Annotated in this window: 55 protein-coding genes and 1 pseudogene (2 of these 56 cut by a window edge); 23 read left to right on the top strand and 33 right to left on the bottom strand. The window is 63.9% G+C overall.

Translation table 11 applies throughout. The annotated features are described in order from the left end of the window. Together ACEN9O_RS18130 and ACEN9O_RS18125 are read left to right on the top strand one after the other, a co-directional pair. Nucleotides 1-998, top strand: the 3' portion of a protein-coding gene (locus tag ACEN9O_RS18130) for a methyl-accepting chemotaxis protein (protein WP_495613237.1). 664 nt of this gene lie to the left of the window's left edge; only the last 998 of its 1,662 coding nucleotides appear in the window; its start codon lies beyond the left edge, outside the window; the stop codon is at nt 996-998. A gap of 86 nt (nt 999-1,084) precedes the next feature. Then, nucleotides 1,085-2,491, top strand: coding sequence for a PQQ-dependent sugar dehydrogenase (locus tag ACEN9O_RS18125; RefSeq protein ID WP_495613236.1), 1,407 nt, complete (start codon nt 1,085-1,087; stop codon nt 2,489-2,491). A 140-nt stretch (nt 2,492-2,631) separates the two neighbouring features. On the opposite strand, the gene pnp is transcribed toward ACEN9O_RS18125, so the two are convergent. After that, nucleotides 2,632-4,755, bottom strand: coding sequence for a polyribonucleotide nucleotidyltransferase (pnp, locus tag ACEN9O_RS18120; RefSeq protein ID WP_495613235.1), 2,124 nt, complete (start codon nt 4,753-4,755; stop codon nt 2,632-2,634). Nucleotides 4,756-4,974: 219 nt separating this feature from the next. Further along, entirely contained in the window at nt 4,975-5,244 is a 270-nt protein-coding gene (gene rpsO / locus ACEN9O_RS18115; protein ID WP_008450438.1) for a 30S ribosomal protein S15, read from the bottom strand. A gap of 168 nt (nt 5,245-5,412) precedes the next feature. Between rpsO and ACEN9O_RS18110 the strand changes: the two genes are divergently transcribed. From ACEN9O_RS18110 to ACEN9O_RS18100, 3 genes are all read left to right on the top strand, one after another. Further along, nucleotides 5,413-5,898 (top strand): putative periplasmic lipoprotein, encoded by a 486-nt coding sequence (locus ACEN9O_RS18110; RefSeq protein WP_495613234.1) that lies wholly within the window; start codon nt 5,413-5,415, stop codon nt 5,896-5,898. A 113-nt stretch (nt 5,899-6,011) separates the two neighbouring features. Next, nucleotides 6,012-7,358: an MFS transporter gene (locus ACEN9O_RS18105; RefSeq protein ID WP_495613233.1), complete on the top strand. Its 1,347-nt coding sequence runs from the start codon at nt 6,012-6,014 to the stop codon at nt 7,356-7,358. A 98-nt stretch (nt 7,359-7,456) separates the two neighbouring features. Further along, nucleotides 7,457-8,269 (top strand): porin family protein, encoded by an 813-nt coding sequence (locus ACEN9O_RS18100; protein WP_495613232.1) that lies wholly within the window; start codon nt 7,457-7,459, stop codon nt 8,267-8,269. Here the strand turns inward: ACEN9O_RS18100 and ACEN9O_RS18095 are convergent. The 10 genes and pseudogenes from ACEN9O_RS18095 to ACEN9O_RS18050 all read right to left on the bottom strand — a co-directional run bounded on the left by ACEN9O_RS18095 (nt 8,253) and on the right by ACEN9O_RS18050 (nt 15,663). After that, nucleotides 8,253-8,951, bottom strand: coding sequence for an ArsR/SmtB family transcription factor (locus ACEN9O_RS18095; RefSeq protein WP_495613231.1), 699 nt, complete (start codon nt 8,949-8,951; stop codon nt 8,253-8,255). The genes ACEN9O_RS18100 and ACEN9O_RS18095 overlap by 17 nt on opposite strands. Then, nucleotides 8,948-9,082: pseudogene (locus ACEN9O_RS18090) on the bottom strand (antibiotic biosynthesis monooxygenase); the annotation flags it as partial. The pseudogene ACEN9O_RS18090 and the gene ACEN9O_RS18095, both read right to left, overlap by 4 nt. Before the next feature lie 197 nt (nt 9,083-9,279). Then, on the bottom strand, nt 9,280-9,822 hold the full coding sequence (locus tag ACEN9O_RS18085; RefSeq protein ID WP_495613230.1) for a DUF488 domain-containing protein: 543 nt from the start codon (nt 9,820-9,822) through the stop codon (nt 9,280-9,282). Nucleotides 9,823-9,907: 85 nt separating this feature from the next. Beyond that, nucleotides 9,908-10,174, bottom strand: coding sequence for a hypothetical protein (locus ACEN9O_RS18080; protein WP_495613229.1), 267 nt, complete (start codon nt 10,172-10,174; stop codon nt 9,908-9,910). After that, a complete protein-coding gene (locus ACEN9O_RS18075) occupies nt 10,174-10,677 on the bottom strand; it encodes a hypothetical protein (protein WP_495613228.1) in 504 nt (167 codons plus the stop codon). The genes ACEN9O_RS18080 and ACEN9O_RS18075 overlap by 1 nt, the downstream gene beginning before the upstream one ends. A 7-nt stretch (nt 10,678-10,684) precedes the next feature. Further along, nucleotides 10,685-12,232 (bottom strand): 2-isopropylmalate synthase, encoded by a 1,548-nt coding sequence (locus tag ACEN9O_RS18070; RefSeq protein WP_495613227.1) that lies wholly within the window; start codon nt 12,230-12,232, stop codon nt 10,685-10,687. Between the two features lie 118 nt (nt 12,233-12,350). Further along, entirely contained in the window at nt 12,351-13,223 is an 873-nt protein-coding gene (gene pssA / locus ACEN9O_RS18065) for a CDP-diacylglycerol--serine O-phosphatidyltransferase (RefSeq protein WP_495613226.1), read from the bottom strand. 104 nt (nt 13,224-13,327) lie between these two features. Then, a complete protein-coding gene (locus ACEN9O_RS18060; protein WP_495613225.1) occupies nt 13,328-14,095 on the bottom strand; it encodes an SIMPL domain-containing protein in 768 nt (255 codons plus the stop codon). Between the two features lie 69 nt (nt 14,096-14,164). Beyond that, nucleotides 14,165-14,932, bottom strand: coding sequence for an SIMPL domain-containing protein (locus ACEN9O_RS18055; RefSeq protein ID WP_495613224.1), 768 nt, complete (start codon nt 14,930-14,932; stop codon nt 14,165-14,167). A 92-nt stretch (nt 14,933-15,024) separates the two neighbouring features. Further along, nucleotides 15,025-15,663 (bottom strand): SGNH/GDSL hydrolase family protein, encoded by a 639-nt coding sequence (locus ACEN9O_RS18050; RefSeq protein WP_495613223.1) that lies wholly within the window; start codon nt 15,661-15,663, stop codon nt 15,025-15,027. Between the two features lie 113 nt (nt 15,664-15,776). Here ACEN9O_RS18050 and ACEN9O_RS18045 point away from each other — a divergent pair, with 113 nt between their 5' ends. Next, nucleotides 15,777-16,664: a prolipoprotein diacylglyceryl transferase gene (locus ACEN9O_RS18045; RefSeq protein WP_495613222.1), complete on the top strand. Its 888-nt coding sequence runs from the start codon at nt 15,777-15,779 to the stop codon at nt 16,662-16,664. A 71-nt stretch (nt 16,665-16,735) separates the two neighbouring features. Here the strand turns inward: ACEN9O_RS18045 and ilvC are convergent, their stop codons facing one another. The 3 genes from ilvC to ACEN9O_RS18030 form a co-directional block, all read right to left on the bottom strand. Further along, nucleotides 16,736-17,752 carry a ketol-acid reductoisomerase gene (gene ilvC / locus ACEN9O_RS18040; protein ID WP_495613221.1) on the bottom strand — a complete coding sequence of 339 codons (1,017 nt, stop codon included), beginning with the start codon at nt 17,750-17,752 and terminating at the stop codon, nt 16,736-16,738. A 127-nt stretch (nt 17,753-17,879) separates the two neighbouring features. Then, the gene (ilvN, locus tag ACEN9O_RS18035) at nt 17,880-18,371 is read right to left on the bottom strand and encodes an acetolactate synthase small subunit (protein ID WP_008450481.1); all 492 of its coding nucleotides are present in this window, start codon (nt 18,369-18,371) and stop codon (nt 17,880-17,882) included. Nucleotide 18,372: 1 nt separating this feature from the next. Next, nucleotides 18,373-20,115, bottom strand: coding sequence for an acetolactate synthase 3 catalytic subunit (locus ACEN9O_RS18030; RefSeq protein ID WP_495613220.1), 1,743 nt, complete (start codon nt 20,113-20,115; stop codon nt 18,373-18,375). Between the two features lie 510 nt (nt 20,116-20,625). On the opposite strand from ACEN9O_RS18030, the gene ACEN9O_RS18025 reads away from it, so the two are divergent. Genes ACEN9O_RS18025 through ACEN9O_RS18005 form a run of 5 tightly spaced genes read left to right on the top strand, consistent with a single transcriptional unit; the run spans nt 20,626 to nt 25,084 of the window. Continuing rightward, entirely contained in the window at nt 20,626-21,195 is a 570-nt protein-coding gene (locus ACEN9O_RS18025; protein WP_495613219.1) for an RNA polymerase sigma factor, read from the top strand. Then, complete coding sequence (locus tag ACEN9O_RS18020; RefSeq protein WP_495613218.1) at nt 21,192-21,593, top strand: DUF3619 family protein; 402 nt, start codon at nt 21,192-21,194, stop codon at nt 21,591-21,593. Before ACEN9O_RS18025 ends, ACEN9O_RS18020 begins: the two co-directional genes overlap by 4 nt. 50 nt (nt 21,594-21,643) lie before the next feature. Further along, nucleotides 21,644-22,384: a DUF3106 domain-containing protein gene (locus ACEN9O_RS18015; protein ID WP_495613217.1), complete on the top strand. Its 741-nt coding sequence runs from the start codon at nt 21,644-21,646 to the stop codon at nt 22,382-22,384. Further along, nucleotides 22,374-22,901 (top strand): RDD family protein, encoded by a 528-nt coding sequence (locus ACEN9O_RS18010; RefSeq protein WP_495613216.1) that lies wholly within the window; start codon nt 22,374-22,376, stop codon nt 22,899-22,901. Before ACEN9O_RS18015 ends, ACEN9O_RS18010 begins: the two co-directional genes overlap by 11 nt. Before the next feature lie 50 nt (nt 22,902-22,951). Continuing rightward, nucleotides 22,952-25,084, top strand: a complete 2,133-nt coding sequence (locus ACEN9O_RS18005) for a prolyl oligopeptidase family serine peptidase (protein WP_495613215.1) — start codon at nt 22,952-22,954, stop codon at nt 25,082-25,084. Here the strand turns inward: ACEN9O_RS18005 and ACEN9O_RS18000 are convergent, their stop codons facing one another. The 13 genes from ACEN9O_RS18000 to ACEN9O_RS17940 form a co-directional block, all read right to left on the bottom strand. Further along, a complete protein-coding gene (locus ACEN9O_RS18000) occupies nt 25,085-25,840 on the bottom strand; it encodes an rRNA pseudouridine synthase (protein ID WP_495613214.1) in 756 nt (251 codons plus the stop codon). Next, complete coding sequence (gene ltaE / locus ACEN9O_RS17995; protein WP_495613213.1) at nt 25,837-26,859, bottom strand: low-specificity L-threonine aldolase; 1,023 nt, start codon at nt 26,857-26,859, stop codon at nt 25,837-25,839. Before ltaE ends, ACEN9O_RS18000 begins: the two co-directional genes overlap by 4 nt. Before the next feature lie 21 nt (nt 26,860-26,880). Next, on the bottom strand, nt 26,881-27,771 hold the full coding sequence (locus ACEN9O_RS17990) for a class I SAM-dependent methyltransferase (protein ID WP_495613212.1): 891 nt from the start codon (nt 27,769-27,771) through the stop codon (nt 26,881-26,883). Continuing rightward, nucleotides 27,758-27,952 carry a Fe-S cluster assembly protein IscX gene (gene iscX / locus ACEN9O_RS17985; RefSeq protein WP_495613211.1) on the bottom strand — a complete coding sequence of 65 codons (195 nt, stop codon included), beginning with the start codon at nt 27,950-27,952 and terminating at the stop codon, nt 27,758-27,760. Before iscX ends, ACEN9O_RS17990 begins: the two co-directional genes overlap by 14 nt. Before the next feature lies 1 nt (nt 27,953). Next, nucleotides 27,954-28,295, bottom strand: coding sequence for an ISC system 2Fe-2S type ferredoxin (gene fdx / locus ACEN9O_RS17980; RefSeq protein WP_117013424.1), 342 nt, complete (start codon nt 28,293-28,295; stop codon nt 27,954-27,956). Nucleotides 28,296-28,415: 120 nt separating this feature from the next. Continuing rightward, nucleotides 28,416-30,296, bottom strand: coding sequence for a Fe-S protein assembly chaperone HscA (gene hscA / locus ACEN9O_RS17975; RefSeq protein ID WP_495613210.1), 1,881 nt, complete (start codon nt 30,294-30,296; stop codon nt 28,416-28,418). Between the two features lie 53 nt (nt 30,297-30,349). Then, the gene (gene hscB / locus ACEN9O_RS17970) at nt 30,350-30,865 is read right to left on the bottom strand and encodes a Fe-S protein assembly co-chaperone HscB (RefSeq protein WP_495613209.1); all 516 of its coding nucleotides are present in this window, start codon (nt 30,863-30,865) and stop codon (nt 30,350-30,352) included. A 6-nt stretch (nt 30,866-30,871) separates the two neighbouring features. Next, the gene (gene iscA / locus ACEN9O_RS17965) at nt 30,872-31,195 is read right to left on the bottom strand and encodes an iron-sulfur cluster assembly protein IscA (RefSeq protein ID WP_117013419.1); all 324 of its coding nucleotides are present in this window, start codon (nt 31,193-31,195) and stop codon (nt 30,872-30,874) included. Between the two features lie 111 nt (nt 31,196-31,306). Beyond that, nucleotides 31,307-31,696, bottom strand: coding sequence for a Fe-S cluster assembly scaffold IscU (gene iscU / locus ACEN9O_RS17960; RefSeq protein ID WP_008450509.1), 390 nt, complete (start codon nt 31,694-31,696; stop codon nt 31,307-31,309). Nucleotides 31,697-31,720: 24 nt separating this feature from the next. After that, a complete protein-coding gene (locus ACEN9O_RS17955; RefSeq protein ID WP_495613208.1) occupies nt 31,721-32,977 on the bottom strand; it encodes an IscS subfamily cysteine desulfurase in 1,257 nt (418 codons plus the stop codon). Nucleotides 32,978-33,003: 26 nt separating this feature from the next. Further along, nucleotides 33,004-33,480 carry a Fe-S cluster assembly transcriptional regulator IscR gene (gene iscR, locus ACEN9O_RS17950; RefSeq protein ID WP_008450513.1) on the bottom strand — a complete coding sequence of 159 codons (477 nt, stop codon included), beginning with the start codon at nt 33,478-33,480 and terminating at the stop codon, nt 33,004-33,006. Nucleotides 33,481-33,623: 143 nt separating this feature from the next. Beyond that, nucleotides 33,624-34,400 (bottom strand): uracil-DNA glycosylase family protein, encoded by a 777-nt coding sequence (locus ACEN9O_RS17945; protein ID WP_495613207.1) that lies wholly within the window; start codon nt 34,398-34,400, stop codon nt 33,624-33,626. Nucleotides 34,401-34,461: 61 nt separating this feature from the next. Next, a complete protein-coding gene (locus tag ACEN9O_RS17940; protein WP_495613206.1) occupies nt 34,462-35,070 on the bottom strand; it encodes a DUF2306 domain-containing protein in 609 nt (202 codons plus the stop codon). 297 nt (nt 35,071-35,367) lie between these two features. Between ACEN9O_RS17940 and ACEN9O_RS17935 the strand changes: the two genes are divergently transcribed. The 9 genes from ACEN9O_RS17935 (at nt 35,368) to ACEN9O_RS17895 (ending at nt 48,457) form a co-directional block, all read left to right on the top strand. Beyond that, nucleotides 35,368-36,588 (top strand): efflux RND transporter periplasmic adaptor subunit, encoded by a 1,221-nt coding sequence (locus ACEN9O_RS17935; RefSeq protein ID WP_495613205.1) that lies wholly within the window; start codon nt 35,368-35,370, stop codon nt 36,586-36,588. Then, nucleotides 36,588-37,286, top strand: a complete 699-nt coding sequence (locus tag ACEN9O_RS17930; RefSeq protein WP_495613204.1) for an ABC transporter ATP-binding protein — start codon at nt 36,588-36,590, stop codon at nt 37,284-37,286. Before ACEN9O_RS17935 ends, ACEN9O_RS17930 begins: the two co-directional genes overlap by 1 nt. A 4-nt stretch (nt 37,287-37,290) precedes the next feature. Continuing rightward, entirely contained in the window at nt 37,291-38,448 is a 1,158-nt protein-coding gene (locus ACEN9O_RS17925) for an ABC transporter permease (protein ID WP_495613203.1), read from the top strand. Between the two features lie 10 nt (nt 38,449-38,458). Then, complete coding sequence (locus ACEN9O_RS17920; protein WP_495613202.1) at nt 38,459-39,625, top strand: ABC transporter permease; 1,167 nt, start codon at nt 38,459-38,461, stop codon at nt 39,623-39,625. 98 nt (nt 39,626-39,723) lie between these two features. Further along, nucleotides 39,724-41,436, top strand: coding sequence for a diguanylate cyclase (locus ACEN9O_RS17915; RefSeq protein WP_495613201.1), 1,713 nt, complete (start codon nt 39,724-39,726; stop codon nt 41,434-41,436). 136 nt (nt 41,437-41,572) lie between these two features. Further along, complete coding sequence (locus tag ACEN9O_RS17910; protein ID WP_495613200.1) at nt 41,573-43,360, top strand: IucA/IucC family protein; 1,788 nt, start codon at nt 41,573-41,575, stop codon at nt 43,358-43,360. Further along, nucleotides 43,357-44,574, top strand: a complete 1,218-nt coding sequence (locus tag ACEN9O_RS17905; protein WP_495613199.1) for an MFS transporter — start codon at nt 43,357-43,359, stop codon at nt 44,572-44,574. The genes ACEN9O_RS17910 and ACEN9O_RS17905 overlap by 4 nt, the downstream gene beginning before the upstream one ends. Beyond that, nucleotides 44,571-46,394 carry an IucA/IucC family protein gene (locus tag ACEN9O_RS17900; RefSeq protein WP_495613198.1) on the top strand — a complete coding sequence of 608 codons (1,824 nt, stop codon included), beginning with the start codon at nt 44,571-44,573 and terminating at the stop codon, nt 46,392-46,394. Before ACEN9O_RS17905 ends, ACEN9O_RS17900 begins: the two co-directional genes overlap by 4 nt. A gap of 95 nt (nt 46,395-46,489) precedes the next feature. Beyond that, on the top strand, nt 46,490-48,457 hold the full coding sequence (locus ACEN9O_RS17895; RefSeq protein ID WP_495613197.1) for a TonB-dependent receptor: 1,968 nt from the start codon (nt 46,490-46,492) through the stop codon (nt 48,455-48,457). Between the two features lie 12 nt (nt 48,458-48,469). On the opposite strand, the gene maiA is transcribed toward ACEN9O_RS17895, so the two are convergent. Genes maiA through ACEN9O_RS17875 form a run of 4 tightly spaced genes read right to left on the bottom strand, consistent with a single transcriptional unit; the run spans nt 48,470 to nt 52,032 of the window. Next, nucleotides 48,470-49,114 carry a maleylacetoacetate isomerase gene (maiA, locus tag ACEN9O_RS17890; protein WP_495613196.1) on the bottom strand — a complete coding sequence of 215 codons (645 nt, stop codon included), beginning with the start codon at nt 49,112-49,114 and terminating at the stop codon, nt 48,470-48,472. Beyond that, complete coding sequence (locus ACEN9O_RS17885) at nt 49,111-50,448, bottom strand: MFS transporter (RefSeq protein WP_495613195.1); 1,338 nt, start codon at nt 50,446-50,448, stop codon at nt 49,111-49,113. The genes maiA and ACEN9O_RS17885 overlap by 4 nt, the downstream gene beginning before the upstream one ends. A 28-nt stretch (nt 50,449-50,476) precedes the next feature. After that, nucleotides 50,477-51,499, bottom strand: a complete 1,023-nt coding sequence (locus ACEN9O_RS17880) for a fumarylacetoacetate hydrolase family protein (protein WP_495613194.1) — start codon at nt 51,497-51,499, stop codon at nt 50,477-50,479. Then, nucleotides 51,496-52,032, bottom strand: coding sequence for a VOC family protein (locus ACEN9O_RS17875; protein WP_492924217.1), 537 nt, complete (start codon nt 52,030-52,032; stop codon nt 51,496-51,498). Before ACEN9O_RS17875 ends, ACEN9O_RS17880 begins: the two co-directional genes overlap by 4 nt. An 89-nt stretch (nt 52,033-52,121) precedes the next feature. On the opposite strand from ACEN9O_RS17875, the gene ACEN9O_RS17870 reads away from it, so the two are divergent. The 3 genes from ACEN9O_RS17870 to ACEN9O_RS17860 are packed head-to-tail and all read left to right on the top strand — an operon-like array spanning nt 52,122 to nt 55,879. Then, nucleotides 52,122-53,036: a LysR family transcriptional regulator gene (locus ACEN9O_RS17870; RefSeq protein ID WP_495613193.1), complete on the top strand. Its 915-nt coding sequence runs from the start codon at nt 52,122-52,124 to the stop codon at nt 53,034-53,036. 18 nt (nt 53,037-53,054) lie between these two features. Beyond that, nucleotides 53,055-53,630: a gamma-glutamylcyclotransferase gene (locus tag ACEN9O_RS17865; RefSeq protein WP_495613192.1), complete on the top strand. Its 576-nt coding sequence runs from the start codon at nt 53,055-53,057 to the stop codon at nt 53,628-53,630. A gap of 26 nt (nt 53,631-53,656) precedes the next feature. Continuing rightward, entirely contained in the window at nt 53,657-55,879 is a 2,223-nt protein-coding gene (locus ACEN9O_RS17860; RefSeq protein WP_495613191.1) for an alpha-galactosidase, read from the top strand. A gap of 5 nt (nt 55,880-55,884) precedes the next feature. Here ACEN9O_RS17860 and ACEN9O_RS17855 read toward each other — a convergent pair whose 3' ends face one another. Continuing rightward, nucleotides 55,885-56,130, bottom strand: the 3' portion of a protein-coding gene (locus ACEN9O_RS17855; RefSeq protein WP_495613190.1) for a TetR/AcrR family transcriptional regulator. The gene runs 426 nt beyond the window's last position; 246 of the gene's 672 nt are visible here — the last part of the coding sequence; the start codon falls outside the window, past its right edge; its stop codon occupies nt 55,885-55,887.

Here is a 56,130-nt window from a genome sequence, read left to right as displayed (position 1 = left end):
CGGCCTATGCCGCCGGCATCACCGACCGCATCGCCGCCGGCGATTTGACGGTGCAGGTCGCACTGCAGCCGGACGACCGTTCCAGCCTGCTGTACAGCATCGCCGCGATGCGCACGCGGCTGGCTGCCATCGTCAGCGAGGTGCGCGCCGGCACCGACGCGGTCGCCACCGCGTCGAACCAGATCGCCAGCGGCAATATGGACCTGTCCGCCCGCACCGAGCAGCAGGCCGGTTCGCTGGAGGAGACAGCGTCGTCGATGGAGCAGCTGACCGCCACCGTCAAGCAGAACGCCGAGTTCGCGCGCCAGGCCAACCAGCTGGCGTCGGCCGCGTCCGGCGTGGCCGCGCGCGGCGGCGAGGTGGTGGCCGAAGTGGTGACGACGATGGAATCGATCACCGCCTCGTCCCGCAAGATCGTCGACATCATCGGCGTGATCGACGGCATCGCTTTCCAGACCAATCTGCTGGCCTTGAACGCGGCGGTGGAGGCGGCCCGCGCCGGCGAGCAGGGACGCGGCTTCGCGGTGGTCGCCAGCGAGGTGCGCAACCTGGCGCAGCGTTCGGCCAGCGCCGCCCAGGATATCAAGCAACTGATCGGCAAGTCGGTCGAGACCATCGCCAACGGCGCCACGCTGGTCGACGAGGCCGGGCTGACGATGAGCGACATGGTCGCCAGCGTCAAGCGCGTGAGCGACATCATGCAGCAGATCATGCACGCGGGCGCCGAGCAGCAAGCCGGCATCGAGCAGATCAACCAGGCCATCATCGAAATGGACGGTGTGACGCAGCAGAACACCGCGCTGGTGGAACAGGCCGCCGCGGCGGCGGAGGCGTTGCAGGGGCTGTCCGGCCACCTGGCCGGGCTGGTGAGCGTGTTCCAGGTGGAGGACGCGGCGGCGGCCGACGGGCTTGCCATCCCTGCTGCCCGGCCCGGCTCCGCTGCGGCGTCGCGTGCCGCGCCGACGGCGGAACCGCGCCTGGTACTGACCGCTGGCTGAGCTTTTTTGGACGGCCGTGCCGGGCACCATGGTCATACACGGCAGAGACTGGCACAATGTCGGTTCGCCACCGACCGGAGCCGTCCATGCAACCATCCACCCTGCGCGCCGCCATCGCGGCAACCGCCGCGACCATCGCCTCCCTGGCCGTCCAGGCGGCCGAGCCGAAACTTGGCGCCGCCGAAAAACTCTACCAGGCCAATTGCTCCGCCTGCCATGGCGTCAAGATGGAGGGCGCCGTCGGCCCGTCGCTGGGCGATCACACCTGGCTGCATGGCGCGCCGACCAAGGCCAACCTCATCAAGATCATCAGCAAGGGCGTGCCGGAGAAGGACATGCCGGCCTGGTCCCCTGCCCTGAACGCCACGCAGATCGCGCTGCTGGCCGACCTGATTGCCGCCAACGCCGCCAAGCCAGCCGTGGCGCTGACGCCTGAGGCCAAGGCACAGCAGACTGTGCCTGACCTGGCCGGCTTCAAGCTGCCCAAGGGCTTCCATATCAGCGTCTACGCCAACCAGGTCAGCGCCGCGCGCAGCATGGTGGTGTCGGACAGCGGCATCGTCTATGTCGGCTCGCGCAATGCCGGCAAGGTGTACGCGCTGGTGCCGCGCGCCGACAAGCAGACGGCCGACGTGGTCACCATTGCCGAAGGCCTGGCACACCCGATCGGTGTGACGCTACTCAACGGTGCGCTGTATGTGGGCGAGATCGGCCGCGTGATCCGCTTCGACAATATCGACAAGCGCTATGCGCAGAAACCGTCGTACGAGGTGGTCAAGGTCAGCCTGCCGAACGACAAGTGGCACGGCGAGAAGGTGATCAAGGCCGGGCCGGACGGCAAGCTGTACATCCCGGTCGGCGCGCCGTGCAATGTGTGCGATGTCGAGGATACCAAGAGCGCCAAGATCTACCGCATGAACGCGGACGGCAGCCAGCTGGAGGAATACGCGCGCGGCGTGCGCAACACGGTGGGCTTCGCCTTCCATCCGGCCACCAAGGTGCTGTGGTTCACCGATAACGGCCGCGACGAGATGGGCGACAACACGCCGTCGTGCGAGTTGAACGTGGCGCCCAAGGCCGGCCTGCATTTCGGCTTCCCGTATTGCCACGGCGGCGTGGTGCCGGATCCCGACTTTGCCAAGGGCCGCAGCTGCGAGGAGTTCGAGCCGCCGGTCGCCAAGCTGGGGCCGCACGTGGCGCCGCTGGGTTTGAGCTTCTACACCGGCAAGCAGTTCCCCGAGGCGTATCGCAACCAGGTCTATATCGCCGAGCATGGCTCATGGAACCGCTCAACCAAGAGCGGCTACAGCGTGCGCCTGATTACGCTGTACAACAGCAAGGTCGTCACCGACACCGCCTTCATCGACGGCTTCCTGCGCGGCGAGGACGTGGTGGGCCGGCCGGTGGACGTGGCCACGCTGCCGGACGGTTCGATGATCGTGTCGGACGACTATGGTGGCCGCGTGTACCGCGTCACTTACGACGGAAAATAATCCGGCGCTAATCTCTGTCCAAAGTCCCACTCCCGGACTTTGGGCAGGCCGGTCAAACTGGTTTCGCGGACGCAGCTCGAAAAGTCCGGGACGAAAAAAAACCGCCCCGAAGGGCGGCTTTCGATCGGACTAGTCGGGGATTACTGTGCGGCTGCAGCAGCGGCTTCTTCAGCAGCGGCTTTCATCGACAGCTTCAGGCGGCCGCGGTCGTCGGTTTCCAGAACCTTGACGCGCACTGCCTGGCCTTCTTTCAGGTAGTCGGCAACGGCGTTGACGCGCTCGTTGGCGATTTGCGAAATGTGCAGCAGACCATCTTTACCTGGCATGACCTGAACGATCGCGCCGAAGTCCAGCAGCTTCAACACCACGCCGTCGTAGGTCTTGCCCACTTCGACCGATGCGGTCAGCTCTTCGATGCGGCGCTTGGCTTCCTGGCCGGCGGCAGCGTCGACGGAAGCGATGGTGACCACGCCTTCGTCGCTGATGTCGATCTGGGTGCCGGTCTCTTCGGTCAGCGCGCGGATGACTGCGCCGCCCTTGCCGATGACGTCACGGATCTTCTCCGGGTTGATCTTGATGGTGATCAGGCGCGGTGCGAAGTCCGACAGTTCGGTCTTCACGTGCGGCATGGCTTTTTGCATTTCGCCCAGGATGTGCTCGCGGCCTTCCTTGGCTTGCGCCAGTGCCACTTGCATGATTTCCTTGGTGATGCCCATGATCTTGATGTCCATCTGCAGCGCGGTGATACCGTTGCGGGTACCGGCTACCTTGAAGTCCATGTCGCCCAGGTGATCTTCATCGCCCAGGATGTCCGACAGCACGGCGAACTTGCCGCCTTCCTTGATCAGGCCCATCGCGATACCGGCGACGTGCTCTTTCATCGGAACGCCAGCGTCCATCAGCGCCAGGCAGCCGCCGCAGACCGAAGCCATCGACGACGAACCGTTCGACTCGGTGATTTCCGACACCAGGCGCACGGAGTAGCTGAACTCTTCCGGTGCTGGCAGCGCGGCGATCAGCGCGCGCTTGGCCAGGCGGCCGTGGCCGATTTCGCGGCGCTTAGGCGTGCCGACGCGGCCGGTTTCGCCGGTGGCGAACGGTGGCATGTTGTAGTGCAGCATGAAGGAGTCGGTGAACTCGCCCATCAGCGCGTCGATCTTCTGGCTGTCGCGTGCGGTGCCCAGGGTGGCAACCACCAGCGCCTGCGTTTCGCCGCGGGTGAACAGCGCCGAACCGTGGGTACGTGGCAGCACCGAGGTGCGGATCGAGATCGGACGCACGGTGCGGGTGTCGCGGCCGTCGATGCGTGGCTCGCCGTCCAGGATCTGGGTACGGACGATCTTGGCTTCGATGTCGAACAGGATGTTGTTCACTTCGGCTGCGTCGACTGGCGCGGCGCCAGCGGCGGCGGCTTCAGCGGACAGGTCAGCCAGCACTTCGCTGGTGGCGGCCTTCAGCTTGGCGGTGCGCTCCTGCTTGTCTTTGGTCTGGTAGGCTTCGTTGATTTTGCCTGCTGCGAAATGCGTCACGCGGCCGATCAGCGCTTCGTTCTTCGCAGGTGGGACCCATTCAACTTCCGGCTTGCCGCCGTCGCGCACCAGGTCGTGGATCGCGTCGATGACTGCTTTCATTTCGGTGTGGCCGAACACCACGGCGCCCAGCATGATCTCTTCAGACAGCTGCTGCGCTTCCGATTCCACCATCAGCACGGCGGTTTCGGTACCGGCGACCACCAGATCCATCTGCGAGGTCTTCAGTTGTTCAACGGTAGGGTTCAGGATGTACTGGCCGTTGGCGTAGCCGACGCGCGCTGCGCCGACCGGGCCGTTGAACGGTACGCCCGACACGCACAGGGCGGCCGATGCGCCGATCATGGCGGCGATGTCTGGATCGATTTCAGGGTTGACCGACAGCACGTGAATGATCACTTGTACTTCGTTCAGGTAGCCTTCCGGGAACAGCGGACGGATAGGACGGTCGATCAGGCGGGACGTCAGTGTTTCTTTTTCCGAAGGACGACCTTCACGCTTGAAGAAACCGCCCGGGATCTTACCGGCAGCATAGGTTTTTTCAACGTAGTCGACGGTCAACGGGAAGAAGTCCTGGCCTGGCTTGGCGTCTTTGCGCGCCACGACAGTTGCCAGTACCACGGTATCTTCAATCGATACCATGACTGCGCCGGAGGCCTGGCGAGCGATCTCGCCGGTTTCCAGCGTCACGGTGTGTTGACCGTACTGGAAGGTTTTCGTAACTTTATTAAACATGGGTAATCCCTTTCTATTTGCCGACAGATTTTCAGGGGCTGTCGTTCACCTCACCACAGACGGCATGTGCCGTCTTTACTGCAACTGCTAAAACCCAGGAATTCCATGTCGCACTGCCAAGACGCTATTCTGCTTGGCAATTTTCCCGGCGAAAATGACAAAATGCCCGCGTCAGCAAACTGGCGCAGGCATTTCGATTAAGCCGGATGACGCAAAAAATTACTTACGCAGACCCAGTTTAGCGATCAGATCGCGATAACGGGTAGCATCTTTGCCCTTCAGGTAGGACAGCAGGCTCTTACGACGGTTAACCATCATAATCAGACCACGACGCGAGTGGTGATCCTTGCTGTGTGCCTTGAAGTGGCCGTTCAATTCGTTGATGCGTGCGGTCAGCAGCGCAACTTGAACTTCCGGGGAGCCGGTGTCTTTTTGACCACGGGCGTTGTCCGCGATAATGGCGGCTTTGTTGATGTTTTCTACGGTCATGATATTTACCTTTAACATGCGGTGCGCGGAGTCGTAACCCTGCACATCGTGAACTTCAAAAAAAACTGATCCGAAGACCAGACCCGGAAGTATAGCGGAAAAACTCGCACATGTATCCTGTGTTGGCTACAATTGTTCTATCTTTCCGGTCCTATAGAGGGGTTTGCGATGAAAAAACTGATATTTGTGGCAATCTTGCCAGCCGTGCTAAGCGCTTGCGCCAGCCTCAACACCCCTCCGCTGGCGGCCGGCGAACCCGTCGACGCCGTCAAGGCGAAGCTGGGCCAGCCCACTGCCACCTATGCCAACGGCCCCGACATCATGCTCGAGTACGCCGGCGGCCCGTTCGGCCAGTACACCCACATGGCCCGCATCGGCCCGGACGGCAAGCTGATTTCCTTCGAGCAGGTGCTGAGCAGCGAGAAGTTCGCTGTCATCAAACCGCGCAAGGATGACAAGCAAACCGTCCTCAGCACCTTTGGCAAGCCGGCGCAGCAGGTGCATTACGCCAGCGTCGACGGCGATGTGTGGGTTTATCGCTACAAAGAGCAAAACGTCTGGGATTCCGTGATGCACGTGGAATTCGACCGCAACGGCATCGTCCAGGCCATGGTCAACGGGCCGGATCCGGAGCGGGAATCGCGCCGCCGTTAAAAAAATGTAGCTAAGATACAAGAAAACATCCTTGTATCTTGCTGAATCTCCGTATTTTGTAGCCAAACTACTTTTTCAAGTAGATAATACGCCAACAAAAACGGAGATTCCCCATGCATGCAAACCTGAAACTGGCCGAGACCGGCGGCACCACCACGCCCACACCAAAGCCGAAGCTGTCGTTCTGGGCCATCTGGAACATGAGCTTTGGTTTTCTCGGCATCCAGGCCGGCTTCGCCCTCCAGCAAAGCAACGTCCCGCGCATCTTCCAGACCATGGGCGCCGAGCTCGACAAGATCGGCTTCCTGATGACCGCCGCGCCGCTGGCCGGCCTGCTGGTGCAACCCATCATCGGCTACCTGAGCGACCGCACCTGGGGCCGCTGGGGCCGTCGTCGGCCCTACTTCTTCCTCGGCGCGGTACTGGCCGCGCTGGCGATGCTGGGCTTGCCGAACGCCACCGTGCTGTGGAGCGCCGCCGCCATGCTGCTGGTGCTCGACGTCGCGATCAATATTTCGATGGAACCGTTCCGCGCCTTCGTCGGCGACCTGCTGCCGAAAGAACAGCTGACCACGGGCTACGCGGTGCAGACCTTCTTCATCGGCGTCGGCGCGGTGGGCGCCTCGGCCCTGCCGTGGGTGCTGACGCACTGGTTCGACGTCGCCAACACCGCCGTCGCCGGCAAGGCGCCGGACTCGGTGGTCTATGCCTTCTACATCGGCGGCGCGATCTACCTGGCGGCCGTGCTGTGGACCGTGCTGCGCACGCGCGAATACTCGCCGGAACAGCTGAGCCAATTCCATCCGGAGCAGGAACAGACGACGCCGGCGCCGACCGGCCTGCGCGGCTTCATCAACGACTACCTCAACATGCCGAAGATCATGGTGCAGTTGTCGCTGGTGCAGTTCTTCACCTGGTTCACCTGGTTCTCGATGTGGACCTACGGCACGGCCACGCTGACCCAGCACATCTACCATGCCGCCGACACCACCTCCGCGCTGTACAACGAAGGCGCCAATTGGTGGGGCGTGTGCGGCGCGGTCTACAACGCGGCCTCGATCGCCTTCGCCTTCGTGCTGCCGCTGATCGCCGCGCGCACCAGCCGCAAGACCGCGCACGCGCTGGCATTGGTCGTGGGCGGACTCAGCTTCATTTCGATCTACTTCATCACCTCGCCGACGATGTTGTTGCTGTCGTTCGTCGGCGTCGGGCTGGCGTGGGCCAGCACCTTGTCGATGCCGTATGCCATCCTCGCGGGGAAAATTCCGGCTAAGAAAATGGGCATGTACATGGGCATGTTCAACATGTCCATCGTGATCCCGCAGGTGGTGTCCGGCGTCTGCCTGGGCTACTTCCTGACGCGGGTCTTCCATGGCAGCGCCGTGATGATGTTGGTGCTCGGCGGCATATCGATGTTCATCGCGGCGGCGCTGGCGACGCGCATCGAAGAGGACGAGTAGGACCAGTCCCACGACATATTTGGGAGTGCGCCGACGTCTATCGCAATAGGCGGTTGTTAAGATTCCGAAATTCAAGCGCCAATTGATCGGAGTCTTAAATGTTCTCATGCACACCATCGGCCCGGCACGCCATCTGTGCCGCCGCCCTGCTCGCTCTGAGCAGCGCTACCGCGACCGCCTGGGCCGATCCCTCGCCGGCGCTTGACCGCGCCAACGTCTCGGTCGGCGCGTACTACGCCAATCCGCGCATCAACTTCGAAGGCGACACCAACTACGGCCACATCGACAGCGGCAGCTACCAGGCCGATCATGTCACGCTGCCGCGCGTGAGGGCGCAACTGCTGCTGGGCGATACGCAGGGCCTGGACTTCGATTACTACAACTACAGCAAAACCTACAACCCCAGCCTGAGCGGCACCACCAACCGCAACGGCATTCCGCTGACCGGCAACGGCCGGCTGGACGCCAGGCTGAAGCTGGACCTGGCCAACCTGGCCTACAAATGGTGGCTAGGCAGTGGCAACGACGTGTTTGGCATCGGCGTCGGCGCCGCCTATTACCACGCCCGCGTCGACGGCACCGCCAGCGGCGTGTTAAACGGCATCGCCGGCAATGCCGCGTATGCGGAAAACGAGAACGCCTACGCGCCCTTGCTGGAGCTGGGCTGGCGCCACGCCTTCTCGCAGAACCTGCGCATGTATGCGGACGCCAGCGGCATCAAGAAGAACGGCGGCAGCATCCACGGTCACATCTATGGCGGCGCCATCGGGGTCGAATGGTATCCGACGCCCGCCGTCGGACTGGTGGCGGAATACAGCGCGACCAAGATCAGCTTGAGTCGCGACCGCGACGCGACCGACGTCAACGTCCGGCTGAATGGCCCGGCAGCCTACGTCAAGTTCCGCTTCTGAGCCACGCGGCCAGTTCGGCCTTGCCGCTGGCCGGGACTTGCAGCGCGCGCGTGTCGTCGCTGCGGCGCAGCCAGCCGCGCTCGACGAAGTTGTCCAGCAGCGCCACGACCAATGGCCCGGCGAAGTGATCGCGCCGCTCGGACCAGTCGACGCAGCCGTATAACTGGCGCTGGGCCGACGCGCCTTCCGACAGCCGGATGCCCAGCTGCCGCAGCTGCGCTTCGCCCGCAGGCGTGAGCGGATAGTCGTGACCATCGCCCTCCCCTGGTTTCACCCAGCCGTTGTCGACGAAGCAGCGGCACAGATCAACGCCCAGCACGCCAGCCAGATGACCGTAGCAGCTGCGCGCATGCCGCAGGCCGCGCATGGCCGGCGCCTGCCAGCGCGTGCTCTCGGGCAGCGCGCCGTCAGCCACACGCAGCAGCGCCTCCAGCGCGTGAGCGACGTTGCCGTCGGCGAGCATGTAGTAGCGATGGCGTCCTTGCGCGCGCACGCTCGCCAGCCGCTCCTCCACCAGCAGTTTCAAGTGCTGCGATGCGGTCGGCGCGGAGACGCCGGCATGCTGCGCCAGATCAGTGGCGGTGTAGAAGCGGCCATCGAGCAATCGCGACAGCATGAGCGCGCGGGTCGGATCGCCGATCGCGGCGGCCACGCGGGCGAAGCGCGGTTGCGGCGTGCTCATCGCGCGGCCACCGGCGGATGGTATGGCGGCGCTTCGTCGCGCTCCATCAAGCCGTAATCGCGGATGACGCTGGCCACGCGCAAGCGATAGTTGTCGAACACGTCGGCACGGCCTGCGCTTTGCGCTTCACGGTCGAATATCACGGCGATCATGTGGCGCTCCTGAGCAAAAAGGCGTTGACGGCATTGTAAAGCAGCTCGCGCGACGGCTCCAGGTGCGTTTCCATCAGTTTGATCATTGCAGCCTCCTGTCATCGAATCGACAAGATAGCTGTTTGAATCGGCGCATGCTTCGGCGTGGAACGAAGCATGGTGCGGATGGCGGCGGCTCACTGGGCCGGCTGATCCGGTTCCGGCGGATAGGTGATACGCAAGCCCTCGACGCAGGCAAAGGGAGTCAGCTTGTGCGGACGCCGCTGGCGGGCGTCAATGATCTCGTCGACATGAACGCCGCGCACCAGCAAGGCGTCGGCCACCAGCGAGCGGTGGCAGCGCCACGGCACGGCTTCCGCGCACATCAGCGCGCAGGACTTGCTGCGCCCCAGTTCAATCACCGCATCGACGTTGTCCGCAAACTCATCGGTCTGCATATAGTCGGCGTAACCGCGAAACGACAGGTTACGCCAACCACTATTGGGGGAATCCTTATGCGGACGGCGCAGGCCGCCAAGGCCCGGCAGGTAGCGGTATTCGATGCCGGCCCCGGCCAGCGAGGCCGCGAGCTGGTCCTGGCCGAATTGCGGGTTGTGGCGCGACTTCGGCACCGTCCGGATATCGAGCACGCAAGCGATGCCGTTCAGGCGCAGCAGCTCGATGAAGTCCTCGATCGTACGGTTCGAATGGCCGATGGTGCAGACGAGTTCCGGTGACATACGCATCTTTCACGATAACTGTGCGTACATTCTGTCACGGACGCGCAGCGCGCGGCGCACCGGCCGGCTTACGGCCCCGCGCGCGTCACTGCTCCGCTTCGAACTTCTCTTTTACCAGCGGCAGGAAACGCTCGGCGACAAACCACCGGGTGAACCCGCAATCGCCGCAGACTACGACGCGATATTTTGCGCCATGAAGGAAGCCGACCGGGAGCAGTTCAGCAGGCGGGGCGACTTCTTTTGAAAAATGCTCGCTGCCGCCACATTCCACACACGATTTTCCATCCGCCATTGCCTCGTCTCCCTGGTTATCAAGTTCATTCGTCTTGCCATTACCCACGCAGGCGCGCATCAACGGTTGATGGCACTCGCGAGTTGATTCGCACGTTTCGTCGATTGCGCATCTATCACAGGAAGATGCAGCCCGAACGACAAGACCTTCGGTGGCCCGTTGCCGGCCGTGAGGTTCAATTCATAAAACACCGGCTGCCCATCGCTGGCGAGGGACGTGTACCGGAGTTGCACAAACCTCTGAACCTTGAGCGAGCCATTTTTATGCGCAGGCACTTCCAGCTTGATGCTCTTCCCCTCAGGCAGCGTTGCAATGGGATGCATCGTCGAGAAGCCGCCCAGGCTGTCGTCGACGCGCTTCAGGGTGCGCTCGGCCGCGCCGGCATCTTGCGTTGCCTCCGGCGCGAACATGGCTGCGGCGTCCCTGAAACGCTGATGCTGCAGCGCGTCCACGAATTTATCGGCGACCATGGCCGGACTGACGTCGCCATGGGCCATGGCCGACGTACAGAGCAACAGTGCGCCAAGACCGGTCAAGCTGAATTTCAGATTCGATATGCTCATCAAAAACTCAGGGCTGCGGGTTGACGCGCTCGATCTTCGAGTGCAGTTTGTTCAAGGCCGACAGATAAGCCTTGGCCGAAGCAACGATGATGTCCGGATCGGCGCCGACGCCGTTGACGATGCGGCCTTCCTTCGACAGGCGCATCGTCACCTCGCCCTGCGACTGGGTGCCGGTGCTGATCGCGTTGACCGAGAACAGCACCAGCTCGGCGCCGCTGCCCACTTCGGATTCGATGGCGTTGACGGTGGCGTCGACCGGGCCATCGCCCTTGCCTTCAGAGGCGTGCTCTTCGCCGTCGATCGAGAACACCACCTTGGCGCTCGGCGTCTGCCCGGTGTTCGACTGCTGCGACAGCGAGAGGAAGCGGTAGTACTCGCCCTCATGCGATTGTTCTTCGTCCGACACCAGCGCCAGGATATCCTCGTCGAAGATCTCGGATTTGCGGTCGGCCAGCTCCTTGAAGCGGACGAAGGCGGCATTGACTTCCGCTTCCGAATCCAGGTCGATGCCCAGTTCCTGCAGGCGCTGCTTGAAGGCGTTGCGGCCCGACAGCTTGCCCAGCACGATCTTGGTGGCGGCCCAGCCCACGTCTTCGGCGCGCATGATCTCGTAGGTCTCGCGCGATTTCAGCATGCCGTCCTGGTGGATGCCGGAGGCGTGCGCGAAGGCGTTGGCGCCGACCACCGCTTTGTTCGGCTGCACCGCGAAGCCGGTGATCTGCGACACCATCTTGGAGGCGGCGACGATCTGCGTGGTGTCGATGCCGACGTCGAGGTTGTAATAGGCCTTGCGCGTGCGCAGCGCCATCACCACTTCTTCCAGCGCGGTGTTACCGGCGCGTTCGCCCAGGCCGTTGATGGTGCATTCGATCTGGCGCGCGCCGCCTATCATCACGCCGGCCAGCGAGTTGGCCACGGCCAGGCCCAGGTCGTTATGGCAGTGCACCGACCAGATGGCCTTGTCGGAATTGGGGATGCGCTCGCGCAGGCGGCGGATGGTCTCGCCGAAGATCTCCGGCACCGCGTAGCCCACCGTGTCGGGGAAGTTGATGGTGGTCGCGCCCTCGTCGATCACGCCTTCCAGCACGCGGCACAGGAAGTCCTCGTCCGAGCGGCTGCCGTCTTCCGGGCTGAACTCGATATCGTCGGTGAACTGGCGGGCGAAGCGCACCGCGTTGCGCGCCTGCAGCAGCACTTGGTCCGGCAGCATGCGCAACTTCATTTCCATGTGCAGCTTGGAGGTGGCGATGAAGGTGTGGATGCGTTTGCGTTCGGCCGGCGCCAGCGCTTCGGCCGCGCGCGAGATGTCGCGGTCGTTGGCGCGCGACAGCGAGCAGATGGTCGACTCGCGCACCACCGAGGCGATCGCCTTGATGGACTCGAAATCGCCCTGCGAGGCGGCCGCGAAGCCGGCCTCGATGACGTCGACGCGCAAGCGCTCCAGCTGCTTGGCGATGCGGACTTTTTCGTCCCTGGTCATCGAGGCGCCGGGCGATTGCTCGCCGTCGCGCAGGGTGGTGTCAAAGATGATGAGGCGGTTCGATGAGTTGCTCATGATAGCTCCGTGGCTGATGCTTCGTTACGCGACACGTCATTCCCGCGAATGCGGGAATCCATACCCGGCATGCTCAGCATGGGTCCCCGCCTGCGCGGGGACGACAGATTTTAATTACTTAGCGGCGTTCGCTGGGGTCGTTCGAGTCCTCGTCGGTCTGGATCAGGCTGACCTTCTTGCCCTTAGCCAGGCGCCAGGCCGACACCACATAGCCCGACAGGCCGTAGGCGATGAAGATCGGGAACAGCACTTTCGGCGGGTCGATCGACACCAGCGCGAACCCCAGCGCGATCAGGAACACCGCGATGAACGGCACCGACTTGCGGAAGTTCACGTCCTTGAAACTATAGAACGGCACATTGGTCACCATGGTCAGGCCGGCGAACACGGCGATGCTCCACGAGACCCAGCTCAATTGGAGGCCGGGCACTTCCTGGTCCACCATCAGCAGGATGAAGCCGGCCACCAGCGCGGCGGCCGACGGCGAAGGCAGGCCCTGGAAGAAGCGCTTGTCGACCACTTCGATGTTGGTGTTGAAGCGGGCCAGGCGCAGCGCGGCGCCGGCGCAGTAGACGAAGGCGGCGATCCAGCCCAGCTTGCCCAAGCCGCGCAGCGACCATTCGTAGATCACCAGCGCCGGCGCGGCGCCGAAGGACACCATGTCCGACAGCGAGTCGTACTGGGCGCCGAATTCGCTCTGGGTGTTGGTCAGGCGGGCGACGCGGCCGTCCAGCCCGTCGAGCACCATGGCGATGAAGATGGCCCAGGCGGAGTGTTCGAATTTCTGGTTCATCGCCATGACGATGGCGTAGAAGCCGCAGAACAGCGCGGCGGTGGTGAAGGCGTTCGGCAACAGATAGATCCCGCGGTGGCGCGGCCGGTCGAGGTCCTCGCCCCTGGCGCGGCGTGCAAAACGGCTGAAGCGCGACATCTGGGGCGTTTTGCCTTGGGCGGCGCCATTCTTGGCTCGGCGACGGGGGAATTTGGCCATAAGGTTCCGTTTCTGATTAGCTGATCATGTTGCTTCATCATTATAGAGGAGCCGACCATAAAAAAGGGGATGGCGCGCCATCCCCTTATTCTGCCCAAATTTGCTTATTTGAAGCGCACCTTGCCCACCAGACGCATTTGCAGCGTGGTTTCGCCCGGCTCGAAGCTGGGCTCTTCCACTTGCGCGGTGGCGTTGGTGGCCATCGCGGTGGTCACGCGCGAGCCGGCGACCGACACGCGGTCGAGGTAATTGCCCGATCCTTCGAAATCGATAGTGTCGACCACCGCGTCGCCGACCTTGCGGCCCATCGCATGGGCGATCGAATTGACGCGCTCGTTCAGGTTGGCGTAGGTGGCGGCGATGCGCTGGTCGTCGAGCTTGCGGGTGGTGTCCGGCGTCAGGCCGAAGTGCAGATTGTTCAGCGCCATGATGCGCTGCGCGGCGGCAACCGTCTTCGGCAGGCCGGACAGATTGGTGGTGGTCACCTGCAGGGACTGGCCGACGCGCCATGCGGTCGGCACCCGCGGCTTGCGCGGCTGGCCGGGCACCGGCGCCGACACCGGCTCTTCGGGGTAGACCGGGTAGGTGTAGTAGCCCTGGGTTTTCAGGCTGGCCTGCGGGTCTTCCTGCTTGACGAGTTCCAGGCCCTGCTTCATCTTTTGGTTGACGCGGGAAGCGGCGGCGGCCTTGTCCTTGTCGACTTCCTCAACGCCCAGCGTAATGGTGGCCTGATCGTTGGCGTGGCGGACTTCGCCGAAGGCCGGCACCACGATCAGGGCACCGCTGGTCGGCAGGGTTTCCAGCGGCGCGGCCTGCGCGGACAGCGCGAAGGTGGTGATAACGGCGGCGGCCAGGTATTTCAATGCGGTCATTACGATCTCCAGAGTTAACAGAAAGGCAATCGCAACTGTACATCAACACGCGCCGCCGCGCATATGGTTTTACTTGAAGCGCACCTTGCCGACCAGGTTCATCTGCAGCGTGGTTTCGCCCGGCTCGAAGCTTGGTTCGGCCACATCGGCGGGCTCCATCATCTTGGATGAGCGCATCAGCATTGGCGCCGGCGCACCGCCCATGCGTTCCTGGGCGTAGTTGCCCGAGCCTTCGAAGTCGACCGTGTCGAGCATGGCGTCGCCGACCTTGCGGCCCATCGCGCTGGCGATCGAGTTGATGCGCTCGTTCAGGTTCTTATAGGTGGCGGCGATGCGCTGGTCGTCCAGCTGGCGCGTGGTTTCCGGCGTCAGGCCGAATTGCAGGCTGTTCAGGGTCAGGATCTTCTGGGCGGCGGCCACGGTCTTCGGCAGCTTCTCCAGGTTGGTGGTGGTCACTTGCAGATATTGGCCCACGCGCCAGGCGGTCGGCACGCGCGGCTTGGACGGCTGGCCGTTCGGCATCGGCCGCTCTTCAGGATAGACCGGATAGGTGTAATAGCCCTGGGTTTTCAGGCTGGCGCTGGGGTCTTCCTTCTTGACGATATCCTGGCCCTGCTTCATTTTCAGGTTGACGCGCGAGGCGGCGGCGGCCTTGTCCTTGTCCTGCTCTTCGACCGCCAGTGTGGCGACCGCTTGATCGTTGGCGTGCTTGACTTCGCCGAAGGCCGGCACCACGACCAGCGTGCCGGTAGTCGGCAGCGATTCAAGCGGGGCGGCGTGGGCGGCAAGCGCGAAGGAGGCGGCAGCGGCTGCGGCGAGTGTTTTCATGACGGTCATTGCGGGCTCCAAAGTTAAAATTACAACAAGGCGAACTTTACCCGAAATTACCTTCAGTATACGTAAGACATAGTGAGTCTTTGTAACATTCGTCAGCGGCCCAGCATGTCCAGCACCGGTCGTTGAAGCGCCGTAGCCAGTTGCCGGTGCTGTAGTTCGTCCAGATGGACGCCATCGACCTCGCTGGCTTGAATAAACTCCGCCGCATCCAGGAAAGAGCAGCCGCGTTCCTCGGCTATGCGCGCGTAGCAGCGGGTGAAGTGGGTCGACTTTTCCTCTGCGCCGTGAAATTTCTCCACCATGGTTCCTGCAAGCCTGGCGATTCGTGGCGGCGCGACCAGCAACACTTGGGGAGCAACCCGCATCGGCTCCGCGCAGCATCCCTGGACAATATCGACCAGCACGCCAGCACCCAGCGAGGATTCGTAGGCGCCCACGCCGTAGACCGCTTGCAGATCGTTCGTTCCGAGGAACATGATGACGAGATCGATCGGCGCATGGGAGTGGAGGATGGGCAGCAGCAGGTCCTTGCCATTCCGACCGGGACGGAAGGGATCGTTCCAGACGGTGGTGCGCCCGTTCAGGCACTCCTCGATCACGCGGATGTCGTCGCCCAGCAGCTGTTGAAGAATGCCGGTCCACCGCTTGTCGTACGGGTGACGCTGCCTGGTCCCTGGAATAATCCCCCAGGACATCGAGTCCCCGTAACACAGTACATGCTTTGCGGCCATCGCGTACCAACCTCTCCAGAGAAAACAAACGTCAGCCAGCATAGCACTTGGCCGGCGGTTCGCGGCCCCCCTTGTGCTAAAGTTCCGCCGGACTCCTTTTTTTGAAAGCCGACATGTCGTATCCGTATTTGAGTGATGTGATCAAGGCCTGGACCGGCTATGAGCTGCCGTTGCCGCTGGCGACCTTCGGGCTGTTCGTGGCCCTGGGCGCGCTGGTGGCGGGGGCGCTGCTGCGGGCTGAGCTCAAGCGTCTGCACGACGCCGGCCAGATCGGGCCGGCGCGCGTGCGCGGTCGCGAGGTGCCGCCGCAGGAGGTGGTCAGCGACCTGACGATGGTGGTGCTGGCGGCCGGCATATTCGGCGCGCGCCTGTTCCACATCCTCGAGCACACGGCGCAGTTTGCCGCCGATCCGATGAGCATGATCTTCACGCGCTCCGGCCTGAGCATCTTCGGCGGGCTGATCGTGGGCACGCTGGCAGGCATGGTGTGCGTGCGGCGCTGGCGTTTGCCGGTACGCCCGCTGCTGGACGCGGCGGCGCCGGCCATGATGATGGGCTATGCCATCGGCCGCATTGGCTGCCAGGTGTCGGGCGACGGCGACTGGGGCATCGCGGCCAATATGGCACTCAAGCCGGACTGGCTGCCGACCTGGCTGTGGGCACAAACCTATGACAACAATATCTACGGCGAGCTGATCGCCCTGCCCGGCGTGTACCCGACGCCCATCTACGAAACCGCGATGGCGTTGCTGTGCTTTGCGGTGCTGTGGGCGCTGCGCAAGCACGCGTTCCGCATCGGCTGGCTGTTCTCGGTGTATTTGCTGCTGGCCGGCGTGGAACGCCTGCTGATCGAACAGATCCGCGTCAATCCGGTGTTCAACGTGGCAGGCCTGCATGCGACGCAGGCGGAGATGATCGCCGTCGCGCTGATCGTGCTGGGCGTGATCGGCACCGTGATACTAAGCCTGCGCCCATCGACGCGCGCGATGTCAAAAGACTGAAACCGGAGGGGCAGGATGAAACGAAAAAAAGCCGGCAATCAATGCCGGCTTTTTCGTGACGAAGAGGATGCTTAGTTCTTCGACTGGTCGACCATCTTGTTCTTGGCGATCCAAGGCATCATGGCGCGCAGCTTGGCGCCGACTTCTTCGATCTGGTGCTCGGCGGTCAGACGACGGCGCGAGATCAGGGTCGGAGCGCCTGCCTTGTTTTCCAGGATGAAGGACTTGGCGTACTCGCCGGTCTGGATGTCTTTCAGGCACTGACGCATCGCGTCTTTGGTGGCCGAGGTCACAACCTTAGGACCGGTCACGTACTCGCCGTATTCGGCGTTGTTCGAGATCGAGTAGTTCATGTTGGCGATGCCGCCTTCGTAGATCAGGTCGACGATCAGCTTCAGTTCGTGCAGGCATTCGAAGTAGGCCATCTCCGGAGCGTAGCCCGCTTCGGTCAGGGTTTCGAAGCCGGCCTTGATCAGCTCGACCGCGCCACCGCACAGGACTGCCTGTTCGCCGAACAGGTCGGTCTCGGTCTCTTCGCGGAAGTTGGTTTCGATGATGCCGGCACGGCCGCCGCCGTTGGCCGAGGCGTACGACAGGGCGATGTCACGGGCGATGCCGGACTTGTCCTGGTACACGGCGATCAGGTGCGGCACGCCGCCACCCTGGGTGTAGGTGGCGCGCACGGTGTGGCCTGGGGCCTTCGGTGCGACCATGATCACGTCCAGGTCGGCGCGTGGCACGACTTGGCCGTAGTGCACATTGAAGCCGTGGGCGAAGGCCAGCACCGCGCCTTGCTTGGCGTGTGGCGCGACGTTTTCGTTGTAGACCTGGGCGATGTTCTCGTCCGGCAGCAGGATCATGATGACGTCGGCGGCCTTGACCGCTTCGTTCACTTCGGCCACTTTCAGGCCGGCCTTCTCAACCTTGCTCCACGAGGAACCGCCCTTGCGCAGGCCGACGGTCACGTTGACGCCGGAGTCGCTCAGGTTTTGCGCGTGGGCGTGGCCCTGCGAGCCGTAGCCGATGATGGCAACGTTTTTACCCTTGATCAGGGAGAGGTCAGCGTCTTTGTCGTAGAAAACTTTCATGGTATTTCCTTTGCTATATTTTTAGTAAAAGCCAGCGGCATTTCCGTCATTCCCGCGTAGGCGGGAATCCATAGTACGTGTCCAATCCGGCGAAGTATGGATTCCCGCCTGCGCGGGAATGACGCCGTTAAACTTTGAGGATGCGTTCGCCGCGTCCGATGCCGGAACCGCCGGTACGTACCGTTTCCAGAATGGAAGCGCGGTCGATCGAATCGATGAACGCGTCGAGCTTGCTCTTGGCGCCAGTCAGTTCAATCGTGTAAGTCTTCTCGGTGACGTCGATGATGCGGCCGCGGAAGATGTCCGCCGTGCGCTTCATCTCTTCACGCTCCTTGCCCACCGCGCGCACCTTGATCAACATGAGTTCGCGCTCGATATGCTGGCCTTCGGTCAGGTCCACCACCTTCACCACCTCGATCAGGCGGTTCAGGTGCTTGGTGATCTGTTCGATGATGTCGTCCGAGCCGGTGGTGACGATGGTCATCCGCGACAGGGTCGCGTCTTCGGTCGGCGCCACGGTCAGCGTTTCAATGTTGTAGCCACGGGCCGAGAACAGGCCCACCACGCGCGACAGCGCGCCGGCTTCGTTTTCCAGCAAGACAGAAATAATGTGTCGCATCTTATAAGTCCTCCGAACCCAACAGCATTTCAGAGAGCCCTTTGCCCGCTTTCACCATCGGCCAGACGTTTTCCGATTGATCGGTAATGAAGTTCATGAAGACCAGCTTGTCTTTCATGCCGAAGGCGTCGCGCAGCGCGCCGTCGACGTCGCCCGGCTTCTCGATGCGCATGCCGACGTGGCCATACGCTTCGGCCAGCTTCTCGAAGTTCGGCAGCGAATCCATGTAGGACTCGGAATAGCGCGAACCATAGTCGATCTGCTGCCACTGGCGCACCATGCCCAGGAAGCGGTTGTTCAACATGATGATCTTCGGCGTCAGATGGTATTGCTTGCAGGTCGCGAGTTCCTGGATGCACATCTGGATCGAGCCTTCGCCGGTGATGCAGGCGACGGTGGCGTCCGGGTTGGCCATCTGCACGCCCATGGCGTACGGCAGGCCCACGCCCATCGTGCCCAGGCCGCCCGAGTTGACCCAGCGCTTAGGCTTGTCGAACGGGTAGTACTGCGCGGCCCACATCTGGTGCTGGCCGACGTCGGAGGTGATGAAGGCGTCGCCCTTGGTCACTTCCCACAGCTTCTGCACCACCGATTGCGGCTTGATCACCAGGTCCGAGGTCGGATACTTCAGGCAATCGCGGCCGCGCCATTCGCCGATCTGCTTCCACCAGTCCTTGAGCGCTGGCGCGTTCGGCTTGGCGTCCGTGGCGTCGAGCTGGGCCAGGAATTCGATCAGCACGTCCTTGACGTTACCAACGATCGGGATGTCGACCTTGACGCGCTTGGAGATCGACGATGGATCGATGTCCACGTGGATGATCTTGCGCGGGTTGGACGCGAAGTGTTTCGGGTTGCCGATCACACGGTCGTCGAAGCGGGCGCCGATGGCGATCAGGACGTCGCAGTGCTGCATCGCCATGTTCGCTTCGTAGGTGCCGTGCATGCCAGGCATGCCGACGAACTTGTCGTCGCTGGCGCGGTAGGCGCCCAGGCCCATCAGCGTGTTGGTGACCGGGAAGCCCAGCTTGTCGACCAGCTTGTTCAGCTCGGGCGAGGCGTTGGCCAGGATCACGCCGCCGCCGGTGTAGATCATCGGACGTTCAGCCTGCAGCAGCAGCTGGACCGCCTTGCGGATCTGGCCGGAGTGGCCCTTGTCGACCGGTTTGTACGAACGCATCTCGACCTCTTTCGGGTACGAGTACGTCGTCTTGTGCATCGAGATATCCTTCGGGATGTCGACCAGCACGGGGCCTGGACGGCCGGTGCGGGCGATGAAGAAGGCTTTCTTGACGGTTTCCGCCAAATCCTTGACGTCTTTGACGAGGAAATTGTGCTTGACCACGGGACGGGTGATACCGACCGTGTCGCATTCCTGGAAGGCATCCTGGCCGATGGCGTGGCTAGGCACCTGGCCCGAGATCACGACCATGGGGATGGAATCCATGTAAGCGGTGGAAAGACCCGTCACGGCATTGGTGACGCCCGGACCGGACGTGACCAGCGCGACACCAACCTTGTTCGAGCTGCGCGAGTACGCATCGGCGGCATGCACTGCGGCCTGTTCGTGACGCACGAGGACGTGTTGGAATTTGTCTTGCTTGAAGATGGCGTCGTAGATATACAGTACGGCTCCGCCCGGATAGCCAAAGACGTGTTCAACGCCTTCCTCGGCCAGGCAGCGCACCAGTATTTCAGCGCCTGTGAGCGTGTTCGCTCCGGATGATGCGGTTGCTTCGGTATTCATGAAACATTCCTTTCAAGGTCCATAGGAGATTGATCGGATGCTCTTTCCTAACGAAGTAGGCCCACCTCTACAGCATTGCCCTGCTTCCCTTTTTTTCTGCAGTCACAGCTGCCTCTTCCGTCAACCGTAGTGACGTGCAAAGCAGTGCTAGCTGCAAACTCTCGTTTGGCTGGATCTATCTGTAGCGGTTCTGCGTACCTCTCGCGCTTGTGGCACGGGTTAGAGCAAACTGCTGACATATGAAAGCGCGTCTCGTCGATTGCGGCGTTGTGTGCCTGCTGCGACCAGACCATAGAGCTTCGGGGTGTTCAAAGCGTCCCATACGGTACACCCGGAGCACCGGTTTGGGCAAGGGAAATATCGAAAATACCCCCATTCCGGTACATTTTGCATCGTCCAAGCCGCAAAAACCATGCAGAAATGGCCAATTTTTGCTAGCATGCGCTCAGTTCACGAGCCGCCACCTAGCGGCCCAGCGCCGGCTTTCCCGGCAGTATCCACACCCGACGCATGGCCACAGACAAAGAATTATCCGACTTTCTCGAAAACGTCGAGCGGCGTGCCTTTAAACAAGCCGTCTATGCAGTGCGCAAGGACGAGTCCGCATTGGACATCGTGCAGGACGCGATGATCAAGCTCGCCGAGAAATACGGCGACAAGCCGGCCGCCGAGCTGCCGATGCTGTTCCAGCGCATCCTGCAAACCACCATCCTCGACTATTTCCGCAGGGAAAAAGTCCGCAACACCTGGGTTAGCCTGTTCTCCGGCATGGGCCCCTCGGGCGACGAACATGAGGATTTCGACATGCTCGAATCCTACGCCGCCGAAGAGGGTTCCGAGGCTTCCGAGTCCAGCGCGGACAAGGTCGAGCGCCAGCAAATGCTGGCGCTGATCGATGCCGAAGTACAAAAGCTTCCGGCGCGTCAACGAGAAGCCTTCCTAATGCGTTATTGGCAGGACATGGACGTGGCTGAAACAGCCGAAGCGATGGGATGTTCCGAGGGGAGCGTGAAGACACATTGCTCACGCGCAACACACGCGCTCGCCGAATCGCTCAAAGCTAAGGGAATCAAACTATGAACACCGACGATCTGAATTTCGCTTACAAGGTGCGCCACGCGCTCAATGAGCACCTGGACGATCTGCCCGCATCGACCACCGACCGCCTGGCGCAAGCGCGCAAGCTGGCGCTCGCCCGCAAGAAAGCCCACGTGGAGGCGCCGCTGAAGGTACGCGTCAGCAAGAACGCGCTGGCTGGCGCCGGCACCGGCTTCTTCTCGTTCACCTGGATGACCCGCATGGGCGTGGCCTTGCCATTGCTGGTGCTGGTCGGCGGCCTGGCCGGCATCTACCACTACGAGCAGGAGCAGCGCGTGGCCGACCTGGCCGAGCTCGACGCCGCCGTGCTGTCGGACGAATTGCCGTTGTCCGCCTATCTGGACCACGGTTTTAACGCCTACCTGAACCAAAGCGAGTAACCAGTATGGCATTGAGCGGTCGCGCAAAATGGGGCGCTGGGACGGTGGTGGTGTTAGCGATAGCAGCGGCAAGCGCGGCGTTGGTCGGCTGCGGCCAGTCGTCTGAAACGCCAGCCCAGCCCACCGCGCCGAGTTCGTCCGCCACCGGCGTGCAGCCCGGCGTGGAGGCGGTAAAACGCGCGTTGACCAAGCCGGCGGAAAAGACCAAGTGGAAGGATTTGACGCCCGAGCAACAGCAGGCGCTGGAGCCGCTGGCGCCCGAATGGGACCAGATGGAGCCGATCCGCAAGCAAAAATGGCTGGGCATCGTCAAGCGCTACACCTCGATGAAGCCGGACGAGCAGGCCCGCGTGCAGGAACGCATGCGCGAATGGGTCAAGATGACGCCGGAAGAACGCCGCCAGGTGCGCCAGAACTTCACCCGCGCGCAGAAGATCGATCCGTCGCAGAAATCCACGCAGTGGGAGTCGTACCAGCAGCTCTCCGACGAGCAGAAGAAGGAACTGGCGGCCAAGGCAGCCATGAAGAAGCAGGTCGCCAACCTGCCGACGCCGGCCCAGAGTAAGAAGAGAACCGTGGCGCCGATCAAGCCGGCCGTGCCGACCACCGGCGGTCCCGCCGTGGCGACGCAGGCCGCGCCTGCCGCCGTGGCCGCGCCGGCCGCGGCGCCCGCCACGGATACGGCCGCCGGCGCGACCATACCCAACGCATCGAACGTCGCACCGGTCGTCGCGCCTGCCGCGCCGGCGTCCACCCCGCCCGCCCAGCCTGCCAACAGCAATGTCAAATAAGCTGCCCGTCACCGTCCCCACCGTCAAGCGCCGTCTGATTTCCATGGTCTACGAAACCCTGCTGGGTTTCGCGGTGCTGTTCCTGCCCTTCCTGGTTTTTGAAGTCGCCGTCCACGGCAGCCACACGCCGACCATGGAACACATGCGCCAGGCGCTGGCCTTCCTGGTGCTGGGCGCCTACTTCATCCACCAGTGGAGCCGCGACGGCCAGACCCTGGCGATGAAGACCTGGCGGTTGAAACTGGTGCGCCCCGGCCACAGCCACCTGTCGCTGCAGGCGGCCGCCGTGCGCTACCTGCTGAGCTGGATGTGGGTGCTGCCGGCACTGCTGGCCTCGCTGGTGCTGGACCTGCACAAATGGCAAGCGCTGGGCGCGGTCGGCGCCGGCATCCTGCTGTGGTCGCTGACGGCCTTCCTCGACAAGGATCGCCAGTTCCTGCACGACAAATTGACCGGCACCCGCCTGATTCAGCTGCCGCCGCCGGAAAAGAAAAAGAAGGCCGTGCCGGCGGTGTAATTTTCACAATCTTCTGTGGCAGAATAGTCCTTTCGCCACAGGGGGTACCAATGAGCAAAGTTGTTCGCACGATGTACGGGGCGGCCCTCGCCCTGTCAGTCTCCGCCGCGTTCGCGGCCGACATTCCCGCCGCGCCGGTGGCGCGGGTTGAACCCGTCAGCGACAGCTACTTCGGCGAAGCCGTGGTCGACCGCTATCGCTGGATGGAAAACGACAAAGACCCCGACTGGCTGCCCTACCTCAAACAACAGAACGCCCACGCCCGCGGCGTGCTTGATGCGCTACCCAAGCGCGACGAACTGCTGTCACGCATCCAGCAACTGTCCGGCGACGTCGCCACGCCAGCCCGCGTACAGAAGGCCGGCGCCCGTTTGTTCTACCAGCAGCGCCCGGCCGGCGCCAACAACTTCAAGCTGTTCGTGCGCGAGGGCGGCAAGGACCGCGTGCTGGTCGATCCGACCAAGCTCGACACCAAGACCAGCCACGTCTCGCTGGACTGGTGGCAAGCCTCGCCGGACGGCAGCAAGCTGGTCTACGGCCTGTCCAAGGACGGCAGCGAAGACTCGGTGCTGCAGATCATGGACGTGCGCACCGGGACCATCCTCAAGGAGCGCATCGCCGACACGCAGGGCGCCAATCCAAGCTGGCTGGACGACAGCTCCGGCTTCTTCTACAACCAGCTGACCGGCAAGAACAACACACCGGAGCGCTACCTCGATTCGGTGGCCCGCTTCCACAAGCTGGGCGCCGATCCGGCCAGGGATCCGCTGCTGATGAAGCGCGGCTTCGATCCGGCGATCGCGTATGAAAAAATCCAGGCGCCGTACATCGGCACTTCGCTGCACTCGGCCACCGCGCTGCTGATCCTCGCCGACGTGCGTCCCGAGAAGCGCATCTACGCGGCGCCGCTGCGCGATGTCGTCAAGGGCAAGGCCAAATGGCAGCAGGTGGCAGACTTCGCCGACGAAGTGACCGACGTGGACATGGAAGGCGACAAGCTGTACCTGCTGTCGACCAAGGACCATCCGCGCGGACGCCTGCTGAAAACCTCGGCCAGGACGCCATCGCTGGCCAAGGCAGCCGAGGTGGTGGCCGAATCGAAGCTGGTCCTGCAGGGCATGGCGCGCGCCAAGGACGGCCTGTACCTGCGGGCGATGGATGGCGGCCCGAGCGCGCTGCAACGCCTGGGCAACGACGGCAAGCTGACCACCATCGCCCTGCCCTTCGAAGGCACGCTGCGCGAGATCGAGGCCGATCCCGACGCGCCGGGCGTGCTGGCTGTGCTGACAGGCTGGCTGGAACCGGCCGGCATCTGGAGCGTGGCCGCCGACGGCAAGATGAGCGACACCGGCATCACGCCGAAGCCAGCCATCGACACCAGCGCCTACACCACCGAGCGCCGCTACGCCACCGCCAAGGATGGCACGCAGATTCCGTATAGCCTGATCTACAAAAAGGGCCTGAAGATGGACGGTAAAAATCCGGCCTTCATCTCCGCCTACGGCAGCTACGGCTCGGCAGCGTACACGCCGGCGTTCGCGGGCCGCACACTGGCACTGGCCGACCAGGGCGCCATCATCGGCTACGCCAATGTACGCGGCGGCGGCGAGTTTGGACGCCAGTGGCATCGCGCCGGCCAGCTGGAAAACAAGCCGAACACCTGGCGCGACCTGATCGCCGTGTGCGAGGACATCAACGCGAAAGGCTATACCTCGCCGGCCCACCTGGCGATCGGCGGCCGCTCGGCCGGCGGCATCACGATGGGCCGCGCGCTGGAAGAGCGTCCGGACCTGTTTGCGGCGGTGGTATCGGGAGTGGGCTGGCACAATCCGCTGCGCTACGTGGCGGAGCAGAACGGCTACGGCGAAGAACCTGAGTGGGGAGCGATTGCCGACCCGGCCGGCTTCAAGGCGCTGAAGAGCATCGACAGCTATCAGCAGGTGGTGGACGGCACGAAGTACCCGGCCATCATGCTGACCACCGGTGTGACCGATCCGCGCGTGGCGCCGTTCCATCCAGCGAAGATGGCGGCGCGCCTGCAGTCGGCGACGGCCAGCGGCAAGCCGGTGATACTGCGGGTGGACTTCGACGCCGGCCACGGCATGGGCTCGACCCGCGCGCAGCAGGATGTGGAAGCGGCAGACACCTACGCCTTCATCCTGTCGCAGACTACCGCGAAGTAATCAGAAGCGTTCGTGATCCTGCAGGTAGCGCCACTCGCCTACCGGCAGGCTCGCCATCGCGATACGGCCGATGCGGATGCGCTTCAGCGACACCACGGTCAGGCCGACCAGTTTGCACATATGTTCGATCTGGCCCGGCTTGGGATTCTTCGGCGCGAAGCGCAGACGGTTCTCGTTCTGCCAGCTGACCTTCATCGGCGGCAGCGGCTTGCCGTTGAACGGCAGGCCGTGGTTCAGCAGCGCCAGGCCGTTTTCCATGATGGTGCCGGTCACCTCGGCGATGATCTCGTGCTCGATCTTGGCCGCTTCGTCGACCAGCTTGCGGCTAACGCGAAAGTCCTGCGTGAACACCAGCAGCCCGCTGGCCTTGGTCTCCAGCGGCGTGGTCAAGGTCAGGTTGACCAGGTGGCGCTTGAGGAAGCGCTGGCCCGGTGCGGAGCGCGTCAGCGAGGCAGGGTTCAGCAAGTGCACCGCCGGCGAGCCGTCCTTGCCGATGCCGCCGTTGGCGCCCACCGGCTTGTGCAGCAGGATCGTCACCGGCAGGATCTCCAGCAGCGTGGCGTCGGGTGCGACGTCGATCTGCTGATCCATCGTCACGCGGGCGCCCGCCTCCTCCACCACCACGCCGTCCACGCTAACGAAACCGCCCTCGATATAGAGTTCGGCTTCACGGCGCGAGCATGGGCGCATCTCCGACAGGCGCTTGGCCAGGCGGACGGTGTTATCGGTGCTGCTATCAGCGGTGGTATCGGTCATCCGAAAAAATCTCCAAAAACGGTAATGGCACGGTCGATGTCCTCGCGCGACGCATCCATGTGCGTGACGATGCGCAGGTGCGGCGACATCGATACGCGGATGCGGGTCAGTTGCAGCACGTCGTTCAGGCCACGGCAGGCATCGGCCGGGATATCGACGTAAAAAATATTGGTTTGCGGCGTGCTGACCTTGATGTTCTTCAGCTTTGCCAGTTCGCTCGCGAAGTAGCTGGCGTTGTCATGATCTTCCACCAGCCGCGCGAAGTTGTGCTGCAGGGCGTACATGCCGCCCGCAGCGATCATGCCGGCCTGGCGCATGCCGCCGCCCAGCATCTTGCGCCAGCGCTTGGCCTCGGCGATCAGCGGCTTGCTGCCGCACAGGACGGAGCCGATCGGCGCGCCCAGGCCTTTGGACAAGCACACCGAAACGGAATCGAAACCAGCGACAGCGGCACGCGGGCTCACACCCAACTTGACGGCGGCGTTGCAGACACGCGCGCCGTCGAGGTGCGTGGCCAGGCCGCGCTCGTGCGCCAGCGTGGTCGCCTGCTTCAGGTAGTCGAGGCCCAGCACGCGGCCGCCGATGGTGTTCTCCAACGCCAGCAGCTTGGTGCGCGCGAAGTGGAAATCGTCCGGTTTGATGTAGGCTTCGATGTCGGCCAGCGCGATGCTGCCGTCAGGCTGGTTGATGATGGGCTGCGGCTGGATACTGCCCAGCACCGCAGCACCGCCGCCTTCGTAGCGGTAGGTATGCGCTTCCTGCCCGACCAGGTACTCGTCGCCGCGGCCGCAGTGGGCCAGCAACGCCAGCAGATTGCTCTGCGTGCCGGACGGCGCGAACAGCGCATCCTCATAGCCGAACAGGTCGGCAGTGTATTCCTGCAGGCGGTTGACGGTGGGATCATCGCCGTAGACATCGTCGCCGACGTCCGCTGCGTTCATCGCGGCGCGCATCGCCGCGCTGGGGCGGGTGACGGTGTCGCTGCGGAGGTCCAACCATTTTTCGTTCAGCTCACTCATCGTTCCATCACCCTGTTTGATTTACTGTTTTGCTACCTGCTCCGTGAAAAAGCGGTTGCCCATCTCCTCCAGCCCCAATGTCTCCAGCACTTCCTGCAGACGCTCCGATGGTCGCTGGCGCGGCAGGTTCTTGTACGTGGCGATGATCAGCTCATTCTTCATCGAGTGTTCCCAGCCTACCAGCTCGGTCACGTTGACGTGGTAGCCGTGCGCCTCCAGTTGCAGGCAGCGCAGCACGTTGGTGATCTGGCTGCCGAATTCGCGCGTGTGGATCGGGTGGCGCCAGATCTCGGTCAGCGCGGACTTGGCCAGCGACTTGCCCTTGTTCTTCTTCAGCACCGTCGCGACTTCCGCCTGGCAGCACGGCACCAGCACCATGTACCTGGCCTTCTTCTTCAGCGCGAAGTGGATGGCGTCGTCGGTCGCCGTGTTGCAGGCGTGGAGCGCGGTGACGACGTCGATCTGGTCCGGCAGCAGCTTCGATTCGGTGGACTCGGCCACCGACAGCGGCAGGAAGGACATGCCGGGGAAGTTGAACTGCTTGGCCAGTTCCTGCGAACGCGCCACCAGCTCTTCGCGGGTTTCGATGCCGTAGATGTGCGAGTTATCGTTCAGCGCCTTGAAGAACAGGTCGTAGATGATGAAGCCGAGGTAGGACTTGCCGGCGCCATGATCCACCAGCGACACGCTCTCCTTCTCGCCCAGCACTTCCTTCAGCAGCGGCTCGATGAACTGGTACAGGTGGTAGACCTGCTTCAGCTTGCGGCGGCTGTCCTGGTTCATCTTGCCGTCGCGGGTCAGGATGTGCAGCTCCTGCAGCAGCGCGACGGTCTGGCCTTCGCGGATTTCCGGCATATTGTCCGCGCCGGTGACGGTGGCACCGATTTTTACCGCTTGCTTATTGGGCTTCATCGATCCACGCCTGCTGAATCGCTTCGAGGACTTTTTCACCGCCGCGCGAGTGGTCGTCGTCGAACTCTTCGAGGTCGACGATCCAGTTGTGCAGATCGGTGAAGCGGATAGTCAGCGGATCGATGTCCGGGTGCTTATCGTAGAGCGCTTCCGCAATCGCGGTGATGTCGGTCCATTTCATCTCAGTGCCCGCCTTCGCTTGCGTGATTGATGGTGTATTTCGGGATCTCGACGACCAGGTCCTCATCCGCCACTACCGCCTGGCACGACAGGCGCGACACGGCTTCCAGGCCCCAGGCCTTGTCCAGCAGGTCTTCTTCGGTTTCGCTGGCTTCGTTCAGCGAGTTGAAGCCTTCGCGCACCAGCACGTGGCAGGTGGTGCAGGCGCAGGACTTCTCGCAGGCGTGCTCGATGTGGATGTCATTTTCGAGCATGACGTCGCACAGGGTCTTGCCGGCTTCGGCTTCGATGACGGCACCGTCCGGGCACAGTTTTGCGTGGGGCAGGAATACGATTTGTGGCACTTGATACCTCTACATTTTGATTAGCCCCACCGTCGTCCTCGCGAAAGCGGGGACCCATAGGGACGCGATTCAGTCGGCTCAGCATGGATTCCCGCTTGCGCGGGAATGACGCCTGGCGCCTTAAACTACCTGGTCCAGCGTCTTGCCGGCCAATGCGCTGCGCACGCTGCGATCCATGCGGCGCGATGCGAATTCTTCGGTGCCGTTGGCCAGCGCTTCGACCGCGAACTTCACGGCCGCGTGGTCGGCGGCGCCGGTCTGCGACTGGGCAACCACGTCGCGCACCTTGTTCATCAATACGTCGACTGCCGCGCGCTCTTCATCGCTCAGCAAGCCAGCATCTTCGTCCAGCGCCGACTGGGTGGCCAGCATGATGCGCTCGGCCTCGACCTGCTCTTCGCGCAATGCGCGGGCGACCATGTCGGTATCGGCCGACTTGTACGAATCCTGCAGCATGCGCGCGACGTCGTCGTCGCCCAGGCCATAGGCCGGCTTGACGGTGATCGACGCTTCCACGCCGGAGCGCAGCTCGCGCGCGGACACGGACAGCAAGCCGTCCGCATCCACCTGGTAGGTGATGCGGATACGGGCGGCGCCGGCCACCATCGGCGGAATGCCGCGCAGCTCGAAGCGCGCCAGCGAGCGGCAGTCGGACACCAGCTCACGCTCGCCTTGCAGCACGTGCACCGCCAGCGCGGTCTGGCCATCCTTGAAGGTGGTGAACTCCTGCGCGCGGGCGCAAGGGATGGTCGAGTTACGCGGGATGATCTTCTCGACCAGGCCGCCCATCGTCTCGATACCCAGCGACAGCGGGATCACATCCAGCAGCAGCCAGTCGTCGCCTGGCGCGCGGTTGCCGGCCAGCAGATTGGCCTGCACCGCCGCGCCCAGCGCCACCACCTTGTCCGGGTCGATGTTCGCATGCGGGATGGTGTGGAAATATTCGCTGACCGCGCGCTGCACGTGCGGCATGCGCGTCGCGCCGCCGACCATGACCACGCCATCAACGTCGTCCGCGTCGACATTCGCGTCGCGCAGCGCCTTCTTGATGGCCTTCATGGTCTTGTCGATCAGGTGCTTGGTGATCTCCTGGAAGGTCTCGGCGGTGATCTTCAGATGCACTTCTTCGCCCGAGCCGAGGATCGCGTCGACGGTCACATCGTTTTTAGTCGACAGCTGTTCTTTCGCTTCGCGCGCCTTCACCATCAGCACGGCGGTGTCTTCGTCCGACAGCGGCGCCAGTTTTTCCTGCTGGTGGATGTAGCAGAACAGGCGGTGATCGAAGTCGTCGCCGCCCAGCGCGGAATCGCCGCCGGTGGACAGCACTTCGAACACGCCCTTGCTCAGCTTGAGGATGGAGATATCGAAGGTGCCGCCGCCGAGGTCATAGACCGCGTACAAACCTTCCGAGCCGTTATCCAGGCCGTAGGCGATGGCGGCGGCGGTAGGCTCGCTCAGCAGGCGCAGCACGTTGATGCCGGCCAGCTGCGCCGCATCCTTGGTGGCCTGGCGCTGCGCGTCGTCGAAGTAAGCCGGCACGGTGATGACCGCGCCCACCAGATCGTCGCCCAGCGAATCCTCGGCGCGCTGGCGCAGCGTGGCCAGGATCTGCGCCGAGATCTCGACCGGGCTCTTGACGCCGGCGATGGTCTTGAGCTGCACCATGCCAGGGGTGTCCTGGAAATCGTAGGGCATGTTTTCCGCGTAGGCGATATCGGCCAGGCCGCGGCCCATGAAGCGCTTGACGGAGACAATGGTGTTCTTCGGATCGGTGGTCTGCGCGGCTTGCGCCTTGTAGCCGATGTTGGCGTGGCCGTTCGGCAGGTAACGCACCACGGACGGCAGCAGCGGGCGGCCATCCTCATCGTTGAGCACTTCTGGAATGCTGTTGCGCACCGTGGCGACCAGCGAATTGGTGGTGCCCAGGTCGATACCGACCGCCAGCCGATGCTGGTGCGGTGCGGTGGACATGCCTGGTTCGGAGATTTGCAGAAGTGCCATGGATGGACCTGTATTCTTATCTTGTCTGCTGAGGCGCGCGCGAGGCGCCGCGCTCAGGCTTCGATTGCTTCAAAGGCGAAGCGGACTTCTTCGCCGAATTTTTCAAGGAACATCAGCGCGCGCACGCCTTGTGCCGCCGCGTGGAAATCGCCGGCGCCGATCTGCGTTTCGATCTCCGCCAGGCGCGCCTTGCGTTCGTTGCGCAGCTGCTTGTCCAGCGCTTCCAGCGCGTCGCTGTCCTTGGCGGCGCGGGCGTCGCCCAGCTCTTCGCGCCACTCCATCTGCTGCATCAGGAAGGCCATCGGCATCGCCGTATTCGACTCGGTCTGCAAATCGACACCATTGAGCTCGCACAGGTACTGCGCACGCTTCTGCGGATTCTTCAGGGTCTGATAGGCTTCGTTGGCGCGCGTGGCCCACTGCATGGCGACGCGCTTTTCGGCGTCGGTGGCATTGACGAACTTGTCGGGATGGACGCGGCCCTGCACGTCGCGGTAGGCGCTGTCCAGCGCTCCCGCGTCTACGGCAAACTGCTGCGGCAGATTGAACAGCTCAAAGTGATTTTGCATGGCTTATCAGATGCGGAAGCTTTCGCCGCAACCGCAAGCGTCTTTCTCGTTCGGGTTATGGAACTTGAAGCCTTCGTTCAAGCCTTCGCGCGCGAAATCGAGCTCGGTGCCGTCGATGTACGGCAGGCTTTTCGGATCGACGAATACTTTGACGCCGTGCGACTCGAACACGCTGTCTTCCGGCGCGACTTCGTCCACGTATTCCAGCTTGTAGGCCAGGCCCGAGCAGCCGGTGGTGCGCACGCCAAAACGCAGACCGACACCTTTACCACGGCGTTCGATGTAGCGGTTGATATGCTTGGCTGCTTTTTCGGTCAGGGTGATTGCCATTTGATTCTCCTGCGTCGTTCCCGCGTAAGCGGTGGTTCGCCATCGCGAAATCCATGCTGATTGGCCGTATTCGGCTCAGCATGGATTCCCGCTTTCGCGGGAATGACTGGGTTACGCTGCGACTGGGTGCTTGGTCTGGTAGTCCAGTACCGCTGCCTTGATGGCGTCTTCCGCCAGGATCGAGCAGTGGATTTTCACCGGCGGCAGCGCCAGCTCTTCAGCGATCTGGGTGTTCTTGATGGCCAGCGCCTGATCCAGCGTCTTGCCCTTGACCCATTCGGTCACCAGCGAGCTCGATGCGATGGCCGAACCGCAGCCGTAGGTCTTGAACTTCGCGTCTTCGATCAGGCCATCGGCGCCGACTTTGATTTGCAGCTTCATCACGTCGCCGCAAGCCGGTGCGCCGACCATGCCGGTGCCGACGGTTTCATCGCCCTTTTCGAACGCGCCCACGTTGCGTGGATTTTCGTAGTGGTCCAACACTTTTTCCGAGTAAGCCATTTTGATGCTCCTGTATCTGAATAATTAGTGGGCTGCCCATTGGATCGAGCTGATGTCGATGCCTTCTTTGAACATGTCCCACAGTGGCGACAGCTCACGCAGTTTGTGTACCTTGGACTTCATCAGGTTGACGGCGAAGTCGATGTCCTCTTCGGTGGTGAAGCGGCCGATGGTGAAACGGATCGAGCTGTGCGCCAGCTCGTCGCTGCGGCCCAGGGCGCGCAGCACATAAGATGGTTCCAGCGAGGCCGAAGTACAAGCGGAACCGGACGACACGGCCAGGTCTTTCACGGCCATGATCAGCGACTCGCCTTCGACGTAGTTGAAGCTGACGTTCAGGTTGTGCGGCACACGGTGTTCCATGTCGCCGTTGATGTAGGTTTCCTCGATCTCCTGCAGGCCCTTGGCCAAGCGGTCGCGCAGACCCTTGATGCGGGTGATCTCGCTGTCCATTTCCACTTTCGCCAGGCGGAAGGCTTCGCCCATGCCGACGATCTGGTGGGTAGGCAGGGTGCCGGAGCGCAGGCCGCGCTCGTGGCCGCCGCCGTGCATTTGCGCTTCGATGCGCACGCGCGGCTTGCGGCAGACGTACAGCGCACCCACGCCTTTCGGGCCGTAGGTCTTGTGGGCTGTGAAGGTCATCAGGTCGACCTTGGTCTTTTGCAGGTCGATCACCACCTTGCCGGTCGCTTGCGCGGCGTCGCAGTGGAAGATGATGCCTTTCGAGCGGCACAGTGCGCCGATTTCGTCGATCGGCTGGATCACGCCGATCTCGTTATTGACCAGCATGACGGAGACCAGGATGGTGTCCGGGCGGATGGCGGCGGTCAGCTGCTCGATGGTGATCAGGCCGTTGTCCTGCGGTTCCAGGTAGGTCGCCTCGAAGCCCTGGCGTTCCAGTTCGCGCACCGTGTCCAGCACTGCCTTGTGCTCGGTCTTGACGGTGATGATGTGCTTGCCCTTGGTCTTGTAGAACTGCGCGGCACCCTTGATCGCCAGATTGTTCGACTCGGTGGCGCCGGAGGTCCAGATGATTTCGCGCGGGTCGGCATTGACCAGTGCAGCGACGTGGCCGCGCGCCTCTTCCACGGCCTTTTCCGCGGTCCAGCCGTACATGTGGCTGCGCGATGCCGGATTGCCGAACTGCTCGCGCAGGTAAGGAATCATCATGTCGGCGACGCGTGGATCGATCGGCGTGGTGGCCGAGTAGTCCATGTAGATCGGGAAATGCGGGGCGGTCTGGAACTTCACTGGCGCGATGTTTTTTTCAGGGGCATTCATCTGGGTTACTCCGTTAACTAGTTCTCTTAACCAAGCGCGGCGTGGTTACGGTGCATCACGACCACGTTTTGTTCAGCATTCTTTTGCTTCTGTTGATCGACCAGATCCTGCAGCGACACGGAATCCAGGTAATCCACCATTTTTTCATTCAGCGTGGCCCACAGTTCGTGGGTCATGCAGCGTGCGCCGCTGGCAGCGTCGGCGCCGTGGCAATTTTCCTTGCCGCCGCACTGGGTCGCATCGAGCGGCTCATCGACGGCGATGATGATGTCGGCCACGGTGACCTTGTCGGCGCGGCGCGCCAGACTGTAGCCGCCGCCCGGACCACGGATCGATTCGACGATCTCATGGCGGCGCAGCTTGCCGAACAACTGCTCCAGGTAGGACAGCGAAATGGCCTGGCGCTGGCTGATGCCCGACAACGTGACCGGGCCTTTGCCTTGGCGCAAAGCCAGATCGATCATCGCAGTCACAGCAAAACGGCCTTTGGTGGTCAGACGCATCACTACCTCGGTTCAACTGGGTTAAAATATCGACCTGATCGCTCATCACGGTGTTGCACAAGAGCTGATTAGTTGATCGATTTAGTCAAGTATACCAAACTTTAACAAAGTTTGCCCGGTAGGCCTTTTGCCCAAAGGGTTACTTACCCTTTTAATAACTTCATCGGTTGAAACAACTGATGCATGTCGCGATTGCCGATAAAACTCAGGTTGTAAGGGTGTTCTGCAGCGATCTGCGGGAATTCCTTCATTACCGGCAACTTGCCCAGCAACTCAGCGATTTTCCCCCATAGAATCATCGTCGGCGTTTTGGACGCCTGCGCGGCCAGGCCGGCCATCACGGTCTCGAAGAACGGCAGCCAGGCCTTGGCATCCTTGGCCGGGGCCACGTGGCTGCGGAACACCAGCGAGGCGTTCAGCAGCAAAAACCCCTGTTGGATCAATTTCTGCTGCATCTCGGCCAGCGTCTGGATGTGGCCGCCCGATGCGCTGCGGGCGCGGGCGGAGACGGCGGCCATGGCCTCGCCGGCGGTGTTGTCCAACGACAGTTGACCGTCGGCCACCAGCAGCATCTTCATGAAGTTGCGCAGCGAGGTGGCCTTGTTGACCGGCTTGGACAGGCCGCCGCCCTCCTCGCTCGACCACAGGCTGCCGACCGCGCCGTCCATGAAGCAGACGCCGGTGGCGCTTTCCTCGCGCGGATACGGGCCTTCGCCCACCAATACATAGCGCACATCCTGCAACGGCAAGGCAAAGGCGGCAAACAGGCGCTGCCCGGTCGGCAGGTAGTGGTCCTGGGCCAGCTGCGGCAGATAATCGGGGTAGGCCTTCATCATGGCCTCCAGCCCCTTGATCAGCAATGGGCGCCAGGAGGCGTCGGCGTGCGGCAGCGCATCGAGGATGGAAGTCGGGATCGTCATGGGCGGAAAGCTTTGGGGCAAAGGCGCGATTGTATCGCCGAATGCTCCCCGCCCCAATATGTCAGGCCAGGCTCCAGCCAGGTTTTTTCATGCTTGCCAGATCGGCCAGCACCAGCGCGGCCAGCGAGGACACCAGGATAAAGCCGGAGTTGCCGCCCACAAGCGGGCTGGGGTGGTAATGCAACACGTCCATCGCCAGCCGGCTGACGATGAAGGTGTAGGTCAGCGCATAGCTGCGCATGATCCAGGTCCGGTGCAGGTCGATCTTGCGCTGCATGACGGCCGCCACCGCCACCAGCGTGGCATACAGCCAGCATACGGCCTGCGCGCAAGTCATCCAGCGCTCGCTGCCGGACAGGTGGTCAAGCGCGATCCAGATCGCCGTCGGCGCGCCGATACAGATCGCCAGCAGGTAGGCGTAGCCGATCGGACGGTGCAGGCGGCGCGTGTGCCGGTAAGGCAGCAGCTGCAGCGGCGCGGCAAACAGCGCCACGCTGCCGGCGGTCGCATGGACGTGCAACAGCAGCCGGTAGTCGCTGGTCCTCAGCTCCCAGGCCGGATTCCAGCCCAGCAGCATCGGCAATTCGACCTGCACCATCACCCAGGCCACCAGGCCGCCCAGCACAAAAAAGAAAATCCACAATTGACGTTGAGAGACCGTATCAAGCATGACGTCCTCGATAAAAAGTCGGCCCGACGTGCAGCAGCGAAGGGCCAAGGTTGGAGGAATCACACGACGATCTTGTTCGCCGATGTTGCCGCACGACAATTAACGCATTCAATCGGCGTGCGCGCGACAAAAAAAATGTAACAGTTGAGCTTGGATAATTTAACAGACAATATTTGCCGGCCTTTTTACAACAGCTCAGCAGACCAGCCGCGAGTGACGCCGGCGCGCATGTCCCGGCGCTTGCGATTCAAGCGCTTTTGCCTCACTATTTGGTAACATTGTGACAATGAGGCTCTCGTGGCGACTCCCGACATCTTCAAACTGAAAATCGAACGCGGAGCCACGGTGCAGGCCCCGGGCCAGCGCAGCAAGCGCCGCCGCTGGATCCGGATCGCCGCGATCGTGGTGGCGGTCGGCATTGGCGGCCGCCTGGCGATGGGCCAGTTCGCCGGCAAGCCCACCGTCGAGACCGTCACCGTAGCGCAGACCTGGCCGTCGCAAAGCTACACCCTGCTCAACGCCACCGGCTACGTGGTGGCGCAGCGCAAGGCGGCGCTGTCGTCCAAGGCCACCGGCCGGCTGGAGTGGCTGGGGGTGCTCGAAGGCAGCAAGGTCAAGAAGGATGAGGTGATCGCGCGGCTGGAGAACCGCGACGTCAGCGCCACGCTGGGCCAGGCGCAGGCCAACGTCAAGGTGGCGCAGGCCAACCTGGAACAGGGCCAGGCCGAGCTGCTCGACGCCCAGGCCAACTTCAAGCGCACCGCCGAGCTGCTGAACCAGAAATTCATCACCGCCTCCGCCTATGACACCGCGCAGGCGCGGCTGACCAAGGCCAAGGCCAACATCGCCGGCTTCAACGCCGCCATCGCCGCCGCCAGGGCCAACGCCCAGGTGGCGCAGGTGGCGCTGGACCAGACCGTGATCCGCGCGCCGTTCGACGGCGTGATCCTGACCAAGAGCGCCAACGTCGGCGACAACATCACGCCCTTCTCCTCCGCCGCCGACAGCAAGGGCGCGGTGGTCACCATCGCCGACATGGACACGCTGGAGGTGGAGGCCGACGTCTCCGAGTCCAACCTCAGCAAGATCCGCGTCGACCAGCCGACCGAAATCCTGCTCGACGCCTTCCCCGAGCTGCACCTGGCCGGCACCGTCTCGCGCATGGTGCCGACCATGGACCGCAGCAAGGCGACCTTGCTGGTCAAGGTGCGCTTCATCGACCGCGATCCGCGCGTGCTGCCGGACATGAGCGCCAAAGTGGCCTTCCTGTCGAAGGCCGTGCCGCCGGAGGACAAGCAGGCCGTCACCGCCGTGCAGCCGGCCGCCATCGCCACGCGCGACGGCAAGGCGGTGGTGTTCATGATCGACGGCGAGAAGGTCAGGCAGGTCGCCGTCACGCAGGGCCGCAAGATCGGCGAGCTGGTCGAAGTCAAAGGCGTCAAGCCCGGCGACAAACTCGTGATGGCGCCGGACGCCAAGCTGCACGACGGCGCCCCGGTCAGCCTGGCGAAAAAATAATGAGCGAACCACTGGTACTGATCGAGCACCTGGTCAAGTCCTACCGCCGCGGCGACCAGGTGGTGGAGGTGCTGCGCGATATCAGCCTGGCGATACCGGCCGGCGACTTCACGGCACTGATGGGCCCTTCCGGCTCCGGCAAGAGCACGCTGCTCAACCTGATCGCCGGCATCGACAAGCCGGACAGCGGCGTGCTGCGCATCGCCGGCCTCGATATCGCCGGCATGGGCGAGACCGACCTGGCGCGCTGGCGCGCCACCAACGTCGGCTTCATCTTCCAGTTCTACAACCTGATGCCGGTATTGTCGGCGTTCGAGAACGTCGAACTGCCGCTGCTGCTCACGCCCCTGTCGCGGCGCGAACGGCGCGAGCGCGTCGAGCTGACGCTGGCGATGGTCAACCTGTCCGACCGCATGGACCACACGCCGAACGAACTGTCGGGCGGCCAGCAGCAGCGCGTGGCCATCGCCCGCGCCATCGTCACCGACCCGACGCTGATCGTGGCCGACGAACCCACCGGCGACCTGGATCGCAACTCCGCCGCCGAGATCCTGGCCCTGCTGCAGCAGCTGAACCAGCAGCTGGGCAAGACCATCATCATGGTCACGCACGACGCCAACGCGGCGGCGCAGGCGCGCACCATGATCCATCTCGAAAAAGGCGAATTGATCGCCGGCGAGCCGGCCGTTCCCGCCTAGCGCCATGTACACGCTGCGGCTGATCTTCAAGAACGCCATGCGCCACAAGCTGCGCACCTCGCTGACCATCCTCGGCCTGGTGGTGGCGATCTTTTCCTTCGGCCTGCTGCAGACGGTGGTCGATGCCTGGTACGCCGGCGCCGAAGGAGCGTCCAACACCACGCTGGTCACGCGCAACAAGACCTCGCTGGTGTTCCCGCTGCCGCTGTCCTACCAGGCGCGCATCCGCGCGGTGCCGGGCGTGTCCGGCGTCGGTTTCGCCAACTGGTTCCAGGGCACGTACAAGGATCCGAAAAACTTCTTCGCGCAGTTCGCCATCTCCGGCGAGAGCTACCTGGACATCTATCCCGACTACCTGCTGCCGCCGGACGACCGCGCCGCCTTCCTCAAGGACCGCAAGGGCTGCATCGTCGGCCGCAAGCTGGCCGACCAATATGGTTTCAAGGTCGGCGACATCATTCCGCTCAAGGGCACCATCTACCCCGGCAACTGGGAGCTGGTGGTGCGCGGCATCTACGACGGCAGGCAAAGCACCACCAACACCGCCACCCTGTTCTTCCACTGGGACTACGTCAACGAGACGATGAAGAAGGTGACGCCGCGCCGCGCCAACCAGATCGGCGTGTACGTGGTGCAGATCGACCAGCCGGAAAACGCCGCCGCCATCTCCGCCGCCGTCGACAAGGAGTTCGCCAACTCCCTGGCCGAAACGCTGACCGAGACCGAGAAAGCCTTCCAGCTGGGCTTCGTGTCGATGTCCGAGGCGATCGTGGTGGCGATCCGCGTGGTGTCGTTCGTGGTCATCGTCATTATCGCGGCGGTGATGGCCAACACCATGGCCATGAGTGCGCGCGAACGGCTGGGCGAGTACGCCACGCTGAAGGCGCTCGGCTTCGGCCCCGGCTTCCTGACGCTGATGATACTGGGCGAATCGCTGCTGCTGTCCGCGTTCGGCGCGGCGATCGGCATCGTCGTCCTGTTCCCGTTCGCGGCCTTCCTCGGCAAGGTGATGGGCACCATGTTCCCGGTGTTCGAAGTGTCGCAGCAGACGGTGATCCTGCAGGTGCTGGCGGCGCTGGTCATCGGCGCCGTCGCCGCCATCGCGCCGACCATCCGCGCGGTGCGCATCAACATCGTCGACGGCTTGAGGAGCATAGGGTGAGGCATCAGCCATGAAAATCCCGCTCTCCTACGTGGCCCGCAACCTGTGGGCGCGGCGCCTGACCACGGCGCTGACCGGCGCCGGCCTGGCGTTGGTGGTGTTCGTGTTCGCCACGGTGCTGATGCTGGACGAGGGCCTGCGCAACACCATGGTCACCACCGGCGAATACGACAACGTGATCCTGACCCGCCGCTCGGCCGACACCGAGGTGCAGAGCGGCGTGGACCGCACCCAGGCCAGCGTGGCCTCCAGCCACCCTGCCATCGCGCTCGGCGCCGACGGCCAGCCCTTGCTGTCAAAGGAAACGGTGGTGCTCATTTCGCTCAACAAGCGCGGCTCGGCCAAGCCGTCCAACGTCATCATCCGCGGCATCTCGCCGCGCGGGCTGATGCTGCGACCGCAGGTCAAGCTGACGGCGGGCCGCATGTTCCGCCCCGGCGCTTCCGAGATCATCGCCGGCGCCAGCATCGCGCGCCGCTTCGAGGGCGCCGGCATCGGCGAGACGCTGCGCTTCGGCCAGCGCCAGTGGACCGTGGTCGGCCTGTTCGACGCCGGCAACAGCGGTTTCGATTCCGAGATCTGGGGCGACGCCGACCAGCTGATGCCAGCCTTCCGCCGCAACGTCTACTCGGCCATGGTGTTGCGGCTGGCCGACACCTCGCTGTTCGATGGCTTCAAGAAGGACATCGAAACCGATCCGCGCCTGACGCTGGACGCCAAGCGCGAACAGACCTTCTACTCCGACCAGTCGAAAGCGCTGTCGACCTTCATCAGCGTGCTGGGGCTGATCCTGTCGATCATCTTCTCGATCGGCGCGATGATCGGCGCCACCATCACCATGTACGCCTCGGTGGCCAACCGCGTCGGCGAGATCGGCACCTTGCGTGCGCTGGGCTTCCAGCGCCGCAGCATCCTGGCCGCCTTCCTGGCCGAGTCGATGCTGCTGGCGTTGGTGGGCGGTGCTCTGGGCTTGGCCTGCGCCTCGCTGATGCAGTTCCTGTCCTTCTCGACCACCAATTTCCAGTCCTTCTCCGAGCTGGCCTTCGGCTTCCGCCTGACGCCGGCGATCGTGGTCAAAACGCTCATGTTTTCGCTGGCGATGGGCATGGTCGGCGGCTTCCTGCCGGCGCTGCGCGCGGCGCGCATGAAAATCGTCGACGCCTTGCGCGCCGCATGACGAAGGACACCCAACAATCGCCAGGTAAAGCGTGCTAGACTTTCCTGAATGCAAATTTCGCCGCATCCGCCTTTTTTGCCTTCGGATTCAACGCCGACATGCTGTACAAGGACTGCCCACCTGCCGCGCACGGAACCGGGCCACGCCACCTCTGGCGCCGGCTGCTGCTTGGCTGCGCGCTGCTGATCACGATGCTGGCGGCGCCGGTGTGGGCCGCCGGCGAGCGCAAGGTGCTGGTGCTGTATTCGCTGGGCTCCGATTCGGCGTCGTCCTGGCAGCGCTTGATCAGCAAGGGTTTGGCGGCCGAACTGGCCGATAAAAACCTGACCTCCTCGCTGGGTATTTTCGAAGAGCGCTTCGACGCCGTGCGTGTCGGTGACCAGCAGGCGCAGGCCAGCATGGAGCCCTACCTGCGCACCAAGTACGCGCGCATCCAGTTCGACGCCATCATCACCGAGAACTATGTGGCGGCGCGCTTCCTCAGTGAGCACCCCGACCTGTTTCGCGGCGTGCCGCGCCACTACATAAACCACGGACGCCTGAACTGGACGCCCTCCGACGGTATCGCCTATCAGGTGCAGACCAGTTTCGAACGCGCCATCGGCATCATCCCGCAGGTGAAGCCGGACGTGCGGCATGTGGTGGTGATCGGCGACAGAACGGAGCGCATGCAGGAATCGGTGGACGGGGTGCGCCAGGCTGCCAGCAACTACGAGAAGCAAATACGCTTCGAATACTGGGATCAACTCAGCTACGAGGAGATCTTCCGCCAGGCAGCGCTGCTGCGGCCAGGCAGCGCCATCTTCTTGCTGCCCACCTACCAGGACAGCACCGGCGCCCGGCGCCGGCCGGTGGACATCGCACGCAGGCTGGTGGCCACTACGCAGGTTCCGCTGTTCACCAACTGGGAGCCCATCGTGACGCCCGGCACGGTCGGCGGCTACGTGGTCAGCGCCGAGCGCATAGGCCGCGCCATCGCCGCCATCGTGATGCAGCGGAAGCCCGACATCGCCGGCATTCCCGGCTACCTGTTCGACTACGGCGCGGCGCAGCGCTTCCACTTGCAGAACATTCCGCCGACGGCGCAATGGGTCAACCGGCCGCGCAGCATCTTCGAGGAGTACCTGTGGCAGATACTGGCCGGCGCCACGCTGATCGTGCTGGAGGGGATATTGATCTCGGCGCTGATCGTCGCGCTGCGTGGGCGCCGGCAGACGCTGTCCGCCCTGCACGATGAACGCAACCAGCTGGAAGCGCGCGTGCTGCAACGCACGCTGGAGCTGATGGTGGCCAACACCAAGCTGGAACAGCTGGCCACCACCGATCCGCTGACCGGCATCGGCAACCGCCGCCGCATGACGGAGCAGATCAACAAGGAGCTGGAACGCAGCCGCCGCTTCAAGCATCCGCTGTCGCTGCTGATGGTCGACATCGACCACTTCAAGAACGTCAACGACATCTACGGCCACGAGGCCGGCGACCGCGCCATCGTGGCGGTGGCCAAGGCGCTGGCGGGCGGCATGCGCAATATCGACATGGCGTCGCGCTTCGGCGGCGAGGAGTTCGTGCTGCTGATGCCGGAAACCGATATCGATGTCGCCAGCGGCGCCGCCGAGCGCTTACGCAGCGACGTCGCGGCCCTGCGCATCGCCGGCGACAACGGCGAGCAGATCGCGCTCACCGTCAGCATCGGCGTGGCGGCATCGGTGCCGGAGGGCGCGCCGGACAGCGCCTCGTCGCTGCTCTCCCGCGCGGACAAGGCGCTGTACCAGGCCAAGCACGAAGGGCGCGACCGGGTGATCAGCGCCTGACCTCGCGGCTTGCCCGCTCTTCCTTGTCTCGACATTCAAATACGAATCATTATCATTTGCGTTGACATTCTCATCTTTGACAGATAAGCTGGCGGCATAGCATTTAAGACAAGCTTTCATCTTATAAAACTCCGCCATGCCCCACACCCTTGCATTCCTTCCCCACTACGCCGCCGCCCATGCCCGCACGCTGCGTCAATTCATCGAAGCCTTCTGGAATGAGGGCTGCCTGACCGGCGTCATCGAACCGCAGCGGAACCGGCTGTGGCTGGAGGGGTGGGACGAGCAGGATGCACCGCTGGTCTACAACATCGATATCGCGGGCCGCAGCGCCTTCGACCGCCTGCGGCTGTGCGGCGAGGTGCGCGCCTCTGGCCAGCCGACGCCGGACATCCCCACCGTGGTATCGGCGCTGGTGCGGCACCTGCAACCGCAGGCGGAGGCCTTGCGCCGCTTCGTCGCCGAGCTGCAGCAGACCGCGCTCAAGCAGGCCTGGTCGATGACGGCGGCGCCGCAGGCCACGCTGCAATCGCCCTACGCCTTGCAGGAAGCGGAGTTGGGCGACGGCCACCCTTACCATCCCTGCTTCCGCTCGCGCATTGGCTTCAGCATCGACGAGCACCGACGCTACGGCCCGGAGTTCGCGCAGGCCATCGTGCTGACCTGGCTGGCGATCGACCGCGAGGCCAGCGAAACTCATTTGCTGCCGGGCCTCGACTACGACAGCTTCGTGCAGTCGCAATTGGGAACGGAGGAGTACCACCGCCTGCTTGGCCTGGTCGAAGCCCAAGGCCGCGCGCCGGCGCGCTACCGCCTGCTGCCGGTGCATCCCTGGCAATGGGAGCATGGCGTGGCGCCGCACTTCGCCGACTGGCTGGCCGACGGCACCTTGCTGCACCTGGGCGCGGGCCGCGTCGAATGGCTGGCGCAGCAATCGATACGCTCGCTCAGCAGCCTGGCGGAAGATGGCCGCTGCAACCTGAAGCTGCCGCTGGCCATCGCCAATAGTTCGGCCGACCGCATCCTCTCCGACCACCACGTGCACAACGCGCCCATCATCTCGCACTGGCTGGATGCCATCTGCCGCGACGATGCCTTTCTCGCCGACGGCCAGCGGCTGGCGATACTGACCGAGCCGGCCGGCATCACGATCGCGGCGGCGCGCCAGCGCAGCGGCGCCTACGGCATGCTGGGCGCGATCTGGCGCAGCGCACCGGAGTCGGTGCTGGCGGAGGGCGAACAGGTTTTCCCGATGACCGCCCTGACGACGCTGACCGCTGACGGCGAACTGACCATCGCCCCGTGGCTGGCGCGGCACGGCGCGGAACGCTGGGTGGCCGCGCTGCTGGAGGCGAGCGTGCCGCCGCTGCTGCATCTGATGATGGCGCACGGTGTGCTGCTTGAATGCCACGCGCAAAACACCTTGCTGATCCTGAGCGATGGTCTGCCGCGCCGCATCGCCATCCGTGACCTGCCCGGTGGCCTGCACTATCTGCAAGGCGCCACCAATGCAGCGCAACTGGCCGGCCTGCGCACCGCGCCGGCTTACCGCAACGCGCTCAATGCCAGCGCGGGCTTTATGTTCGACTCGCCGACGGAGGCGCGCGACTACCTGCTGGAAGTGCTGTTCTTTATTAACCTGGGTGAGCTGGCGTGGCGGCTGGAGCGCCATCACGGCTACGCGGAGGCGCAGTTCTGGGCCCAGGCCGCGCGCACCGTCCTGGCCTATCAGTCGCGCTTCCCGGAAAACGCCGCACGCCATCGCGAGTTCGATCTGCTCGGCGAACGGCTGCGAATTGAGTGCCTGGCCGCGCGCCGCCTGCTCGGATGGAACACACAGCGTTTGCGCACGGTCCGCAACCCGCTGGCCGCCGCGCAGACGCCGGCGTCGACGTCACCGATCCAGAGCGGCCGCCGCCCATGAGCATCGCGCAAGCCGCATCGCGGCAGGCCGGGACGACGCGCGCGGTGATGGTCACCGTCGCCGGCCATTTCGGCGCGGCGTTCGCAGCCTTGTGCATGCCGCCGTTCTATGCCCGGATACTGGAATCGAGCTTCCCGGCGAACGCGCCATCGGCAGCGCTGGCCGGCTGGTATTTCACGCTGCCGACGCTGGCCGCAGCCATCGCCAACCCGGCCTGGGGGCGGCTGGCCGACCGCATCGGCCGGCGCGCCTCGCTGATGCGGGCGCACGCTGGTTTGTGCCTCAGCTTTATCCTCACCGGCCTGGCGCGCACGCCGCTGGAATTCGCATTGGGCCTGATGCTGCAAGGGCTGCTGGGCGGGACCTTCTCCGCGTCCAACGCCTATCTGGCGGAACAGCTGCCGCCTGCGCGGCTGGCGACGTTGCTCGGCGTGATGCAGGCGTCGGCCCGAACCGCCTTGTTCGCCGGCCCGGCGCTGATCGGCATGATGAGCGGCCACGCCAACGTGCTGCAGCTGTTCCTGTACCTGGCGTTGTTCCCCGGCGCCGCCTGCGTGGTGCTGTACCTGCTGCCGGACGCTCCTGCACCGCGCCGGTCCGTGCAGGCATCGGCCGCTGCGAACGCCTGCGTCCCGTCCGGCGCGCAGGCCATCGCCGACGGCGACAGTGGCTGCGGCGTCAGCGCGACGAACCTGTACCGGCTGCAGGCGCTGTTCGCTATCGGCACCGTGCTGTCCTATCCCTACTTCGTCAGCGATCTCGCGCAGCGGCTGCAGATCGGCGCCGCCACGGCCGGAATCATGTTCGGCCTGCCGCACGCGCTGTTCCTGCTGCTGGCATGGCCCCTGGGGCGCAAGCTCGGTCAAGCCAATGCCCGCGCCGCCCTCGGATGGTATGCCGCGCTGACCAGCGCCGGCCTGCTGCTGCAGGCACTGGCCGACGCGCTGCCGATGCTGCTGACCGGCCGCATCCTGATGGGCATCGGCATGACTGGCGCCTACCTCGCCATCAACACGCTGGCCGCTGCCACATCCACCATCGCCCACGTCGGCCGCCACTTCGGCAGCCTGGAAGGGGCCAACAAATGGGGCGCCGTCAGCGCCGGCCTGCTGGCCAGCCTGCTGGCGCCATCGCTCGGCTATGCCGCCCCGCTCTGGTTGGGCGCAGCTGTCGTCGCCGCGCTGTTTATTTCACTGAAATGGAGACTGCTATGAACTCACCGCTGTCAGCCCGACATCTGCAACCCGCGCCTTCCGATGCAGAGAGCTTCGCCGAACGCCAGCACGGCCGCCTGCTGATCAACTGCTATGCGCGCGAGGTGGCGATGCAGGAGCACACGCTCGCCGTGCTGCCGGCCGGCCGTGGCGCGCATCCGGCGATGCCCGCCGATTATCATGGACAGGTGCTGGAAATCTCCCTGCCCCGCGTGGGCAGCCAGTTGTGCGTCGGCGTGCTGCACGTATCGGCTACAGCCAATTTCGACTACACCACCGGCGTCTACCTGCGCAGGGGCCAGGACGCCTGGCGCGACGCCGGCTGGCGGGAACTGGCGCGCCTCATCATCGAAGACCTGTCGCGCCGCGCCGCGACACCGTTCAACGACGAACTGCTGCAACAGATCGGCGACAGCATCGCCACCATGCAGGACGTGATGGACCGCCGCCCGGCACCACCGATGCAGCTTGCCGCAACCGGCTCCACGCCGCTGCAGGCCTATATCGAGAGCGAACAGGGGCTGCTGACCGGCCACCCCTTCCATCCCGCGCCGAAAAGCCGCTCCGACTGGTCGCCCGCCGAGCAGCGCGACTACTCGCCGGAGCACAAGGCCAGCATGCGCCTGCACTACTTCCAGCTTCCGCAGGAATGGCTGCTCAGCGACAGCATCGACGCCGGCGCGCTGCAAGCACTCGATGCCGACGGTCTGCAGGCCAGCGAAGGCGGCGCGATCCTGCCGCTGCATCCGTGGCAGGCCGGCTGGATGCGCCGCCAGCCGCGTATCGCCAGCGCCCTGCGCAGCGGTGAAATCCGCGACCTTGGCCCTCATGGCCGCCACTTCCATCCGACGGCGTCGGTGCGCACCCTGCTGGCCGGGGACGCAGCGTCCTTCGTCAAGCTGTCGCTGAATATGCGCATCACCAACTGCATTCGCAACAACGCCCGCCACGAACTGCAAGGCGCGCTGACCGGCACGCGGCTGTACCGCATCATGCAGGCCGACATGCAAAGCCGCTTCCCCAGGTTCAGCGTGCTGGAAGAACAGGCCTACGTCACCGTTGACCTGCCCGGCGCCGACCCGGAGCTGGCCAACGGTTTTGGCGTGCTGCTGCGGGAAGGCGTCGCCGGCCTGCTGCAACAGGGTGTGCAGCCGATTGTGTGCGCCGCGTTGTTCGGCAATGGCGAACATGGACGCAAACGGGTCTTCGCCCACATCGAACGCTATGCGCTGCATCGCGGCTACACACTGGAGCAGGCCGCGCGCAGCTGGTTCGCGCGCTATGCTGAAAACGCGGTACATCCCATCCTGTATCTGCTGTTCGAACACGGCGTGGCGTTCGAGCCGCACATGCAGAACACGGTCGTTGGGCTTGACGGCGAAGGTGCGCCCAGCCACTTCATCGTGCGCGACCTGGAGCTCACGCGGCTTGCGCCGCAGGCGCAGGCACAGGCCCACGCCATGCAGCTGGAACCCGGCACGCTGTCGGCATTGTGCTGCACCGACGAACGGGCCTGGATACGCATCGGTTACTGCCTGTTCGTCAATAACCTGTGCGAGGTCATCGCCACCATCGCCAACGGCAACCACACGCTGTACCTGGGCCTATGGGGAGTGCTGCGCAATACGCTGCAGGACTATCTGGCGAAGTTCCCCAATCCGTCCGCCAGCCGCCGCATCCAGGGGCTGCTGGCGGGCGAACCTCTGCCAGCCAAAGGCAATCTGCTGACGCGCTTCCTGCGTCAGGCCGATCGCCAAGCCAGCTATCTTCCCTTGTATCACCCGCTCGGCGTCGTCAACGGCGCAGCGGCATCCTTATAACAACCGCTCTCCCAAACATGAAAACAGTTCTTAAACCATTACCCCTGCTGCTGGCGGGCCTCGCTTTCTCCGTCCAGGCGGACGACATCCAAACCATGCAGCAGATTACCGTGACCGCTTCCAGCGACAGCCTGGCCGCCGTCGCCGCCGCCGGCACCAAGGCCCAGGGCAGCCTGCTCGACGCGCCGCAATCGGTCAGCGTGGTCACCCAGGAAAACCTGCGCAACCGCGCAGCGCTGACCAGCAAGGATGCGTTGGACTACGTCAGCAGCGTGGTGGCCGGCCAAGGCGAAGGCCGGCGCGACGAGTTCTACATCCGCGGCTTCTACTCGCTGCGCGACGCCAGCCTCGATGGCGTGCGCGACGACACTCTGTATTCGCGCGACCTGGCGACGGTCGAGCAGATCGAAGTGATCAAGGGCGCGGCGGCCGCGCTGTATGGACGCGGCTCGGCCGGCGGCCTGATCAACCGTGTCAGCAAGCAGCCGCGCGCCAAGCAGGACACCGAAGTCTCCGCCACGCTGGGGTCGGATAAGGAGCGGCGCGTCAGCGTCGACGCCGGCGGCGCCCTGAGCGACAGCATCAACGGCCGCCTGATCGCCGTGTATGACACTGGCGACAACTATCGCGACGTGGTCGAACACACGCGCAAGCTGCTGGCGCCTTCGCTGAAGTTTGCACTGTCGCCGGCCACCTCGCTGCTGCTGCAAGCCGAGGTGCAGCGCGAAGACCGCACGCCGGATCGCGGCGTGCCATCGCTGGCGGGCCGTCCGGTCGCGGTGTCGCCGTCGACCTTCTACGGCGAAGGCTACGACTACACCAGCACCGACAGCGACATGGCGAAGGCCAAACTGGAACACCGCTTCAACGACCGCCTGAAGCTGGAGAACACCTTCCAATACAACCGCACCGAACTTGAGGGCGTGAACACCCGCAACCGCCGCGTCAACGCGGACAACACAGTGTCGCGCCAGATCACCTACTTCCCGCAGACGCAGCGTAACCTGATCAATCAAACCGAGTTGACGTACACGCTGGGGCAGCATGCGTTGCTGGCCGGGTTGGAGTTGTCGGACCAGCAGCGCGACGTCGTCACCGCGCAGACCGGCATCGCCTTTCCGGTGAACCTGTACGCGCCGCAGCATGCGCTGCCAGCGCCGAACCTGGGCACGCTGCCGGTCTCGCTGAACAACGCGTTCACGGCCAAGACGCAGGCGTTGTACCTGCAGGACCAGATCACCATCGCCGCGCAGTGGAAGGCGCTGGCGGGTGTACGCTTCGATCGTTTCCAGCAGGAGCAAACCAATCGCCTGACCAAAGTGTTCGGCGAGCGCACCGATAACGTCTTCTCGCCGCGCGCGGGCCTGGTGTACCAGCCGCTGGACGGTCAGTCGTGGTATCTGAACCTGAGCCGCTCGTCGCAGCCGGGCGGCGGCGACCTGCTGTACACCGGCAGCACGCCGCTGTCGCAAGTGAAGCCGTTGCAGACGGATTTGCAGGAAGTGGGCTACAAACAGGATTGGATGGGCGGCCGCTTCTACACCACCGCCGCGCTGTTCCGCGTCGAGCAGCGCAACCAGTTGACGCTGGACCCGACCGATACGGCCGGCCTGCGCCAGCTACAGGTCGGCAAGCAGCGCAACCAGGGCGTGGAGCTGGAGCTGCAAGGCGCGCTGTGGCAAGGCGGCCACCTGGCCGCGTCCTACACCTACAACGATGCGCGCATCGTGGCGTCCAACGATATCCCGAGGGGCAACCGGGCGGAGATGACGCCACGCCATCGCGCGTCGCTGTGGGTGGACCAGGAACTGGGCGGCGCATGGACCGCCGGCCTGGGCGTGCTGCTCAGCGGCGACCAGTTCGCGCTGTCCGACAATGCTGTGCGCCTGCCCGGCTACGGCCGCGTGGACGCGGTGCTGGGCTATCGCGGCAAGCGCTACGACGTGCGGTTCAAGTTGAATAACGTCGGCAATGCGCGCTTCTACGAATCGGCCATCAACAACGTGCAGATCCAGCCGGGCGCGCCGCGCAATGCGAGCGTGACGTTGACCACCCGGTTCTGATCCTGCCTGCGCCTATTCGGCGTCCGGCTGCTGCGACGGGTGCGCCTGCTGGAAGGCAGGCAGCTCGGCGCAGGCATCGAAGATGCGCATGATGGTCGGATACGGCGTCATGTCCACACCGAAGCGCTGAGCGCCGAATACCTGCGGCACCAGGCAGCAGTCGGCCAGCGTCGGCGTGTCGCCGTGGCAGTAGCCGCCGGTGCGCATATCGTCGGCCAGCATGCGCTCCAGCGTCGCCATGCCGGTGCGCAGCCAGTGCTGCTGCCATTCCAGCTTGACTTCCTCCGTCAATCTCAACTGCCCCTTCAGGTACTTCAGCACGCGCAGGTTGCCCAGCGGGTGCGTATCCGCCGCCACGGTCAGCGCCAGCGCGCGCACGCGGGCGCGGTCGGTTGCGGTGGCGGGCAGCAGCAGCACTTGCGGGCGGGTCTCCTCCAGATATTCGATAATGGCCAGCGACTGGCCGATCACGCTGCCGTCGTCGTCCAGCGTCGGCAGCAGCGCCGATGGATTGAGTGCCCGGTAGGATTCGGCGAGTTGTTCGCCGCCATCGCGCAACAGGTGCACCGGCACGGCCTCGTAGGCCAGGCCTTTCAGGTTCAGCGCAATGCGCACGCGGTAGGCGGCGGTGCTGCGGAAGTAGGTATAAAGCTTCATGCAAAATCTCGTTCAAGAATGGGGGCTGCCTGCGGACGCTCCATCATCCACAGCATGGCGGCGGACAGCAGCGCCGGCACGGCGGCGATAATGAAGATGGTGCTGTTCGGCCAGTTCATGCGTATCAACTCACCGCCCAGCACCGGGCCGATGATGGAGCCGACGCGGCCCACGCCCAAGCTCCAGCCGATGCCGGTGGAGCGCAGCGTGGTCGGATAGTAGTTGGCCGCCAGCGCATTCACAGCGGGCTGGCCGCCGACGATGCAGAAGCCCGCCACCAGGATCGCCAGGCACAGGAAGGCCAGCGACGCTTCCGGACGGCCGATCAGCACGATCGCCACGGCGGCCACCAGGAAGCCCGGTATCAGCACGCGGCGGAAGCTGGAACGGTCGATCAGTTGGCCCATCATCAGCGTGCCGATGGTGCCGCCGACCGGCAGGATGGTGCCGGCCAAAACTGCCATGCTGGTCGACAGGCCGGCGCCCTTGAGGATGGTCGGCAGCCAGTTCGACAAAAAGTACAGGTTGAGCAGGTTGAGGAAGTTGACCAGCCAAAGCAGCACGGTGGTGCGCGCGCGGCCTTCGCGGAACAGTTCCGTCACCGAGCCGCGCTTGCCGGCCTTCTCATGCACCAGGTAGCGGCTGCCCGCATGCACGGTGGACGATGGATCGATGCGACGCAGCCACTGCGCCACGCGCTCGACGCGCTTGCCGCTCAGGACCACGTACTGCATCGACTCCGGCAGCATGAAGATCATCAGCACGCCGATCACCAGCGGCATCACGCCGCCGACATAGAACACCGACTGCCATCCGAACGACGGGATCAGCGCGGCCGAAGCCAGGCCGCCAACCACGGCGCCCACAGTGAAGCCGCAGGAGACCAGCATCATCAACGTGACGCGGCGCCGCGCAGGGCTGTACTCGCCCGCCAGCGCCATCACGTTGGGCATGATGGCGCCGAGGCCGATGCCGGTGACGAAGCGCAGCCATTGCAGCTGTTCCAGCGTGGTGCACGAAGGTGTGAGCAGCATGCAGACCGAGAAGAACATCGTCGCACCGATGAGCACCGGACGGCGGCCGATCTTGTCGGCCATGACGCTGAACACCAGCGAACCGGCCAGCATGCCAAGCAAGCCGGCGCCGAACACCGGCCCCAGGCTGGCTTTGCTGACATGCCATTCCTGGATGATGGCCGGCGCCACGTAACCCATCGCCTGCACGTCGAAGCCGTCCATCAGGATGCACAGGCCGCACAGCAAATAGACGCCGATCTGGAAGGCGCCGATCTTGTTCTGGTCGATGAGTGCGGGGATATCTACTTGTTGTTCCATCTTGGTCTCCTCCTGCCTCGCCGGCGCTTTAGCTGCGCTCTTTGTAGTGCGTGACGGTTTGCTCGATGGCGCCGAAGATGCTGGCGCCCTGCTCGTCCTTCATCTCGATACGGACGCTGTCGCCGAATTTGAGGAAGCCGGTTTGCGGCTTGCCGCCTTCGATGGTCTCGTACATGCGCACCTCGGCCAGGCAGCAGTAACCCACGCCGCCGTTGGCGATACTCGATCCATGCAGGCTGCCCTGCTTGTTCGACACCGTGCCCGAACCGATGATGGTGCCGGCCGCCAGCTCGCGCGTGGCGGCGGCGTGCGCCACCAGCTGCGCGAAGTTGAAGGTCATATCTTCGCCGGCGTTCGGCTTGCCGAAGGGCTGCTGGTTCAGATCCACCAGCAGCGGCAGGTGCAGCTTGGTGTCGGCCCAGTGCGCGCCCAGTTCGTCCGGCGTGACGGCCACCGGCGAGAAGGCGCTGGCGGCTTTCGACTGGAAGAAGCCGAAGCCCTTGGCCAGTTCGTTCGGGATCAGGTTGCGCAGCGAGACGTCGTTGACCAACATGACCAGGCGGATCGCTTTTGCGCAGTCGTCGGTGCTGGCACCCATGCGCACATCGCCGGTGATGACGGCCACTTCGGCCTCCAGATCGATGCCCCATTCTTCGGACAGCGCGAAGATCGGATCGCGCGGGCCGATGAAGCTATCCGAGCCGCCCTGGTACATCAGCGGATCGGTGTAGAAGGACGCCGGCACTTCGGCGTTGCGCGCCTTGCGCACCAGCTCAACGTGGTTGATGTAGGCCGAGCCGTCGGCCCACTGGTAGGCGCGCGGCAGCGGCGAGTGGCAGTACTGCTGGTCGAACGGATGGGTGTCGACGGCGTCGCCGGAATTCAGCAAGGCGTAGACCGTCTCCAGGCGCGGGGACACCAGCTCCCAGTTGTCCAGCGCGTGCTGCAGCGTGGCGGAGACTTTCGGTACGTGCTGGTAGCGCGACAGGTCGCGGCTGACCACCACCAGGCGGCCATCGCGGCTGCCGTCTTTCAGGGTTGCGAGCTTCATGCCTTCACCTCCGGTGCGTGCATCCAGGCGGCGTGCTTGGGCGCCTTGCGGGTCTGCGACCATTCTTCCAGCATCTCCCATTTGACGGCGTCAAGCTTCTGCATCATCTCCGGCGTGCCGGTGTTGACCGCCAGTTCAAGGCGGTGTCCGTTCGGGTCGAAGAAGTAGATCGATTTGAAGATGGTGTGGTTGATCGGGCCGATCACGTTGATGCCGGCGGCGACCAGGCGCTCCTTGGCGGCCAGCAGTTCGTCCATGGTCTCGACTTCCATCGCCAGGTGCTGCACCCAGGCCGGGGTGTTGTGGTCGCGGTCCATCGGTGCCTGCGTCGGCAGCTCGAAGAAGGCCAGCACGTTGCCGTGGCCGGCGTCCAGGAACACGTGCATGTACGGGTCCGGCGCCTTGGTGGACGGTACTTCGTCTTCGGCGATGGCCAGCACGAAGTCCATGTTCAGGTGTTTGACGTACCACTCGACGGTCTGCTTGGCGTCGATGCAGCGGTAGGCCACGTGGTGTATTTGCTTGATTTTCATGTTTGTCTCCAACTCAGTCATTCCGCATTAAATGCGAATTTCAGATATCATACAAACAATATTTTCCAGCTCACTTATCAGATTTCCCGATGAATCCTAGTCTGCGCCAGATGCGCGCCCTGGTGGCGCTCGCCAAAACCGGCAGCTTTACGCTGGCCGCCGAGCATCTCAATGTGACGCAATCCGCGCTCAGCGGACAGATCAAGGAGCTGGAGCAGATGCTGGGGGTGCGCGTCGTCGAGCGTACCACGCGCAAGGCGCAGCTGTCGGAGATCGGCCGCGAGCTCACGCCGCTGTTCGAAAAGATGCTGCAGGACCTGGACCGGGCGATGGCCGACATCGCCAGCCGCAAGGCACTCAAGCAGGGTTCGGTGCGGGTGGCGGCGCCGCAGATGCTGTCCTGCACGCTGATACCGGAGGTGATCGCAGCCTACAAAGCGCGCTATCCGGACGTGCAGGTGTGGCTGGCCGACAGCCCGGTCGAGATGGTGTCGGCGCGGGTGTTCAGCGGCGAGGCCGACTTTGGCATCGGCCCGGACCGCGACACCACCGCCGAGATCGAGGCGCAGCCGCTGTTCGAGATGCCGTTCGTGGTGGTGTATCCGCCCGGCCATCCGTTGGAGCAGCGCCAGCGCATCACCTGGGCCGATGTGAACGAGTTTCCGCTGATTTCGCTGCAGGGCCAGTTCACCGAGCGGCTGCTGCGCGACATGCACGCCTCGTTCCGCGAACAGTCGCTGAGCCCGTACAACGAGGTCACCTTCATGACCACCGCGCTGGCGATGGTGCATGCGCGCCTGGGCATCACGGTCTGCCTGCCGTATGCGGAAAAGATGGTGCAGCTGTACGGTTTGCAGATGCGGCCGCTGGAATCGCCGGCGCTGACGCGGCGCTTCTTCGTCTACACGCGCAACGCGCGGGCGCTGTCCCCCGCTGCCGAGAGTTTCGTCGCCTTCCTGCAAGAGTTTGCTGCGGCTCATCAGTGGAATGTGCCGCAGGGCTGATCGTTTTATAATTGACTTATGACAGCAGATACCATCGCCATCAATCAGAAGATGGACCAGTTCGACGGCCACCACAGCGTCTGGCTGTTCGGCTATGGCTCCTTGATTTACAAGGCCGACTTCCCCTACCTTGAACGCCGCCCGGCCAGCATCGCCAACTGGACGCGGCGCTTCTGGCAAGGCTCGCACGACCATCGCGGCACGCCAGAGGCGCCGGGCCGGGTGGTGACCATCATCGAAGAGCCCGGCGCGGTGTGCCACGGCATGGCCTATCTGGTGACGCCGGAAGTGTTCGCGCACCTGGATCATCGCGAGAAGAACGGTTACCTGCGGCTGGCGATCGCCATCACGTTTGAGGACAGCGACAGCGTCGAAGGCCTGGTCTACATCGCCACGCCGGACAACACGGCCTTCCTCGGCGCCGCCTCCGAGCAGGAGATTGCGCTGCACATCGCCCGCTCCGCCGGGCCCAGCGGGCCGAACAGCGACTACCTCAATCACCTGGCCCACGCGCTGCGCGAACTGGGCCGCCATGACCAGCATGTGTTCGAGATCGAACGCCATCTGGCCGCGCTAAAGAATCATCAACCGTAACGATAACGATCGCGAGCCCACACCCTATGAGCCATATCGACCAGCGCCGCCGCAACCTCTGCATGCAACTTCTCGGCGGCCTCGCCGGTATCGCCCTCGACGGTTCTGTCATGGCCAGTCCTTCCGCGGATGAAGCCACCAAGGTGTTCCGGCTCGATGGGGCGGGCGTTACGTACGCGTTCGGCGTCAACAGCGACGGGCAGTTGCAGTCGATGTACTGGGGCAGCGCCTTGTCGGGCGAGGACAGGCTGGCGGCGCCCGTGCCGGTGCCCGAGAACTCCTCCAATGAAATGCCGGTCACGATCACGCCGTTCGAGTTCCCGGGCTTTGGCGGTGGCCTGACCGTGGAGCCGGCCCTGAAAGTGACGTTCCCGGACGGCGTGCGCGACCTCGTCTTGCGCTACGTGAGCCACCAGCTCGACAAGGACCGGATCGTGGTGCGGATGAAGGACGCCAGCCGCGCCGTGCACGTGACCCTCACGTATGCGATGGATGCGGCGACAGGCATCCTGGCCCGCTCGGCCGTGGTGGAAAACCGCACGGCCAGCTGGATTCAGCTCGACCAGCTGGCGGCGGCGAGCATCAGCCTGCCATACAGGGATGACTACCGCCTTTCCTACCTCACGGGGCATTGGGGCGGCGAGTTCGCATTGCAGACGCGCCCGATCGAGCCGGGCTCCATTGTGATTGAAAGCCGCAAGGGCGTGACCTCCCACCAGGCCAATCCCTGGATCGCGATCAGCCAGGCCGGCACGGAGGAAGAATCCGGCCCCGTATGGTTCGGTGCGCTGGGATGGAGCGGCTCCTGGCGCATCCATGTGGATATGGATGCGCTGGGCGGCGTCCGCACGACCGCCGGCTACAACCCTTTCGACTTCGCCTATCGCCTGAAACCGGGGGAGAGTTTGGCGTCGCCCGTGTTCCACGCGGGGTATTCGGAGGGCGGCTTAGGCGGCGCGTCGCGCATGTTCCACCGCTACCAGCGCGAGCGCATCCTGCCTGGCGCGCCGCAGCCGCGACTGCGCCCCATTCTCTATAACTCGTGGGAAGCGACGACTTTCGCCGTCGACGAAGCGGGACAGGTGGCGCTGGCCGAGAAAGCGGCAAGCATCGGCGTGGAGCGTTTCGTTGTCGACGATGGCTGGTTCGGCGCGCGCAATAGCGACAAGGCCGGCCTGGGCGACTGGTTCGTCAACCGGCAAAAATTCCCGAACGGACTGGCGCCGCTGATCAAGCGGGTCAATGCGCTCGGCATGGAGTTCGGGCTGTGGGTGGAACCGGAGATGGTCAATCCGGACAGCGATTTGTATCGCGCCCACCCGGACTGGGTCATCAACTTCAAGGGCCGGCCGCGCAGCGAGGCACGCAACCAGCTGGTGCTGAACCTGGCGCGCAAGGATGTGTATGAGCACCTGCTGACCGTGCTCGACAAGCTCCTCGCGGAGCATGACATCGCCTTCCTCAAGTGGGACCACAACCGCGCGTGGTCGGAGCCGGGCTGGCCGGAGGCGGCAACCGGCGAGCAGCAGAGACTGTATGTCAGCTACGTGGAAAACCTGTACAAGCTGCTGGCCGAACTGCGCCGTCGCCACCCGAAAGTCGAGATCGAATCCTGCGCCAGCGGCGGCGGCCGCGTCGATCTCGGCATCATGGCGCTGACCGACCAGGTGTGGACATCCGATAACACCGATCCGTTCGACCGGCTGCTGATCCAGGACGGCTTCAGCCACGCCTATGCGCCAGGGATCATGATGGCCTGGGTGACCGACGCGCCGAACTACCTCAACAAGCGCGTGACGTCGCTGGAATACCGCTTCCTGTCGTCGATGCAGGGCGCGCTGGGTATCGGCGCCAACCTGAACCACTGGAAGGAAGAGGATTTTGCGAAAGCAAAGCGCCTGGTCGCGGAATACAAGACTATCAGGTCGACGGTGCAGCGGGGGGACCTTTACCGTCTCGTGTCGCCGCAGCGCGGGTCGGCACGCTCGGCCACGCTGTCCGTGGCGCAGGATGGCAAGCAGGCCGTGCTGTTCGCGTTCCTGCACTCTGGCGGCAGGCGCAATGCGCAGCCGGCCATCCAGCTGCGCGGGCTCGATCCGAAGCGCAACTATGCGCTACGTGTGATTTCCGGCAGCGCGACCGCGCAGACACCGCAACGTGCCAGCGGCGCTTACTGGATGGGGCGTGGAATCGATGTCGTGCTGGAAGGGGATTTCCAGGCTGCCGCCTTCGTGCTGGACGGGGTTTGAAACCGCTAGTTCAGGCTGGCGAGGTAGGCGCACAGCATATCGGCCAGCGCTTCCGAGTAGCTGTGTATCTCTTGCTCCGTGCGCGGCGTTTCGGAGAACTGTTTGCCGACCGCGCTGAAGGTCGTCATGACCAGGTCGCCGGCTAGTGTGCGCACGCTGTCCGTCGCCGTGGGCAGGGCTTCGCGCATGAAGGCCTCGATGATGCGGTCGACAGTCGAGCGCGTCTCGTGCGCTTCGGGCGTGTCGCGGTA

The sequence above is a fragment of the Duganella sp. Dugasp78 genome, from assembly GCF_059491455.1.
This window is presented reverse-complemented; position numbering and strand designations above follow the sequence as displayed.

Coding starts and splice junctions, on each gene's coding strand:
- ACEN9O_RS17895 (WP_495613197.1), top strand. CDS start 46,490: ATGCAGCAGATTACCGTGACCGCTTCCAGCGACAGCCTGGCCGCCGTC.
- ilvN (WP_008450481.1), bottom strand. CDS start 18,371: ATGCGACACATTATTTCTGTCTTGCTGGAAAACGAAGCCGGCGCGCTG.
- ilvC (WP_495613221.1), bottom strand. CDS start 17,752: ATGAAAGTTTTCTACGACAAAGACGCTGACCTCTCCCTGATCAAGGGT.
- ACEN9O_RS17910 (WP_495613200.1), top strand. CDS start 41,573: ATGCCCCACACCCTTGCATTCCTTCCCCACTACGCCGCCGCCCATGCC.
- iscU (WP_008450509.1), bottom strand. CDS start 31,696: ATGGCTTACTCGGAAAAAGTGTTGGACCACTACGAAAATCCACGCAAC.
- ACEN9O_RS18075 (WP_495613228.1), bottom strand. CDS start 10,677: ATGAGCATATCGAATCTGAAATTCAGCTTGACCGGTCTTGGCGCACTG.
- ACEN9O_RS18000 (WP_495613214.1), bottom strand. CDS start 25,840: ATGACCGATACCACCGCTGATAGCAGCACCGATAACACCGTCCGCCTG.
- ACEN9O_RS18050 (WP_495613223.1), bottom strand. CDS start 15,663: ATGGCCGCAAAGCATGTACTGTGTTACGGGGACTCGATGTCCTGGGGG.
- iscA (WP_117013419.1), bottom strand. CDS start 31,195: ATGGCAATCACCCTGACCGAAAAAGCAGCCAAGCATATCAACCGCTAC.
- ACEN9O_RS18010 (WP_495613216.1), top strand. CDS start 22,374: ATGTCAAATAAGCTGCCCGTCACCGTCCCCACCGTCAAGCGCCGTCTG.
- maiA (WP_495613196.1), bottom strand. CDS start 49,114: ATGAAGCTTTATACCTACTTCCGCAGCACCGCCGCCTACCGCGTGCGC.
- ltaE (WP_495613213.1), bottom strand. CDS start 26,859: ATGAGTGAGCTGAACGAAAAATGGTTGGACCTCCGCAGCGACACCGTC.
- ACEN9O_RS18020 (WP_495613218.1), top strand. CDS start 21,192: ATGAACACCGACGATCTGAATTTCGCTTACAAGGTGCGCCACGCGCTC.
- ACEN9O_RS18100 (WP_495613232.1), top strand. CDS start 7,457: ATGTTCTCATGCACACCATCGGCCCGGCACGCCATCTGTGCCGCCGCC.
- ACEN9O_RS18125 (WP_495613236.1), top strand. CDS start 1,085: ATGCAACCATCCACCCTGCGCGCCGCCATCGCGGCAACCGCCGCGACC.
- ACEN9O_RS18025 (WP_495613219.1), top strand. CDS start 20,626: ATGGCCACAGACAAAGAATTATCCGACTTTCTCGAAAACGTCGAGCGG.
- ACEN9O_RS18045 (WP_495613222.1), top strand. CDS start 15,777: ATGTCGTATCCGTATTTGAGTGATGTGATCAAGGCCTGGACCGGCTAT.
- iscR (WP_008450513.1), bottom strand. CDS start 33,480: ATGCGTCTGACCACCAAAGGCCGTTTTGCTGTGACTGCGATGATCGAT.
- ACEN9O_RS18030 (WP_495613220.1), bottom strand. CDS start 20,115: ATGAATACCGAAGCAACCGCATCATCCGGAGCGAACACGCTCACAGGC.
- ACEN9O_RS18080 (WP_495613229.1), bottom strand. CDS start 10,174: ATGCGCGCCTGCGTGGGTAATGGCAAGACGAATGAACTTGATAACCAG.
- ACEN9O_RS17885 (WP_495613195.1), bottom strand. CDS start 50,448: ATGGAACAACAAGTAGATATCCCCGCACTCATCGACCAGAACAAGATC.
- ACEN9O_RS17945 (WP_495613207.1), bottom strand. CDS start 34,400: ATGACGATCCCGACTTCCATCCTCGATGCGCTGCCGCACGCCGACGCC.
- ACEN9O_RS18070 (WP_495613227.1), bottom strand. CDS start 12,232: ATGAGCAACTCATCGAACCGCCTCATCATCTTTGACACCACCCTGCGC.
- ACEN9O_RS18110 (WP_495613234.1), top strand. CDS start 5,413: ATGAAAAAACTGATATTTGTGGCAATCTTGCCAGCCGTGCTAAGCGCT.
- ACEN9O_RS17900 (WP_495613198.1), top strand. CDS start 44,571: ATGAACTCACCGCTGTCAGCCCGACATCTGCAACCCGCGCCTTCCGAT.
- ACEN9O_RS17930 (WP_495613204.1), top strand. CDS start 36,588: ATGAGCGAACCACTGGTACTGATCGAGCACCTGGTCAAGTCCTACCGC.
- ACEN9O_RS18055 (WP_495613224.1), bottom strand. CDS start 14,932: ATGACCGTCATGAAAACACTCGCCGCAGCCGCTGCCGCCTCCTTCGCG.
- ACEN9O_RS17915 (WP_495613201.1), top strand. CDS start 39,724: ATGCTGTACAAGGACTGCCCACCTGCCGCGCACGGAACCGGGCCACGC.
- ACEN9O_RS17880 (WP_495613194.1), bottom strand. CDS start 51,499: ATGAAGCTCGCAACCCTGAAAGACGGCAGCCGCGATGGCCGCCTGGTG.
- ACEN9O_RS17940 (WP_495613206.1), bottom strand. CDS start 35,070: ATGCTTGATACGGTCTCTCAACGTCAATTGTGGATTTTCTTTTTTGTG.
- ACEN9O_RS18085 (WP_495613230.1), bottom strand. CDS start 9,822: ATGTCACCGGAACTCGTCTGCACCATCGGCCATTCGAACCGTACGATC.
- rpsO (WP_008450438.1), bottom strand. CDS start 5,244: ATGACCGTAGAAAACATCAACAAAGCCGCCATTATCGCGGACAACGCC.
- ACEN9O_RS17875 (WP_492924217.1), bottom strand. CDS start 52,032: ATGAAAATCAAGCAAATACACCACGTGGCCTACCGCTGCATCGACGCC.
- ACEN9O_RS17870 (WP_495613193.1), top strand. CDS start 52,122: ATGAATCCTAGTCTGCGCCAGATGCGCGCCCTGGTGGCGCTCGCCAAA.
- ACEN9O_RS17990 (WP_495613212.1), bottom strand. CDS start 27,771: ATGAAGCCCAATAAGCAAGCGGTAAAAATCGGTGCCACCGTCACCGGC.
- pssA (WP_495613226.1), bottom strand. CDS start 13,223: ATGGCCAAATTCCCCCGTCGCCGAGCCAAGAATGGCGCCGCCCAAGGC.
- ACEN9O_RS17925 (WP_495613203.1), top strand. CDS start 37,291: ATGTACACGCTGCGGCTGATCTTCAAGAACGCCATGCGCCACAAGCTG.
- ACEN9O_RS18105 (WP_495613233.1), top strand. CDS start 6,012: ATGCATGCAAACCTGAAACTGGCCGAGACCGGCGGCACCACCACGCCC.
- ACEN9O_RS17860 (WP_495613191.1), top strand. CDS start 53,657: ATGAGCCATATCGACCAGCGCCGCCGCAACCTCTGCATGCAACTTCTC.
- ACEN9O_RS17865 (WP_495613192.1), top strand. CDS start 53,055: ATGACAGCAGATACCATCGCCATCAATCAGAAGATGGACCAGTTCGAC.
- ACEN9O_RS17905 (WP_495613199.1), top strand. CDS start 43,357: ATGAGCATCGCGCAAGCCGCATCGCGGCAGGCCGGGACGACGCGCGCG.
- ACEN9O_RS17920 (WP_495613202.1), top strand. CDS start 38,459: ATGAAAATCCCGCTCTCCTACGTGGCCCGCAACCTGTGGGCGCGGCGC.
- ACEN9O_RS18005 (WP_495613215.1), top strand. CDS start 22,952: ATGAGCAAAGTTGTTCGCACGATGTACGGGGCGGCCCTCGCCCTGTCA.
- pnp (WP_495613235.1), bottom strand. CDS start 4,755: ATGTTTAATAAAGTTACGAAAACCTTCCAGTACGGTCAACACACCGTG.
- iscX (WP_495613211.1), bottom strand. CDS start 27,952: ATGAAATGGACCGACATCACCGCGATTGCGGAAGCGCTCTACGATAAG.
- ACEN9O_RS17955 (WP_495613208.1), bottom strand. CDS start 32,977: ATGAATGCCCCTGAAAAAAACATCGCGCCAGTGAAGTTCCAGACCGCC.
- hscB (WP_495613209.1), bottom strand. CDS start 30,865: ATGCAAAATCACTTTGAGCTGTTCAATCTGCCGCAGCAGTTTGCCGTA.
- ACEN9O_RS18060 (WP_495613225.1), bottom strand. CDS start 14,095: ATGACCGCATTGAAATACCTGGCCGCCGCCGTTATCACCACCTTCGCG.
- ACEN9O_RS18095 (WP_495613231.1), bottom strand. CDS start 8,951: ATGAGCACGCCGCAACCGCGCTTCGCCCGCGTGGCCGCCGCGATCGGC.
- hscA (WP_495613210.1), bottom strand. CDS start 30,296: ATGGCACTTCTGCAAATCTCCGAACCAGGCATGTCCACCGCACCGCAC.